48 protein-coding genes and 1 pseudogene are annotated in these 57,671 nt (G+C 46.1%); 41 read left to right on the top strand and 8 right to left on the bottom strand.

Features of this window, described 5'->3' with window-relative positions; genetic code table 11:
• From AB4Z30_RS21145 to AB4Z30_RS21155, 3 genes are all read right to left on the bottom strand, one after another.
• Positions 1-244: hypothetical protein (locus tag AB4Z30_RS21145; RefSeq protein WP_441929442.1), on the bottom strand; the 244-nt coding region annotated here is incomplete at its 3' end.
• Between the two features lie 87 nt (positions 245-331).
• On the bottom strand, positions 332-994 hold the full coding sequence (locus AB4Z30_RS21150; protein ID WP_441929443.1) for a transcriptional regulator: 663 nt from the start codon (positions 992-994) through the stop codon (positions 332-334).
• 465 nt (positions 995-1,459) lie between these two features.
• Positions 1,460-2,650, bottom strand: a complete 1,191-nt coding sequence (locus tag AB4Z30_RS21155) for a cation:proton antiporter (RefSeq protein ID WP_441929444.1) — start codon at positions 2,648-2,650, stop codon at positions 1,460-1,462.
• 386 nt (positions 2,651-3,036) lie between these two features.
• On the opposite strand from AB4Z30_RS21155, the gene AB4Z30_RS21160 reads away from it, so the two are divergent.
• The 6 genes from AB4Z30_RS21160 to AB4Z30_RS21185 all read left to right on the top strand — a co-directional run bounded on the left by AB4Z30_RS21160 (position 3,037) and on the right by AB4Z30_RS21185 (position 7,147).
• On the top strand, positions 3,037-3,621 hold the full coding sequence (locus tag AB4Z30_RS21160; protein WP_441929445.1) for a DUF420 domain-containing protein: 585 nt from the start codon (positions 3,037-3,039) through the stop codon (positions 3,619-3,621).
• A 176-nt stretch (positions 3,622-3,797) separates the two neighbouring features.
• On the top strand, positions 3,798-4,541 hold the full coding sequence (gpmA, locus tag AB4Z30_RS21165; RefSeq protein ID WP_441929446.1) for a 2,3-diphosphoglycerate-dependent phosphoglycerate mutase: 744 nt from the start codon (positions 3,798-3,800) through the stop codon (positions 4,539-4,541).
• A 339-nt stretch (positions 4,542-4,880) separates the two neighbouring features.
• Positions 4,881-5,060, top strand: coding sequence for a hypothetical protein (locus AB4Z30_RS21170; protein WP_441929447.1), 180 nt, complete (start codon positions 4,881-4,883; stop codon positions 5,058-5,060).
• 262 nt (positions 5,061-5,322) lie between these two features.
• Complete coding sequence (locus tag AB4Z30_RS21175) at positions 5,323-6,231, top strand: aldo/keto reductase (protein WP_441929543.1); 909 nt, start codon at positions 5,323-5,325, stop codon at positions 6,229-6,231.
• 155 nt (positions 6,232-6,386) lie between these two features.
• A complete protein-coding gene (locus tag AB4Z30_RS21180) occupies positions 6,387-6,713 on the top strand; it encodes a thioredoxin family protein (RefSeq protein ID WP_441929448.1) in 327 nt (108 codons plus the stop codon).
• Positions 6,714-6,964: 251 nt separating this feature from the next.
• Entirely contained in the window at positions 6,965-7,147 is a 183-nt protein-coding gene (locus tag AB4Z30_RS21185) for a hypothetical protein (protein WP_123065904.1), read from the top strand.
• Positions 7,148-7,516: 369 nt separating this feature from the next.
• Here the strand turns inward: AB4Z30_RS21185 and AB4Z30_RS21190 are convergent, their stop codons facing one another.
• The gene (locus AB4Z30_RS21190) at positions 7,517-8,305 is read right to left on the bottom strand and encodes an undecaprenyl-diphosphate phosphatase (RefSeq protein ID WP_441929544.1); all 789 of its coding nucleotides are present in this window, start codon (positions 8,303-8,305) and stop codon (positions 7,517-7,519) included.
• Between the two features lie 243 nt (positions 8,306-8,548).
• Here AB4Z30_RS21190 and AB4Z30_RS21195 point away from each other — a divergent pair, with 243 nt between their 5' ends.
• The 26 genes from AB4Z30_RS21195 (at position 8,549) to AB4Z30_RS21320 (ending at position 40,779) form a co-directional block, all read left to right on the top strand.
• The gene (locus tag AB4Z30_RS21195) at positions 8,549-9,181 is read left to right on the top strand and encodes a TetR/AcrR family transcriptional regulator (protein WP_441929449.1); all 633 of its coding nucleotides are present in this window, start codon (positions 8,549-8,551) and stop codon (positions 9,179-9,181) included.
• Between the two features lie 145 nt (positions 9,182-9,326).
• Positions 9,327-10,187: a transporter substrate-binding domain-containing protein gene (locus tag AB4Z30_RS21200; protein ID WP_441929450.1), complete on the top strand. Its 861-nt coding sequence runs from the start codon at positions 9,327-9,329 to the stop codon at positions 10,185-10,187.
• 31 nt (positions 10,188-10,218) lie between these two features.
• A complete protein-coding gene (locus tag AB4Z30_RS21205) occupies positions 10,219-10,863 on the top strand; it encodes an amino acid ABC transporter permease (RefSeq protein ID WP_441929451.1) in 645 nt (214 codons plus the stop codon).
• A 15-nt stretch (positions 10,864-10,878) separates the two neighbouring features.
• Complete coding sequence (locus AB4Z30_RS21210; protein WP_441929452.1) at positions 10,879-11,625, top strand: amino acid ABC transporter ATP-binding protein; 747 nt, start codon at positions 10,879-10,881, stop codon at positions 11,623-11,625.
• 238 nt (positions 11,626-11,863) lie between these two features.
• A complete protein-coding gene (locus AB4Z30_RS21215) occupies positions 11,864-12,286 on the top strand; it encodes an OsmC family protein (RefSeq protein WP_090924948.1) in 423 nt (140 codons plus the stop codon).
• A 254-nt stretch (positions 12,287-12,540) separates the two neighbouring features.
• Positions 12,541-14,331, top strand: coding sequence for a sensor histidine kinase (locus tag AB4Z30_RS21220; protein ID WP_441929453.1), 1,791 nt, complete (start codon positions 12,541-12,543; stop codon positions 14,329-14,331).
• Entirely contained in the window at positions 14,324-15,931 is a 1,608-nt protein-coding gene (locus AB4Z30_RS21225; RefSeq protein WP_441929454.1) for a response regulator, read from the top strand. The genes AB4Z30_RS21220 and AB4Z30_RS21225 overlap by 8 nt, the downstream gene beginning before the upstream one ends.
• Positions 15,932-16,104: 173 nt before the next feature.
• Entirely contained in the window at positions 16,105-19,119 is a 3,015-nt protein-coding gene (locus AB4Z30_RS21230) for a glycoside hydrolase family 2 protein (protein ID WP_441929455.1), read from the top strand.
• Positions 19,120-19,410: 291 nt separating this feature from the next.
• Positions 19,411-20,394 (top strand): ABC transporter permease, encoded by a 984-nt coding sequence (locus AB4Z30_RS21235; RefSeq protein ID WP_441929456.1) that lies wholly within the window; start codon positions 19,411-19,413, stop codon positions 20,392-20,394.
• 15 nt (positions 20,395-20,409) lie between these two features.
• Positions 20,410-21,312 carry a carbohydrate ABC transporter permease gene (locus AB4Z30_RS21240; RefSeq protein ID WP_090924952.1) on the top strand — a complete coding sequence of 301 codons (903 nt, stop codon included), beginning with the start codon at positions 20,410-20,412 and terminating at the stop codon, positions 21,310-21,312.
• A 209-nt stretch (positions 21,313-21,521) separates the two neighbouring features.
• Entirely contained in the window at positions 21,522-23,210 is a 1,689-nt protein-coding gene (locus AB4Z30_RS21245) for an ABC transporter substrate-binding protein (protein ID WP_441929457.1), read from the top strand.
• A gap of 398 nt (positions 23,211-23,608) precedes the next feature.
• Entirely contained in the window at positions 23,609-25,306 is a 1,698-nt protein-coding gene (locus tag AB4Z30_RS21250; protein ID WP_441929458.1) for an ABC transporter substrate-binding protein, read from the top strand.
• A 162-nt stretch (positions 25,307-25,468) separates the two neighbouring features.
• Positions 25,469-27,154 carry an ABC transporter substrate-binding protein gene (locus AB4Z30_RS21255; protein ID WP_441929545.1) on the top strand — a complete coding sequence of 562 codons (1,686 nt, stop codon included), beginning with the start codon at positions 25,469-25,471 and terminating at the stop codon, positions 27,152-27,154.
• 393 nt (positions 27,155-27,547) lie between these two features.
• Positions 27,548-28,894, top strand: coding sequence for a GH1 family beta-glucosidase (locus AB4Z30_RS21260; protein ID WP_441929459.1), 1,347 nt, complete (start codon positions 27,548-27,550; stop codon positions 28,892-28,894).
• A 331-nt stretch (positions 28,895-29,225) separates the two neighbouring features.
• Entirely contained in the window at positions 29,226-29,489 is a 264-nt protein-coding gene (locus AB4Z30_RS21265) for a hypothetical protein (RefSeq protein ID WP_441929460.1), read from the top strand.
• Positions 29,490-29,811: 322 nt separating this feature from the next.
• Positions 29,812-30,783, top strand: coding sequence for a ubiquinol oxidase subunit II (gene cyoA / locus AB4Z30_RS21270; protein ID WP_441929461.1), 972 nt, complete (start codon positions 29,812-29,814; stop codon positions 30,781-30,783).
• 21 nt (positions 30,784-30,804) lie between these two features.
• Complete coding sequence (locus AB4Z30_RS21275; protein WP_441929462.1) at positions 30,805-32,775, top strand: cbb3-type cytochrome c oxidase subunit I; 1,971 nt, start codon at positions 30,805-30,807, stop codon at positions 32,773-32,775.
• Positions 32,776-33,396, top strand: a complete 621-nt coding sequence (cyoC, locus tag AB4Z30_RS21280) for a cytochrome o ubiquinol oxidase subunit III (RefSeq protein WP_441929463.1) — start codon at positions 32,776-32,778, stop codon at positions 33,394-33,396.
• On the top strand, positions 33,397-33,726 hold the full coding sequence (gene cyoD, locus AB4Z30_RS21285) for a cytochrome o ubiquinol oxidase subunit IV (RefSeq protein WP_441929464.1): 330 nt from the start codon (positions 33,397-33,399) through the stop codon (positions 33,724-33,726).
• Positions 33,727-34,093: 367 nt separating this feature from the next.
• On the top strand, positions 34,094-35,077 hold the full coding sequence (locus AB4Z30_RS21290) for a zinc-dependent alcohol dehydrogenase family protein (RefSeq protein ID WP_441929465.1): 984 nt from the start codon (positions 34,094-34,096) through the stop codon (positions 35,075-35,077).
• 120 nt (positions 35,078-35,197) lie between these two features.
• Positions 35,198-35,620, top strand: coding sequence for a hypothetical protein (locus tag AB4Z30_RS21295; protein ID WP_441929466.1), 423 nt, complete (start codon positions 35,198-35,200; stop codon positions 35,618-35,620).
• Positions 35,621-35,781: 161 nt separating this feature from the next.
• Entirely contained in the window at positions 35,782-36,621 is an 840-nt protein-coding gene (gene kduI, locus AB4Z30_RS21300) for a 5-dehydro-4-deoxy-D-glucuronate isomerase (protein ID WP_090924443.1), read from the top strand.
• A gap of 23 nt (positions 36,622-36,644) precedes the next feature.
• A complete protein-coding gene (locus tag AB4Z30_RS21305) occupies positions 36,645-37,403 on the top strand; it encodes a DeoR/GlpR family DNA-binding transcription regulator (protein ID WP_441929467.1) in 759 nt (252 codons plus the stop codon).
• Positions 37,404-37,489: 86 nt separating this feature from the next.
• Positions 37,490-38,242, top strand: coding sequence for a 2-dehydro-3-deoxy-D-gluconate 5-dehydrogenase KduD (gene kduD, locus AB4Z30_RS21310; protein ID WP_090924445.1), 753 nt, complete (start codon positions 37,490-37,492; stop codon positions 38,240-38,242).
• Between the two features lie 40 nt (positions 38,243-38,282).
• A complete protein-coding gene (locus tag AB4Z30_RS21315; protein WP_441929468.1) occupies positions 38,283-39,128 on the top strand; it encodes a sugar phosphate isomerase/epimerase family protein in 846 nt (281 codons plus the stop codon).
• Between the two features lie 343 nt (positions 39,129-39,471).
• Entirely contained in the window at positions 39,472-40,779 is a 1,308-nt protein-coding gene (locus AB4Z30_RS21320; protein ID WP_441929469.1) for a homocysteine synthase, read from the top strand.
• Positions 40,780-41,507: 728 nt separating this feature from the next.
• Here the strand turns inward: AB4Z30_RS21320 and AB4Z30_RS21325 are convergent.
• A complete protein-coding gene (locus tag AB4Z30_RS21325; protein ID WP_441929470.1) occupies positions 41,508-41,702 on the bottom strand; it encodes a hypothetical protein in 195 nt (64 codons plus the stop codon).
• Positions 41,703-41,767: 65 nt separating this feature from the next.
• Here AB4Z30_RS21325 and AB4Z30_RS21330 point away from each other — a divergent pair, with 65 nt between their 5' ends.
• Both AB4Z30_RS21330 and AB4Z30_RS21335 read left to right on the top strand, forming a co-directional pair.
• Positions 41,768-43,852, top strand: coding sequence for a heavy metal translocating P-type ATPase (locus AB4Z30_RS21330; RefSeq protein WP_441929471.1), 2,085 nt, complete (start codon positions 41,768-41,770; stop codon positions 43,850-43,852).
• A gap of 286 nt (positions 43,853-44,138) precedes the next feature.
• Complete coding sequence (locus AB4Z30_RS21335) at positions 44,139-44,948, top strand: alpha/beta fold hydrolase (protein WP_441929472.1); 810 nt, start codon at positions 44,139-44,141, stop codon at positions 44,946-44,948.
• A 214-nt stretch (positions 44,949-45,162) separates the two neighbouring features.
• On the opposite strand, the gene AB4Z30_RS21340 is transcribed toward AB4Z30_RS21335, so the two are convergent.
• Positions 45,163-45,894, bottom strand: coding sequence for a ZIP family metal transporter (locus tag AB4Z30_RS21340; protein WP_441929473.1), 732 nt, complete (start codon positions 45,892-45,894; stop codon positions 45,163-45,165).
• A 257-nt stretch (positions 45,895-46,151) separates the two neighbouring features.
• On the opposite strand from AB4Z30_RS21340, the gene trxB reads away from it, so the two are divergent.
• Positions 46,152-47,093 carry a thioredoxin-disulfide reductase gene (trxB, locus tag AB4Z30_RS21345; RefSeq protein ID WP_090924450.1) on the top strand — a complete coding sequence of 314 codons (942 nt, stop codon included), beginning with the start codon at positions 46,152-46,154 and terminating at the stop codon, positions 47,091-47,093.
• Positions 47,094-47,221: 128 nt separating this feature from the next.
• Positions 47,222-47,452, top strand: a complete 231-nt coding sequence (locus tag AB4Z30_RS21350) for a glutaredoxin family protein (RefSeq protein WP_441929474.1) — start codon at positions 47,222-47,224, stop codon at positions 47,450-47,452.
• 350 nt (positions 47,453-47,802) lie between these two features.
• On the opposite strand, the gene AB4Z30_RS21355 is transcribed toward AB4Z30_RS21350, so the two are convergent.
• Together AB4Z30_RS21355 and AB4Z30_RS21360 are read right to left on the bottom strand one after the other, a co-directional pair.
• Positions 47,803-48,000, bottom strand: coding sequence for a hypothetical protein (locus AB4Z30_RS21355; protein ID WP_123065878.1), 198 nt, complete (start codon positions 47,998-48,000; stop codon positions 47,803-47,805).
• Between the two features lie 153 nt (positions 48,001-48,153).
• Positions 48,154-49,317 carry an ROK family protein gene (locus tag AB4Z30_RS21360; protein ID WP_441929475.1) on the bottom strand — a complete coding sequence of 388 codons (1,164 nt, stop codon included), beginning with the start codon at positions 49,315-49,317 and terminating at the stop codon, positions 48,154-48,156.
• 409 nt (positions 49,318-49,726) lie between these two features.
• On the opposite strand from AB4Z30_RS21360, the gene xylA reads away from it, so the two are divergent.
• From xylA to AB4Z30_RS21385, 5 genes and pseudogenes are all read left to right on the top strand, one after another.
• The gene (xylA, locus tag AB4Z30_RS21365; protein WP_441929476.1) at positions 49,727-51,043 is read left to right on the top strand and encodes a xylose isomerase; all 1,317 of its coding nucleotides are present in this window, start codon (positions 49,727-49,729) and stop codon (positions 51,041-51,043) included.
• Positions 51,044-51,911: 868 nt separating this feature from the next.
• Positions 51,912-53,405 (top strand): xylulokinase, encoded by a 1,494-nt coding sequence (gene xylB, locus AB4Z30_RS21370; RefSeq protein WP_441929477.1) that lies wholly within the window; start codon positions 51,912-51,914, stop codon positions 53,403-53,405.
• A 363-nt stretch (positions 53,406-53,768) separates the two neighbouring features.
• Entirely contained in the window at positions 53,769-54,521 is a 753-nt protein-coding gene (locus tag AB4Z30_RS21375; RefSeq protein ID WP_441929478.1) for a glycosyltransferase family 2 protein, read from the top strand.
• A gap of 19 nt (positions 54,522-54,540) precedes the next feature.
• Positions 54,541-55,278, top strand: a pseudogene (locus AB4Z30_RS21380) (hypothetical protein); the annotation flags it as partial.
• A 423-nt stretch (positions 55,279-55,701) separates the two neighbouring features.
• Complete coding sequence (locus AB4Z30_RS21385) at positions 55,702-56,772, top strand: glycosyltransferase (RefSeq protein ID WP_441929546.1); 1,071 nt, start codon at positions 55,702-55,704, stop codon at positions 56,770-56,772.
• The last annotated feature ends 899 nt before the right edge of the window (positions 56,773-57,671 follow it).

Below are 57,671 nucleotides of genomic sequence, written 5' to 3' on the forward strand. Positions count from 1 at the left end.
GGAACAACGTCTTCCAAGCGAATCCAACCACTGCACCACGGAACAACGTCTTCCAAGCGAATCCAACCACTGCACCATGGAACAACGTCTTCCAAGCGAATCCAACCACTGCACCACGGAACAACGTCTTCCAAGCACGTCCAACCACTGCACCACGGAACAACGTCTTCCAAGCACGTCCAACCACTGCACCACGGAACAACTGAACCACTGCACCACATTCACTATGTGTATGGTATGACACGCGCTAACACGCGCTAACACTGCACTTGCACTCAGGAACTAAGACTGCGCAGTCGAGACTCGTCCGAGCTACATGCACTTACTCGCTTTACGTTCGTAGAGCATAAGTTCGATACCTCTGATTGCCGCTCGCGACATATATTATTTGTTGGTCTAACAGGCTGCGTAGAACCCTTCTCGTGTGGACGTCAGAGATACGCAGATGTGTTGCCAATTCCAAAGGTGTAAACGGCCGGATTATGCGTCTCGCATACCTTACGGCCTCAGCATCCAACCAGTTCAAGGATGCAGGCGCATCTGAAGCCATAAATTTACCCATGAAAGCGAGCACCAGTTGCTGACACTGTTTTGGCTCGTCTTTGATGGAGAGATAAGCAATCGGCAGAAAAGTCCAATCATCCAATGTTAGCAGACAGTGTCGCCAGCATAAATCTTTGAAACGTCTCACATCAAGATCACGAGCATGAGGCCCGTAACCCTGAATCTCAATCCCGCCCTTCACTCCGTTACCTGGTATGTAGGCAAGATCCAGATAACGATAACCGTTGTGAAAATCCCGAACTTCCCATTCCGGATGCAGATGGTTGAAATTTTTCATGACGGGGAACCAGACGGAGCGCAGAAACTCCAAGGTGCCATGTTCAAGCCCATGTTCAATCCGTGATCGAACGCGGGGGTTGGTTTCTTTTGTGAGCAGTGCTTTGACCCATTCTTCATATGCCTCATCAAAGTTTTGGCTTATTGTGCTCATGGCATGATTACCTCCTAGAAGAGTTAGTGGAAAAATGTAAAAAGCCGCTTTACCCAATCTTTCCTGCCTCCATCATTGGAAGGTTAGAAAAATGGACAAAGCGGCGTGTGCTTCACGACCGATTAATTAATCACCGTCTACTAATTAATATCTATTTACTAACATCTATAGCTGCTTTTTCTACAATAATTCCAAGTATAACCTAGACCCGGTTTTGATGCTACTCCCGCTTACCGCCTGCGCCTACTAAGTTGTGTAGTTTAATTTCATGAAGATTTTAAACCACACGTATGAGTAAGTTCTAAAGAGTGAGTTAAGAGTGAGTTCATTATGGTAAGGATGTCTCGGGCTTAACACAGAAAGTACCGCTTTTACTATGAGTAAGTTTATGTCGGATTGGAAGAACAACCAAGTCGTTTAACCGTTTCTGCTAAAAGGGAGCAACGCTTCCACACCCCTTCATCCTCATCCGTTCTGATGTGAATCCTCGATCCCTTGTTCCACACGTTGTTCACCTTTTTTACGGGCAAAAGTGATTTTCAGCAACGGTGGTGTGACCAGTGTGGTGACAATGACCATGATTACAACGCTGGTAAAATATTCGGAATCAAGTAAGCCAGATGCAAGTCCGGTCGAGGCAATGATAAGCGCAACTTCCCCTCTGGAGATCATGCCTGCCCCAATGGCTATCGAAGAAGAACGGTCAAAACCCGTCAACCGAGCACCTACCCCTCCGCCAAGAAGCTTGGTGACAATGGCAACGATACTGATGACGATGATCAGGCCAATCTGTGAGCCTACGCCCTCGAAAGTTACATTCAGTCCGATGCTGACGAAAAAGACAGGTACAAAGATGCTGTATGCGATTGGTTCCACCTTTTGCTCCACTTCATGCTTGAAGCCAGTTTGAGAAATCGCAATCCCTGCTGCAAATGCACCGATAATCCCTGCAACACCCATCCATTCTGCAAAATATGAAAAACCAAAACAGATGATGAGTCCGGCTGTAATCACCGTTTCCGTAACCCGCAGCGGAGCCATCCATTTCATTATACGTGGTACAAGCAGCCAGCTTGCTGCAACGATGATGACGAAGAACAACAGCTTTTTGCCAATGAGCAAGCCAATAGAAACATCACCGCCACCTGTTCCAAGTACACTCATCATGACAGCGAGCAGTACAACGACGAGCACATCATCGACTACCGCTGCCCCAAGAATGGTGGTGCCTTCACGTGAACCAAGCTGGTTCATATCCTTCAAGGTTTGCACGGAAATACTTACTGACGTTGCGCAGAACAATAATCCAAAGAACAATGCATGAGTCTGTGACATGCCAAAAGCAATCGCTGAACCATATCCTCCGATAAAAGGTAAAATAACCCCGCCCACTGCGACAGCGAAAGCGGACTTCCAGTTTTTCTTCAATTGCTCCAGGTCGGTTTCCAGACCCGCGATGAACATGAGCAATAATACCCCGATCTCGGCCATATAATGCACAAAATCACTTTTATCCACCCAGCCCAGTAGGGCAGGTCCAATAACAACACCCACAATAAGTTTACCCAGCACCGATGGCTGGCCTAACCGAACGGAGAGATCACCGGCTAGTTTGGTGAAGATCAAAATAAGGGCAAGAACTAAAATAAATTCCACAGATGGTTTCTCCTCTCTGATCGCGGCAACCTTAGAATATCCTTTCCCAAGGGAAAACATCCCTGTTCCACCCAATTTGAACATAACAAAAGGCACGGAACAACGATAACAAGTTACCGTTCCGTGCCTGTAAAAGACAAAGAGGGGCCCTTGGTGACAGGCTCCTCCATAGTCGACGCGTATGTGATTAAGTGCATTAATTATACCACAGTTTAAGACTTGGGTAAAATAGTACTCGCTCGAAGAGGCATGAAAACCTCCTAAAACGGGCATTTATACGTAAGGACAGCCTGTTTTTGTTCAGAGTGTTGTCACTTAACAGCCCTGAATTGCCGCGATATAATGATATAGAATACAGAAAGTTAGGATATGAGGAGGATTTTGCATTGGCTAACAAGGAAAGAGGGAACCTGAACACATCATCGAATCAGATCACCCCGACCAGTAATAAAAATTTCGCAGGTATCATTATTACCATCTCCATTCTTGCTAACGTTATCATCTTGTTATTGTTTTTCGCACCATCGATCGGGTACAAAGGCGAGGTTACGTTCGACATTACCGTGTTACCACGCTTTAATGCCGTGTTTAACAGCTTTACCTTTATCTTTTTGCTGGCTGCGCTGATTGCGATTATCAAACGTAACGTCAAGCTGCACAAACGTTTTATTTTAGCGGCCTTTTCAACAACATTGCTGTTCCTCGTCACGTATCTGACGTTCCATTATTTGTCTCCGGAAACGTCCAAGTTTGGCGGCGAAGGCATCGTACGTTCGATCTACTTCTTCATTTTGATCACACACAGCATTCTGGCTGCCCTGATCGTGCCTCTAGCGCTGTTCACGTTAGTATGGGGCTGGACAAACCAGTTGCAGAAGCACCGTAAAATTGCACGTTGGACCATGCCGATCTGGCTTTATGTCAGCTCTACAGGTGTAGTCGTTTACTTGATGATGGCACCGTATTATTGATTTTTGATTTCTTTTTATGCCATTAACGGTTCATAGTATGAATCATGTTCTAACTGAGCTGAAAATGAGATCGGAATGAGCCTAGAATAGCAGTATTCAACAATTACGCGTAGGGCTAATGATGTATAAGTTCGCTGCTTCTGCGGGTAATGTATCCAAGGAAGGAGGGTCACGTGATGTACAGAATAGTATTGATTCGCCATGGACAGAGCATGTGGAACGTGGAAAACCGGTTTACAGGTTGGACGGACGTGGATCTGACTGAGGACGGGTATGGAGAAGCGCGTAAGGCCGGGAAAATCCTGAAAGAGCAGGGGTTTGATTTTGACTGTGCCTACGCTTCAGTATTGAAACGTTCCATTCGTACACTGGATATAGCGCTGGATGAGATGGACCTTATGTGGATTCCGATTGAGAAGACGTGGAAGCTGAACGAGCGCCACTATGGTGCGCTGCAAGGGTTGAACAAGCAACAGACGGCTGTAAAATATGGGGAAGATCAGGTTCATGAATGGCGTCGTTCCATTAACATTTCCCCGCCACCTCTCGAGGAGAATGACGACAGGTATGTGCAGGATCTGGACAAGTACAAGCGTCTCGGTTGCACCATCCCGCGTACAGAGAATTTGATGGATACGTCCAAGCGTGTGTTGGAGTACTGGGATGCAGAGATTAAACCGATGGTTTCTTCGGGAAAAAGGGTACTGATCTCCGCGCATGGCAATACGCTCCGTTCACTTGTCATGCATCTGGACCAATTGTCCGAAGCAGACGTGATGGCGCTCAACATCCCGACAGGCATTCCGCTGGTCTATGAGTTGAACGAAGAGTTGCACCCGACCGGTCATTTTTATCTGACCGCCGATGGCTCAACTTACAAGCATGAAGAGATGAGCCAGGTAGCCCGACCATCGGACTGATGACAAGAGGTTAAGGCAATAGCAACTCAATAAAGTATATGAAACCACTACTTGATTCCTAATAAGCTCCTAGCAGGCTCATATGAATTCAAAACAAAGTCCTGAATCGCTTATATAGGCTCACGTTAAGGAGCATAATAACGAGCAAAAGATGATCACCGAACCATTCTTCATTTCGGTGATCATCTTTTTTGTTCTGCCGAATCGAAACATCAGAGTGATCCAGTTGGAGAAACGTTTTATTTTTACAGGCAAGCTTGGATATCGTTTCGTTTGTGCTATATCGGGTAAAATTCAAACAAGACACAATGTACATGAATGCAAAAGGAGGAGAGTTACATGTCGAAACGCAAATTGCTTATGACGGCGATTGGTGCTGGCGTAACGTATCTGATGAGGAATAAACAGGCCAGGGACAAGGTCATTAGCACCGTATCCAATATGGTGAAAAAGAACGGATCATCAGCTCGTACCGCTAGACCGCGGGTGGAGGTTAGCAACCAAGAGTGGAGAAATTGAGTGATACCTCAATTAACTTGAGTTACACAAAGGTAAATATATAAGTAGCTTGCATGTACTTACTTGCTACTTGCAAGCGCATATGGTGAGCAACATCAGAGAGACCTGGGACGATCGTTCCGGGTTTTTCTGTTGTGTTGCCTGAGCGTCACGGGGAATGGGGCACCTATGCGATTTTTTCCAGCAAGAATGATACAATGAGTACTTGCAGAACGTATAGAGAGGAGATGCACTTATGGAAAATGGTCGTTTGCACACAACCATGAAAAGAAATCGTTTGGGCACATCCGAATTATTGGTGGGGGAGATCGGACTGGGCTGTATGTCGCTCGGAACGGAACTGAAACCTGCGGTGGAACTGATTCACGAAGCGCTGGATCTTGGGGTTAATCTGCTGGATACAGCCGATCTGTATGATTCCGGACGGAACGAAGAGATCGTGGGACAAGCGATCAAAGGGCGCCGGGACCAAGTCATTCTGGCAACCAAAGTGGGTAACCGCCGCATTCCTGGGAAGGAAGGCTGGTCATGGGACCCGTCCAAAGCTTATATTAAACAGGCCGTGCATGAAAGCCTCAAACGACTGCAGACCGATTACATTGATCTGTATCAGCTTCATGGAGGCACCCTGGATGATCCAATCGCGGAGACGATTGAGGCGTTTGAGGAGTTGAAGAAGGAAGGACTTATCCGATACTACGGTATTTCTTCCATTCGTCCTAACGTGATTCGGGAGTATGTAGAGAAGTCGTCCATTGTCAGCGTGATGAACCAATACAGTGTAGTGGATCGCCGGGCTGAAGAGGAAGTATTACCTTTACTTGAGCAAAAAGAAATCAGTGTCATCGCTCGCGGCCCGGTTGCCAGTGGTGTACTGGCAGAATCGGGAACGGCGAAGGCTGACAAAGGATACTTGGACTACACGCCAGAGCAGCTACATCACATTCGCCAAGGCCTGGCTGCGCTGGTCACAGATGATCGCAGTATGGCACAGACGGCCATCCGTTATGCCCTTGCGCATCCTGCCGTTGCTGCTGTCGTTCCAGGAGCCAGTTCCAGAACACAATTGCTGCATAACATGGCTGCTGCTTCATCAACTCCGCTCACCACTGCCGAGATTCAGGTCATACGGGAGCAGAGTCCTGCCAACCGTTACACCCAGCATCGCTAATGAGTGGAAGTGGGGTGCCTGTTTTCAAATGTAACTATTTAAGGTACAATAAAATCAGGTAGAAGCAGTACAAGATAAGAAGCCCGAACCATGAACTGAACCATTTCTACAAAAAGTACAACTATTAACTAGAACGATATAAGGAGAGAATAGATATGGAAAGAATTCAAAGTGAACAGCAATACCGCGACCTGATTAACTCTGATGGCATGACGGTCATTAAATTTGATACAACTTGGTGCCCGGACTGCAAAAACCTGGATCGGTTCATCGGTGACGTTATGGATCAGCACACCGACAAAACCTTCTATGCGTTGGATGCAGAAGAGTTCCAGCCGTTTGCTGATGAGAACGGTGTACGTGGCATTCCAAGCCTGCTGGTGTTCCAGAACGGCAAAAAGCTTGCACATCTTCACAGTAAATGGGCAAAAACCCCTGCGCAAATCTCTGAGTACCTGGAGACCCTTGAATCCAAAGTATAAGACAGATAGTCTTATATGTGACAATTGATATTTATATTGATATAGCTTAATGGACCTTTATAGCGTTTCAGTGCAGACCTCATCCCCTACTTGTTCTCAGACATGTGGGGGATGATTCAGTTCTGACGAGTGTTTATCATTCCATATCCTGTTTCTTTGGCAAGCATCTATATAGCCTTGTTTAGAATTTGTTCAGTATCGTTCGGTATACTTGATAGAACAAACTGAATATTGGAGTGAACAAGAGCCACATGAGCAGAGAAATTATAGATGAGATGCACCAACTAAGCCACAATGACGACCGTCGATATCACTTGTTGATGATGGGTGTTAAACAAATGTTACATGAACAGAAGCTGAATAGATATCGCTGGCTGGGGAGACTCAAGGAGCGAAGAAGACAACGAAGCATTCAGGCTGATCGATGGGAGTAACGATCTAACATCCTGAACATGCTATAGAAATATGATGGTACATGTACATATTAAGTGATAGCAAAATGGCAGCCCTGCTTCCGTGAGGAAGACAGGGCCGCCATTTTCCAATTTGAATCAATGGATCTGTTTGATGTTGATAAAAATTGAACCGTGTTTACACAGAAACGGAGAGGACAGAAAAAACCTGAAAAGCGAAGCGGTCGCCTGAAAGCTTTCTGAGAGAAAGCTACATCGGAAGCATACGCTTATCACCGGATTTTCCCTTTGCGAAAAGGGAATCAAAAAAATCTGGGGATAACAGCGGTTGGAAGGTTATTCTGTCATCGGAGTGAGATGTGTAAACTCATTTTGTTCATTTGACACTAGTTACATCATTAAGATCACGAAGAATACAGCTGCCAGTACAAAACGGTACACAGCGAAGACAGTCAGGCTCAATCTTTTTAAAATAGACAGGAAAGTCTTAATCGCCAGCATGGCAACGATGAACGCAGCGATAAATCCGATCGCAAAGATGAGAAAATCATCGCTCTTCAGATGATCAATGCTCTTGTACATATCATATCCCGTAGCACCAATCATAATTGGAACGGACACGAGGAAGGTGAACTCTGCCGCAGCCACCCGGCTGATACCGGCAAACAAGCCGCCCGAGATCGTAGAGCCGGAACGGGAGAAGCCTGGCCACAACGCCAAAATCTGAAACATACCCACAGCAAAAGCTTGTTTATAGGTAATATCATCAACGTCATGTGTGGTAATCCGTGAGCTCTTATGGCTCCAGCGTTCAGCTACGATCATCAATATACCACCGATCACAAGGCTGTACAGTACGGTTTGCGGACCAAACAAGTGAGCCTTGATCCAGTCCCGGAACACAAGTCCGATGACAACAGCAGGAACCATCGCCAGAATGATATGTCCCAGATTGAGGCGGCGGGAATATGGCCTTTTGCCCCCAGTGAAGCGAAACATATCAATGAATTTGTTCCAGTACAGTACAACAACAGCCAGTACAGCACCAAGCTGGACAACCACCTCAAACGTTTTGACTGACTCGTTGTCCTCTGATAGACCCAGCAGGTGAGCTGTCAGAATCATGTGTCCGGTAGAGGACACGGGCAAAAACTCAGTCAAACCTTCGATGATGCCCATAATAATGGATGATATAAAGTCCAATTCTCTTCCTCCTTGAAATGCAGATGACAGCCATAAGGCCTGTCCTGCTATGACGATGTCTGTCCTTTCGAACAAGACTATCCTCTATTATGCTCAGAATTGCCTCTCACTTCAACTCTATGCTTGTAACCCATTGTTTAAAACTATATTGACAAAAACCTAGTTATCCCATAGGATATATATTAACTGACTGACTGATCAATCGGGAGGGCTTGAAGAATGGCTAAAAATAGCGGTTTGGAACCCGGTGAAGAACGCCGGGACCAAATTATTCGTATAGCGATGGAACGATTCGCAACTCAAGGATATCATCAGACGAAAATCTCAGATATTGTTCGCGAAGCTGGAGTCGCTCAAGGCACCTTTTACTGGCATTTCAAGAGCAAGGAAGCCATTGCTTCCGAGATTTTGTTAACGGGCAGAGAACAACTACTTGAAGCAATCGGGCAAGGGTATCGAAAGGATGCCGGTTCGGTTGAAGATATGGTGAAGGCCTCGGAGAAGCTGTTTACAAGCTTGTTCACCTTTGCTGCGCAGAACCGATATTTCATGGAGTTGTTGCTTAAGGGGATTGTGACCGAGGAATCCGTCCAAAAGCTAGTTGAAGAGACTCGTAATGCCGTGGAGATAGCGTTCCGCCACAATATGGAGCGAGCGATCGAGCTGAGGATGTTGCCAGCAGACATGAATGTACCCCTGCGTGCAGCACTGCTTGTAAGCATGATCGAAGGCATGATCTCGCGCTGGTTGTTTGGCTCAGAGGAGCTACACAGCCGTTTCGCGGAGATGAGCGCTGCAGCGTTGGCAGCTGAAGCGGCAAGTTTTGAGTTTTACGGCCTGCTCGGTACATAATGTCGGCAGGGCCTGGGGCATTATTTTTCAGGCAAAAGAGGCAGGAAGGATTCACATTTCTACACTTCTTCACATGATTAAGCCAGTCACAGGGAATAATGGAATCACCAAGAGAACATACGATGAATGAGAGGAAGTTAACGTCATGAATAACACATATGGAACTAAAATTCGCAAAGGGTGGCCTATCACCGCAATTCTGCTCATGGTTGTGCTCGTACTGAGTGCGTGCGGTAGCAAACCAGCGGCGGAGAATGGCAATACAAACAATGCAGCACAATCTGGTGGTAACGAACTGGAACAGATCAAATCAGCAGGTGTCATTAAGGTCGGCATGATGGGGACGTATCGTCCATACAACTTCCTGAATGACAAGAAAGAAATGGACGGATTTGATGCGGATATCGCGCGTGAAGTGGCGAAGCGTCTCGGCGTTAAGGTTGAATTTGTATCTCAGGAGTTCTCGGGTCTGACCCCAAGTTTGCAAGCGAAAAAGCTGGATGCGATTATCAGCCAAATGACGATTACCGATGATCGTAAAAAAGTGCTCGATTTCAGTGATCCGTATATCACCAACCAAGTTAAAATCATTGTCAAAGAAGACAACAACGATATTACGAAGCTGGAAGACTTCAAAGGCAAAAAGATCGGTGTAGGTCTGGGCACAAACGATGAGACGTATCTGCGTAACGAAGTGTTGCCCAAAGTCGGAGATTTTACAATTCAAACGTACGATGATGTTATTTCTTCCTTAAAAGACCTAAATGCCGGACGGATCGATGCAACGATCAACAACTTGTATGCGTTGAAACCGATTATAGATGCAAATGGATTCAAAATTAAAGCTGTTGGCGAAGCAATCAAGAGTGACCAGGCTGGTATCGCGGTGCGTAAGGACAACCCTGAGCTTGTAGCGGCATTGAACGATGCACTGAAAGGCATGAAGGATGACGGCACGTACAATACAATCTTCAAAAAATGGTTTGGTGAAGAGCCTGCGCAATAATGAACTGGCAAGGCGAAGGGAAGTTTGATCCATGGAACTGGTATTCGAGAATATCCCCTTCTTTCTGAAGGGGGCTTATTATACGCTTTATGTCACGGTGATCTCTATGTTTTTTGCCTTTATCATCGGGGTGCTGGTAGCTATTGCTAGGCTTAAAGGCCCCATATGGTTAAGGCTGATCGCCAGATTTTATGTATCCATCATGCGGGGCACCCCGCTGCTGGTGCAATTATTCGTTATCTATTACGGGCTTGTGGATTACGGCGTAACCCTCGGGTCTCTAACGGCCGCATGTCTTGGGCTCAGTCTGAATGCGGGGGCATTCCTGTCGGAAACGTTTCGCGGTGCGATTCAAGCTGTACCGAAAGGGCAAACGGAAGCTGCATACGCTACGGGTATGACTCCGGCTCAGGCAATGAGACGGATCATTTTCCCGCAGGCTGTGCGCATTGCCATTCCACCGATGGGGAATACCTTTATTGGTATGCTCAAGGAAACATCGTTAGTCGCTGCAATTGGAGTTACCGAACTGTTGCGTTCTGCACAACTTTTGGTATCGCAGTATGCGGTCAACATGCCATTTTATCTGGCAATCGGCGTGATGTATTGGATAATGAGCATCGGCTTCTCGGCCATTCTGGAACAAGTGGAGCGCCGGCTTGCCCGGGCTTACTAAAGGGGGAGAGAACCGATGATTACTACAACCGGACTGACCAAACGTTTTCAAAATCATGAAGTGCTCACCAATATCGATATGCATGTAGATGCGAAGGATATTGTTGTCTTGCTCGGTCCCAGTGGCTCAGGCAAAAGCACCCTGCTACGCTGTCTTAATGGACTCGAACAGTTGTCCGGCGGACAGATCGAAGTGAACGGTATTGTGGTAAACAGCGCAGATCCGCTGCGTGTTCAACGTGCCCGGGTACTGGAGATTCGTCGCCAGACCGGCATGGTATTCCAGCAGTTTAACCTGTATCCGCACAAGACGGTGCTTGGCAATGTGATGGAAGGGCTTGTGACCGTGAAAAAAATCAAGCGGGACGAAGCCGTCGAACGCGGACGACTTTTGCTCGATCGTGTGGGCCTGTCGGACAAGCAAGATGCGTATCCTTCCCGTTTATCGGGCGGACAGCAGCAACGCGTAGCCATTGCACGGGCACTGGCAATGGAACCGGAAGTGATGCTGTTTGACGAACCGACCTCGGCCCTTGACCCCGAACTGGTTGGAGAGGTGCTGTCGGTGATGAAAGAGCTGGCGCAGGAAGGCATGACGATGCTGGTTGTGACACATGAGCTGAAATTTGCCCGGAACGTGGCGAACAAAATCGTCTTTATGGCGAAGGGTTCTATTGTAGAGACCGCAAGCCCTGAAGCATTTTTCGAACATCCGGCGCAAGAGCGTACGCGTCAATTTCTGCGGCAGATTACCGAGTTTTAAGCTACCCGAAAATAATTCTTGAACATTTTTTTACACTTTAACGGAGAGGACAGAAAAAACCTGAAGAAGCGAAGCGGTCTGAAAGCTTTCTGAAGGAAAGCTACATCGGAAGCATACGCTTATCACCGGATTTTCCCTTTAAGAAAGGGAATCAAAAAATCTGGGGATAACAGCGATTGGAAGGTTATTCTGTCATCGCAGTGTATGTGTAAACTACTATAGAAAGAAGGAAAACATCATGAATGTAACAACAGTATGGAAGGGAAAACGAGCGTTTACCTCCGAAGGACCTTCAGGGTATGCGGTAGGCATGGATGCCACAGCGGCATATGGTGGTGACAGCCAAGGCGCTACGCCGATGGAATTGTTACTCGCTGGTCTAGGCGGCTGCATGGGAATCGATATTACAATGATTCTGGATGCTTTTCTGGACAAGATCGATTCGATTGAGATTGAAGCACAAGGCACACGCAGTGAGGATATGCCCAAAGGGTTCACGTCCATTGACCTGATTTTCAAAGTAGACGGCGATATCCCGGATTACCGGATCTGGAAAGCCATCCAGATGGCAGAAGAGAAATACTGCGCCGTTTCTGCATCACTGAGCGCAGATATTCATCCGAAGCTGATTCTTAACGGTGTAAGCACTCCTCGTCCTTAAGATAAAACGTGAACGTTATATCAAAAAAACATTTTAAAGCTACGTGAAGGCATTCCTAATCAGGGGTGCCTTTTTGGCATCTGCATATTTTGGATTACTAAACCAGGCGACTGTAACAACAACGTCCTATATCTCCTTTTTAATGTCAAATCGTATACTTCATTTATGTGGTATGATGGATGCGCAGGTGCCAACGATCTGTTTCTCATGATTCAAAGTTGTAAGCGCTTATATAGATAACGGAAGGTGCGGATATGTTAAAACGGCTGATTCGTATTACAAATGATCTCAAATTAAAGCATAAATTGCTCATTTCATATGTGCTTGTTGTCATGGTTCCAGTACTGATAATTGGTCTCGCAGTGACCAGTTATTTTCGTCAGCAAGCGCTGGATAATGCCATTGGGCAAACGATCATCAATGTGGATAAAATTAAAAGCCAGACGGCAACGATGCTTCGCGTGCCTACAGACATATCCAACTTGCTCATGTTTAACACCGATCTCAAGGAGATTGTGAATCGACAGTATAAGAGTGTGGTGGAGCTGACTTCGGCTTACCTCGCTTATAAAGATTTTCAGGAATATCGGCGGTTATATCGGGAAATTGCAGGGATACGTTTTTACTCGACGAACCCGACATTGATCAACAATCTGGAATTTATTCCGGTCAATGAACGAACCAAGGAGAGATACTGGTATAAGGAAGCGCTGAAAACAACGAGTATTGGCTGGTTTTATATCCCTGGTAATGAAGATAATCCGGTTCACAGGCTCAGTCTGGTGCGTAAGGTTCCTTTTGCCGAGTATAAGACCGAAGGTGTACTGATGGTTGTAATCAATCAGGAAGAACTCAATGGTTTGCTGCGTCAGGAGCAGTTTGAAACGCTGATTACGGATGAGCAGGGTTACGTCGTTGCCGCAAAAAATACCGAACTGGTCGGGAAAACGCTGGACGAGCTTGATTTTGGAGTAGACCTCCAGAGCCAACCTAAAGGAACCATTGAAGCTGATTTCCAGGGTGAACCCTCGAATATTGTCATTGATGAACTGGGCCCGGGATCGAGCTTCAACAAGCTGAAGGTTATCTCGGTGTTTGCGACCAAAAATATCGTGAAAGATGCCAACCAGATCAGCCAGATCGGCATGATTTTTATTACCTTGGTGCTGGTAATTGCGTTGCTGCTGGTGTATATCATTTCTTTCCTCACCTCGAACCGCTTGCTCCGGCTCAGTAAACATCTGAACAAGCTGGCTCTTGGAGATTTGAACGTCACCTCTCGCATTGACGGGAATGATGAGATCGGTCAATTATCACGTCAGTTTAACTACATGGTTAAAAGTATTAACGAACTGATGACCCAAGTGGTCGAAACAACAGAACAGAACAACCAATTGGAAATCGCCCAGAAAGAGATTAAACTGAAAATGATGGCCAGCCAGATTAATCCTCATTTTTTGTTTAACGCGCTTGAATCCATTCGCATGAAGGCTCATATCAAGGGAGAAGCGGAGATTGCGAATATTGTCAGGTTGCTTGGCAAGCTGATGCGGAAAAGCCTGGAGATTGGTAGCGGCAAAACGACCTTCCGGGCGGAACTGGAAATGGTGCGTTCCTATCTGGAGATTCAGAAGTTTCGATATGGGGACAGGTTAGCCTTCGAGATTCATCTGGACCATGAGGTGGAGAGGATGTATATCCCGCCTTTGATTATTCAGCCGATTGTGGAAAACGCCATTGTGCATGGACTGGAGAACAAAGAAGGAACCGTGCGGGTTCATATTCTGATTTGTATGGTGGATCGCATGGTCAAGGTAGAAGTGAAAGATGATGGAGCGGGCATTACGCCGGAACGACTTGCAGAAGTGATGCAGTTTGTCAGCGGCCCTGAGGAGGAGGAGAAGAGCCGGATAGGCATGCGGAATGTGCATCAACGTTTGACTTTGACATACGGGGAAAATGCCGGGTTACAGATTAATAGTGTGTACGGGGAAGGAACAGAGGTTTCTTTCACCTTGCCAGCAGGAGGGAACCAGCATGTATAAAGTATTGTTGGTAGACGATGAACCAAGCATTCGCGAGGGATTGACCACGATTATCGATTGGGAAAAATACAGCTTCCAGGTCATGGCTACAGCCGGAAGCGGGCGCGAGGCCATCGCCTGTTTCAACGAAATCAAGCCGGACCTGACCATTATTGATATACGGATGCCAGGCATGACTGGCCTGGAAGTCATCGAAGAGATCCGCCAGCGTGAACCGGAGGCACATTTTCTGATTTTGAGCGGTTACGCTGACTTTGATTATGCCAAAAAAGCGATCAGCTTCGGCGTTGACGGTTATCTGCTAAAGCCGGTTGACGAAGAAGAGATTATCGCTGAGCTCGAACGTATTGCGGGACAGCTTCATCAGGAACGGGAGATGCAGGCTCGCCACGCCGGAGAAGATACTGCGTACAGGGAACATCAGATAGACGCGCTTCTGCTTGATTCTCTGCAAGGTACCGGGAGCATGGAAGAAGACAGCCTTGGACTTCATTGGCCTCAATATCAAGTGATTTTACTGGAGATCCATGCGGCGCTTGACTTGCAGCGGGGAAATGAAATGAAACGCAAACTGATTGAAGCATTTGATCAGAAGAATAGAGGTATCGTATTTTCATACCATTCCGGCTTGGGGTTATTAATTCAAGAAGCAGTTACACAGGACTCATCGGCACAAAGCCTCTATGATGAACTGCAAGCATTGCTTGCAGAATGGAACGTGCACATGTATGCTACTGCCGGAGAGCCGGTACAGTCTACCACGGATATTGCCAGATCGTATACACAGGCAAGCAGCCTTCTTGCAGAACGTTTTCTCTTCACAGAGGAACGGATCAAACGCTGGGATGAAGGGCGGCTTACTCCTTCTAGTACAGAGGAAAACGGTGTTGTAACTGAAAAGGACGGATTACAGGAGCCTGACGAAGTTGAACTGGCGGACAAGCTATATTATGCCTTGGATATTCGCAGTAGTGAGTCTGTCATGCGTGTGCTTGGAGAGCTGCAGGAGTGCCTTGTCCCGTATCACTGGACGGAGCAAGCAATCAAAACGGCATTCTCTCAAGTGTTCTCGCTCGCATTCAACAAACTTGCTGCAGCGAATCAGCACATGCAATCCATTATGCAGGATCATTCCGTGCTGATTAATGAAGTCTATCATCAGTTTACGATGGCTGATCTGAAAGCGATGGCGGCGGAGCATTTGAATCGTCTGATTCAACGCATGGGCGGTGGCAGTACGGATACGGTGATGAAACAGATGATTGATTTTATTCAGCGTAATCCGGGGGAGAATCTGAAGCTGGAGGTTCTGGCCGAGGTGTTTAATTATAACAGCAGTTATTTGGGGAAATTGTTCAAGAATCACACCGGCGAGTCTTTTAACGCCTTTCTGGATAAAGTTCGGATTGAGAAAGCAAAAGTATTACTTGATGAAGGGTTAAAGGTTCATCAGGTGGCTTCAAGAGTGGGATATGCCAATGTGGACTATTTTCACGGTAAATTCAAGAAATACGTCGGCGAATCCCCTTCCGCATATAAACAATCCAGATCGCAATCTCTTGCGAGGGAAACGAATCATTATGACAACGAAGATGAATAACCACGGTGATCCGGGGAGTTGCTGAATACATTTATTCATCGACCCTCTCTGGGCTGGGGATTAACATAATATAATCCATGCACTTCAGTAATAAGCAACGGTTCGTGAATGCCTGACACCTTAGACTAACTGTACAAAGTACAAGAGTCCAGATGAAGGGATGGCTGCAGGATATGGATCAAACGGATTTAGATGCTGTACGTTACACGATCAACTTGAACGGACCCTGGCAATTTCAATTAGTTGAGCCGACTGGAGAAGCAAGAGAACGAGGGAACGCTTCGCCATGCAACCCTCCACACAAGGATGATACCTTATGGAATACCATTCAAATTCCGGGATCATGGGAAGAGCAGGGGTATGGGGAAGCACCAGGGTATGCCAGAATCGACACATGGACCAAAATTCGTGAGTATGAAGGATCAGCTTGGTATGCACAGGATATAGATGTTCCCCCTGATGCTCAGAACGGGTACTATGTATTCAGATTGAAAGGCGTGCGTTGGACTTCAAGGCTCTGGTTCAATGGGTATGAAGCAGGTGAGAGGGATAGTCTGCTTACAGAACAGACGTGGGATGTAACGGATTGGGTAAAGCCTGGGGAGATCAACCGTGTCGAGATTTGGGTCGATAATTCGATGAAGCTACCTCTCGCGGGCAGCCACATCCACTCTTTACATACCGCTACGGCCTGGGGAGGTATTACAGGAGGAGCTTTTCTGGAAAGGCTACCGTTGCAGCGAGTGCAAACGATGCGTATCGAACCTGATATGCCCAGCGGAACGATATCGGTTCAGTGCACGGTGAGTCATCTTGCTGGCAACGTCTCAGTAGCACCGCTAAAGTTGCTTATCGATATCCAACATCCTCATGGAGCATGGTTTAAGCCACGACTTTATGATATACAGAATGCCGAGAAGCGTGTAAATGTCGGTTCACTTGATCCGGGGAGCGACGGTGTGGAAACTGGTATGACTACGGCGTCATATCGGATTGAACTGGAAGCGGAGAGAGTTATCATAGCGTGGAGCGATGATAACCCTGTTTTATATCGGGGAGTGGTTCGTTTGCAGCAAGGCGAACAGGAGCTCGACCGGGTGGAACAGCGGTTCGGTATGCGAGCTTTTGAAGCACACGGCAAACAATTAATCCTGAATGGAACGCCAGTCTTTCTGCGTGGATACGTCGACTGCTGCATTTTTCCGCTTACGGGATATCCGGTTTGGGATTATGAGCATTATGTAAGGCAGTTTCGCATCGCCAAGTCTTATGGCTTCAATCATGTGAGATTACACGGGTGGAGTCCGCCGGAACCGTTCTGGGAGGCTGCCGATGAAGAGGGGATGCTTGTTCAGGCGGAGCTACCGCACTGGTCACGCTTTTATGAGAAACGGGATGTATCAGCCCCTCCTGAAATCCAGACGTATCTGGCACAGGAACTGGATCGGCTATTGGAAACACTGCACCGTCATCCTTCCTTTGTCCTTTTCTCAATGGGCAATGAGTTGATTGGTGCGAACGGGCACCCTGAACTGAATGCGCTGATCGCAAGAGCTCGGGAAAAAGACCCCTCCAGACTGTATACGGATAATACCGGATTTGGACAGCTTCCACCTCAAGGAAGAGAGACCGATTATTTTATTCAGTCCTTCAATTGGCATCCCCCGCTGGAATCCGTTTTGTCAGCTGTGCCGGATACTACGCTGGATTATCATGCGGTTACACAGCTTGCATCACATCCGGTGATCGGGCATGAACATGCACAATTTACGATGTATGTACGTCCGCAGGAACGAGAGAAATATACGGGTGTCCTTCGTCCTACGTGGTTAGATCCTGTCGAAGCGTCGCTTGCACGTAAAGGCATGATGGCAAAGCTGGAACAATATCAGCAGGCAACGGGCACACATCTAATGCGATCGCTTAAAGAAGCGATGGAGCGAGTAAGACGCACGCCAGATGCAGCGGGAATTCAGCTGCTGGATATCCGTGACTTTCCGGGACAGGGGCATGCGACCACAGGTTTTCTGGATGTCTTTTGGGAAGATAAAGGAATTACGACAACAGATGAAGTGAAACAATTTAACGCCGATGTGATTATTCTTCTGGCTGCTAGAGGGCGTACGTACTATGCGGGAGAACTGATTGAAATCAATGTGCTCATATCCCATTATGGCAAAAGGATGTTAGAGTGTGCTGCCATTCACTGGAGACTGGTTACGGATGATGTGACAGTTACTGAAGGAGAATGGAGCTGCGGGGATATCTCATGCGGTTCAGTCATGTCTCTTGGAAGTGTGAAGGTTCATGCACCTAGCGAGGGTGTATCTGCTTTTCGAGTGGAGGCTGAGCTGCGTTGCAATCATGGGGATGATTCGATTCATCCCGGTAGTTCTGATCCTTCTATCGTGCAATCATCTAATCGTGAGGCAGTCGTTACGGTAGCTCAAAATAGTTGGCATGGTTGGTCTTTCCCGATGATGGAAATAGAGAGTGAACGTCATGGGCAGATCAAAATCAAACGGATCTGGAATACGGTAAAGGAATTAGAGCCTCTGTTGGTCGAATCATATCATGATTGTGTAGATCATGTGGATGGCTTCCGCTTGTTAAAACAAGGTCAGCATGACCTGTTAATCGTAAAGTCGCTAACTTCCAATGTGCTGGATGTTCTCTTGAACGGCGGTAGGGTTTGGCTTATGCCAGCTGCAGCGGATCTGTATGATTCGGTGGAAACGAAGTACCTGCCCGTGTTCTGGAATTATCTCATGTTTGCTACCCAGCCGGGCGCTACGATGGGCATGCACATGGAAAAAGAAACGGCTCTTCTCGGAGCTTTTCCACAGGATGGAGCTTCGGACTGGCATTGGTATCATCTTGTGAATGATACGCCGGCCATATGCCTGGATACCATGCAGGGTGCTACACCGCTGATTGAGGTGGTAGATCATTTTCACCGGGCGAAACGGTTGGCATATGCCTTTGAGGCCAGAGCAGGAAAGGGCCGGATTCTAGTATCTTCTTTTCCTTTTACCGATACAGCTTTAATGAAACGTCCGGAAGCCGCTTTTCTTTTTCAAGAGATGTTGTCTTATGTGCGCGGAGAGCTGTTTCATCCGGAAAGCTTCGTTACAGCTGCTGAGCTGTTAGGCGTATTCAAACTTCAGCCTATTCAATTTACATTGTGATCAATAGGAGTCATCGAGGGACCTGAAAAGGTCTCTTTTTTGATGTGTAAAGTATGAGGTAAACGATTTCTAAAAAACGTTTTCGGTATTATCCTTAAAAAAGTTAAAAAACCTTTATATGTGTATTTTAGTGTTAATAAGGTTTTAATATCTCTAATTTTAACGGAATAATGTCTCATTTTAGAGGGGAATATCTAATTTTTATATGATTTTCTCTAAAATCCAGATGGTATTTTGAAAACGCTCTATCGATTATGATTATTTTATAAAAACAGAGGAGGGGGAACGGAGATGGAAACGCTAACAAAGAAATCCGCTTCCGCAAAAAGAGGCAGTGACCCCAAACCGCCTTTGAAACCAAGGCGCAACGGAGTTTGGGACAGAATGAAGCAGCAGAAGTATCTTTATCTTATGTCATTGCCATTCGTCGCTTGGGTTTTCGTATTTAACTATCTTCCGCTATGGGGATGGACGATGGCTTTTCAAAACTATAAACCTGCCAGATCGTTCGGTGAACAGGATTGGGTTGGTTTTAAACACTTTGTAGAATTGTTCAGTGATGACCGGTTCTACCTAGTGCTTCGGAATACACTTGCGATGAGCATGATGGGACTAGTTGTTGGTTTTATCGTGCCTATTTTCTTCGCGATCCTCCTGAACGAAATGAAAGGCATGTTCTTCAAACGGGCTGTACAGACTGTATCGTACCTGCCTCACTTTGTATCCTGGGTCGTTGTTGCAGGGATTATTACCAAGATGCTGTCCACGGACGGCGGGATAATCAATGACCTGCTCATCGGTCTCAACATTATTGATCAGCCGATTCAATTTATGGCCAAGGGTAATCTGTTCTGGTACATTGTAACCGCTTCAGATATGTGGAAGGAAACGGGCTGGAATGCGATCATCTATCTGGCGGCAATCACAGGTATCGACCAGGAGCTGTATGAAGCATCCCGAGTAGATGGTGCAAACCGCTTCAGACAGATGTGGCATATTACGCTGCCAGGTATTCGCACAACGATTTCCGTATTGTTCATCATGTCCATCGGACATCTGATCAGCATCGGTTTTGAGAAACAATTTTTGCTACAGAACAGTCTGGTCCTGGATTACTCGGAAGTCCTTGATCTCTACGCACTCAATTACGGTTTGAATATGGGTCGATTCTCGTATGGTACAGCGATAGGTATATTCAACTCTGTTGTCAGTATCATCCTTCTGTTTACGGCCAACGGTTTGTTCAAAAAATTCACCAAAGAAAGCATCATGTAGGGAGGGGGAGACATTATGGCGAACAAAACATTCAATGCCACACGGGGCGATAAAGTGTTCGATATATTCAATATCCTCGCGATGACCATGGTGCTGATTGTAACGCTTTATCCGTTCCTTAACGTACTGGCGATCTCGCTCAATAACTCAGCGGATACGGTACGCGGCGGAATTTACTTATGGCCTCGTGAATTTACATTACAGAACTATCAGACGATCTTTCAGTATGAAGGTTTGCTCCAAGGTTTGAAAATCTCCATTATGCGTACCCTTGTAGGTACACTGCTTGGACTGATCAGTTCATCCATGATTGCCTTTACGCTAAGTAGACCTGACTTCGGTCTTCGGAAATTTGTATCTACAACACTGGCGCTGACGATGTATTTCTCGGGTGGTCTGATTCCGGTATACATCCTGATGCGTGACCTGAACCTGATCGGTACATTCTGGGTATACGTATTGCCTGGTATGATCAGTGCCTGGAACGTATTTATCATCCGTTCATTCATTGACGGTTTGCCTTATGCCTTGCAGGAATCAGCCAAGCTAGATGGTGCCAATGATTTCAAAATCTATTACCGCATCATTTTGCCTCTCTGCAAGCCGGTACTGGCAACCATTGCTTTGTTTCTGGCAGTGGGTCAGTGGAATGCGTGGTTTGATACGTACCTTTATAACGGCTCTAAAGCACATCTGACGACGTTGCAATATGAGTTGATGAAAGTGCTGCAAAGTACACAACAAGGTTCGGGAGCCGGACGGAATGCCAATGATATGGCACAGCAAATGACACAAATCTCTCCAGAATCGATCAAAATGGCAATTACAATTGTAGTCACGGTTCCGATTCTGATTGTGTATCCGTTCCTGCAAAAGTACTTTGTTGGCGGGATGACGCTTGGCGCGGTAAAAGCATAGACCTATATCCAGATGTAAAGACTGGTTTAATAATGGATTGTAAACCTATAATAAAGTGCTTATATAGATAAGCTCAGGATATCCCCACTGCTGCCACACGGTCACAAATAGGATTGTTGGCCGTGGCCGCAGAGGACATTCATGAAGCTATAGAGAGGAACAGATCGTTCCGTATAAGACAGACGTATGAAATAGGGAGGATTACCATTATGTCCAGTTTCAAATGGAAGGTCACACTGGCGCCGGTTATGGCTTTGCTTTTGCTTACAGCTTGTGATGGAGGTGTTGGCGGTAAAATGTCGCTTGCGGATACAGGCGGGGCAAGGGATGCACCATCTTCACTTACATTTGATTTTTTCAGTGTTGATCCGAGTCCGAACTGGAATGGCATGAAGGATGAGGTTGGTAAGGTCCTTACAGCCCAAACAGGCATCACCCTTAACGGTGAATTTGCCGTTAGTGGGGGGCAGGACAGAATATCCCTCATGGCAGCAAGTCGAGACTATCCAGATATCGTTTCTCCCAAGGGGGAACTCAGCAAGCTGGTTGATGCTGGAGCGATGCTCGACCTGACAGACCTTATTGAACAACACGCTCCCAACCTGAAGAAGCTATATGGTAATTCCATGAATCGGTTGAAATACAGCAACGAGGATCAGTCTATTTATGTATTGCCAACGTATTATGCGGTGGACCAGAAGTATTTTGATGCCGGCGGGGGATTCGGTATTCAGCATCGTGTGCTCAAAGAGCTGGGATATCCCAAGGTTCATACACTTCAGGATTATGAAAATATATTGCGAGCTTACAGCGAGAAACACCCCATGACGGATGGTCAGCCGACCATTCCGTTAACGTTGGATGCTGACAACTGGAGAATCATGATCACCGTTACGAATCCTGCGTTTCTGGCGACAGGCGCGCCGGATGACGGCGAATACTTCATTGATCCGGTTACCTATGAAGCGAAGCTACATTATAAGCGCCCAGAGGAAAAGGAGTACTTCCGCTGGTTGAACCATATGTATAACGAAGGTTTGCTGGATCAGGAAAGCTTTGTACAAAAATCAGATCAGTATAAATCCAAGATTGCGAGTGGACGCGTACTGGGTCTCATTGATCAGGATTGGGGATATGCCGACGCTGAGGACGCATTGAAATCGGCGGGCAAAGCGGAGGCAACCTACTCCCATTTCCCGGTGACATTGTCCGAAGACTTGAAAGATCATTCTTTCCAGGATACCGGATTTGTATCCGGCTGGGGGGTAGGGATAACGACTTCAAACCCTGATCCGGTGCGTACCATCCAGTTCTTTGATTATTTGGCCTCCGAAGAAGGTCAGATTCTGATGAACCGGGGCATTGAAGGTAAGCACTACGAGATCAAGGATGGCAAGCGTGTGATTCCCGTAGCGGTTCAGGATCAGAAAACGAACCATGCTTCCGCGTTCCAAAAAGAGTCTGGCATCGGACTATATAAAAATATGTCCGGGCGTTATGGAGATGGTGTGAAAGACTCCACCGATAATTATTACACAACCAATTTCCCTGAACAGATTGAAGCTTCCTATACCCAAGCCGAGAAGGAGACCCTTAAAGCATATGGGGCTTTAACATGGAAGGATCTGTTTCCGAGTGAAGATGAATTCCCGGTGAAACCTTGGGGAGCTGCATATAACATGCCCACACCAGGGGACTCCGACTACAATGTCATTTTCCAGAAAACACAGGATATTATTCGCAAACGGATTCCCGAAGCTGTCTTAAGTTCAGCCGATAAGTTTGATGCCATGTATGATGGCATGATTGCTGAACTCAATCAGGCGGGAGCAGAAAAAATGGAAAAACAATATACCGTTTTAATTCAAAAACGCGTTCGTTTGTGGAACGTTGATTAGTGTTGGATTAGTACAAACTTGTCCACTTCAAAAATAAAAACAAACCCGTACTATCGGGTTTTAATTATAACGAAAACGTTTTAGCTAAACCGTTTTAGATTTTTATAATTAGCTATTGACAAGGGTTTTTTAAAGATTTATGATTCAACTGTGAAAGCACTTACAATTACTTGTACACGATTGAACAACTCACTGGCATGAAAGAAACTGAATCAACTTGAGAGTAAGCAAAAGTACGGTTGGGTCAGATTTATATCCCTTATTTACTGGAAATTAAGTAAGCGCTTTTAATGTTATTGGATCTGAGAAGAAGATTGGATTCACCCGAATATGGTATGAGCAGGCGAGCCCTGTTGTACAAATACACAGCTTCATTTTATCCAAAAGGGGGATTATACATGAAGGGCAGAACACCAAAAACATTTGCAATGCTTTTGTTAGCCAGCGCTCTCGCTGTTACAGCAGGATGCAGCAGCGGAGGGAAATCAGCTGAAGAAAAACCGGTGGACACGGGGGATACAACAACGCCAGTCACCTTTACATTCTTTGGAGCAGATGCGAGTCCAAACTGGAACAACATGAAGGATGCCGTTGGGCAAGAGATCACGAAGGCAACGGGTGTTACGCTTGAAGCTGAGTTTGATGTGAATAACGGCGGCGACCAGAAGATTCCTCTCATGGCTGCGAGTGGTGATTACCCTGATATTATCTATCCTAAAGGAAACCTGTCGAAGCTGGTGGATGCAGGTGCAATGCTTGATCTGACCGATCTGATCGAGGAGCATGCTCCCAACTTGAAGAAAATTTATGGCGACCAGATGAACCGTTTGAAATACAGTACGGAAGATCAGGCCATCTATACGATCCCAACCAACATGGGTGTAGGTAACGTAGCATTCGACGCCACTGGCGGATTCGAGATCCAACAGAAAGTGTTGAAAGAGCTGGGATACCCTGAAGTGAAAACACTTGAAGATTATGAGAACGTGCTGCGAACTTACTATGAAAAACATCCAACCATTGATGGACAGCCTACGATTCCGCTGACGCTGAATGCGGATGACTGGAAGATTATGATTACGGTTACAAACCCGGCCTTCCAAGCAACAGGAGCACCAGACGATGGGGAGTATTATATTGATCCGGAGACTTATGAAGCAAAACTGCACTACAAACGTCCGGAGGAGAAAGAATATTTCCGCTGGCTCAACAAAATGTACAACGAAGGGCTCTTAGACAAAGATACGTTTGTTCAGAAGGATGACCAGTATAAGTCTAAAATCGCCAGTGGCCGCGTTCTGGGTCTGATCGACCAAGAGTGGAACTATGGCGAAGCTGAGAATGCGCTCAAATCCAAAAACAACGGCGAGAGCACATATGCTCACTTCTCCGTTTCCCTGAACAAAGACATCGTAGATCACACGTTTCAGCCAACAGGTTTTGACGGTTACGGCATCGGGATTACAAAATCTGCTAAAGATCCGGTTCGGATCATCAAATTTATGGATTGGCTTGCCTCCGATGAAGGTCAAGTGCTTCGGTACTGGGGCGTTGAGAACCAGCATTACAAAGTAGAGAATGGAAAACGCATCGTACCAGATGATGTCCAAGAACGCAAAATCAACGACAACTCTGCATTCACCAAAGAGTCTGGAGTAGGAATGTATAACATCTTTAGCGCCAGATATGGTGATGGTATGAAAGATTCTACAGATAACTACTATACAACGAACTTCCCTGAACAGATTCAGGCTGGATATACAGCAGCAGAGAAAGAAACGTTGAAAGCGTATGGCATTACGACATGGAAAGATTTCTTCCCATCTGAGGAAAAATTGAAACTGAAGGATTGGGGGGCTGCATATAACATGCCGGTGCCTTCCGATACCGAATACAATGTAACTTTCCAAAAAACACAGGATATTATCCGCAAACGCATACCGGAAGCAATTTTGGCGAAACCGGATCAATTTGACAGTCTGTATGATGGACTACTGGCTGAACTGGATAAAGCAGGCGCAGTGGAAATGGAAAAACAATATACCGTCTGGATCAAAGATCGCGTATCGCTCTGGACAGGTAAAGATGTGAAATAAGTTTCAGTACAATATATCGATTGAAGCATATGTTCTGATCAAAATTCATGAATAAGCTTCGCTTATATAAGACGTGGTATTCACAGGCCCCAAGCCTGTTATACAGATAAAACCTTCATAAATAGGGGAGATAGACAAATGAGAGGCAAAATGAAAGTCAGAATGACAGCTAAGACACCTAAGACGTTTGCGATGTTAATGTTGGCTAGTGCAATGTTGGTTACGGCTGGATGCGGTAACTCCGGTAGCAAAGAGACTACCGAATCCAGTGGTACTGACCCGATTACGATCTCGTTCTTTGGTGCGGACCCAAGTCCAACCTGGAACAACATGCAGGATGCCGTTGGTAAAGAAATCACAAAGCAAACCGGCGTTACAATTGAGGCTGAGTATGATGTTAACAATGGCGGTGATCAAAAGGTTGCACTGATGGCGGCCAGCGGTGACTATCCAGACATGATTTTCCCAAAAGGAAACTTGTCGAAGCTGGTGGATGCAGGTGCAATGATTGACCTCACCGATCTAATCGAGGAGCATGCTCCTAACCTGAAAAAAATCTATGGTGACCAGATGAATCGTCTGAAATACAGCACCGAAGATCAGGCGATTTATACGATCCCGACCAACATGGGGGTAGACAACGTTGTCTTTGATGCTACGGGCGGATTTGAAATCCAGCAAAAGGTACTGAAAGAACTGGGTTACCCGGAAGTGAAAACACTGGAGGACTACGAAAACGTACTCCGTGCGTATTATGAAAAACATCCTACCATCGACGGCCAGCCAACGATTCCACTTACGCTGAATGCTGATGATTGGAAAATCATGATCACGGTCACGAATCCGGCCTTCCAAGCAACAGGGGCACCAGACGATGGGGAGTATTATATTGATCCGGAGACATATGAAGCAAAACTGCACTACAAACGTCCAGAGGAGAAAGAGTACTTCCGCTGGTTGAACAAAATGTACAACGAAGGTCTTCTGGACAAAGATACATTTGTGCAAAAAGATGACCAATACAAGTCCAAAATTGCCAGCGGCCGTGTTCTGGGTCTGATTGATCAGGAGTGGAACTATGGTGAAGCCGAGAATGCTCTCAAATCTGCAGGTAAAGATGACAGCACGTATGCTCACTTCTCTGTGTCTCTGAACAAGGACATCGTAGACCACACGTTCCAGCCAACCGGTTTTGACGGTTACGGCATCGGGATCACAACGTCAGCCAAAGATCCTGTTCGCATTATCAAGTTCATGGATTGGCTCGCATCCGATGAAGGTCAAGTCCTGAGAAACTGGGGCATTGAAAATGAGCATTACAAAGTAGAGGATGGCAAACGTGTCGTTCCACAGGATATACAGGATCGCAAAGTAAACGATAACTCCGCATTCACCAAAGAAACGGGTATTGGCATGTATAACATTTTCAGTGCCAGATACGGTGATGGCGTGAAGGATGCAACGGACAATTATTTTACGACCAACTTCCCTGAGCAGATTCAGGCAGGATACACGGCAGCTGAGAAGGAAACGTTGAAAGCGTACGGCATTAACACATGGAAAGATTTCTATCCTGCTGAAGATGATCTGAAGCTGAAAGAGTGGGGGGCAGCGTATAATATGCCCGTACCTTCCGGTACAGATTACAGTGTGAAATTCCAGAAAACCCAGGATATCGTTCGCAAACGTATTCCGGAAGCCGTCCTGACTTCACCAGCAAACTTTGATGCAACCTATGATTCATTCCTGGCTGAACTGGACAAAGCTGGTGCAGTGGAGATGGAGAAACAATACACAGAGTGGATCAAAGATCGTGTATCTCTCTGGACAGGTAAAGATGTGAAATAATAAAATAACTTCTTCATTGAAGTTATCCAAGTTAAAAATAGTCCGAAAAAGGCCCTCGCTGTGAGGGTCTTTTTGCATAGAACTGTGAGTAGAAGCATTGACGACATTTTTGAAATCGAATATAATCCTCTTATTGTAAGCACTTCCAGCTAAAAAGAAGGATGGATGTATAGTAGTTCCGTGCTTTAACAGGAGTCAGCCGCAATAACAGGGTAAAACATTTTTATTTTTTCTATTTTTCGAAAACGTTTTAGGAAACCAGTTTCGCTAATTGCCTTATTTCTATATTAAGCAATGATCCGAAACGGAATCATGCCTCACCGAAGGAACTATCATTATAGAATGACCGCGCGATAGACAATCCGCGTGTCATCAGAGACGGAGGAAATATCCATGACCATTTTCCAATTCCCGCAAGATTTCCGCTGGGGAACCGCAACGRCATCCTATCAGATTGAAGGTGCAGCGCAAGAGGGAGGACGCGGAGTATCCATCTGGGATACATTTGCACGTACGCCTGGTAAAGTATTTAACGGTGACAATGGCGACGTTGCTTGTGACAGCTACCACCGCTATGAAGAAGATATTGCACTGATGAAAAAGCTCGGCATCAACACATATCGTTTCTCTATTGCGTGGCCGCGCATTATTCCGGATGGGGATGGAGAGATCAACCGTGAAGGATTGGATTTCTACCATCGTTTTGTAGATGCCCTGCTGGATGCAGGAATTGAACCGTTTCTCACCCTATACCACTGGGATCTACCGCAGACACTTGAGGATGATGGGGGCTGGGGAAACCGCAGAACGGTGGATGCGTTTGTCAAATATGCGGAAGTGATCTTTAAAGAATTTTCAGGCAAAATCAACTTCTGGTTGACCTTCAATGAACCATGGTGTATCGCGTTCCTGTCCAACATGCTCGGCATTCATGCGCCAGGCAATAAAGATGTGCAAACGGCAATTAACGTGGCTCATGGTCTACTCGTTGCACACGGCAAAGCTGTGAAGTCCTTCCGTCGTATGGGCATTACCGGACAGATCGGTATCGCTCCCAATGTATGCTGGGCAGAGCCTTACAGCAAGTCTCCTGAAGATCAGGCAGCATGTGACCGTTCTATTGCACTGAATACGGACTGGTTCCTTGATCCCATCTATAAAGGCTCATATCCTCAGTTTCTGGTGGACTGGTTTGCAGAAGCGGGAGCGACTGTACCGATTCAAGATGGTGATATGGAAATTATTTCAGAGCCAATAGACCTTTTGGGCATTAACTATTATACGATGGGCATTAACCGTTTTAATCCGGAAGCGGGTGTGCTTCAATCGGAAGAAATGAACATGGGCTTGATTAAAACGGACATCGGCTGGCCGGTGGAATCACGCGGTTTGTATGAATTTATGCATTATTTGCAAAAGTACGGTAACGTGGATGTGTATATCACGGAGAATGGTGCATGTATTAACGACGATCTGGAAAACGGCAAAATTAACGATGATCGCCGCATTTCTTATTATGAACAGCATTTGGCTCAAATCCACCGCATTATCAATGATGGCATTAACCTGAAAGGGTACATGGCTTGGTCGCTAATGGATAATTATGAATGGGCTGAAGGTTACCGGATGCGTTTTGGTTTGGTGCACGTTGATTTCCGCTCGCTTGTGAGAACGCCTAAGGAAAGCTTTTACTGGTATCAGAACGTGATCAGGAACAATTGGCTAGAAACTCGGAACTAATTGGTTGTTTGAACAAAAACAAGTTCTTTCTATTATATATAGGCGGCTCTGTCGGACTTTTCCGACAGGTCGTCTTTTTTCTTTTGCCACAGGTGAAAAATGAAATTCATAAACGTTGTATAAGCTTTGGCATTTATTTCTGTTATGAAAACCGAGTTTTTGGGTTATAAGAAGTAAGAACGAATGAGGTTTGTGTTTGTCAATACAATTAAAAGAAATAAAGTGTCTAAAATGAGAAATAAATTTGAACATTTCTTGACTAAAATTCATACTAATGTGGTATATTGGTATTAGGAAAGCACTTACAAAAAGGGAAAAGGAAGTGTTTACTATGGCATCTAAAACAGCAATGGTCAGCCAATTGGAGCGTAAAGATAAAAATATGCATCGTGCAGTTTTGACGATGACGGTTCTGGCATGGGTAGCACTCATTACTGGAGTTGTACTATGCCTGATCAACTTAAATGAATTTAATGATCGCAATTTAGGTTTAATGGTTGGTATTGGCTTTCTTGTAGGTAGCGTATTTATCTACGTTATTGCCAAAGCCATCGGTCTGGTTCATACACGTCAGGAAGATGAAGGCGCTGATTAATTATAATCTCGCGTAAAATTGTCCATAATAAGACTGGAGTATTCCTCGGAAATCCAGTCAATAAAGCCCTTTGCGGATACGTTGACAATCGTTCAACGGGACTGCAAAGGGTTTTATTTTGTGACCTGGAGTGTAAAGATTACAATGTACAAATATCAACCGATCAAGCGATTTGTGAGAAAAAATTCACACATTTAGGGTGTAAAATCGACAAATTTGTTAACATGAACAAAAAAGTCACTCGTTTCTGATATCTTTAGTAGGAAGAGAGTAGTATACTGATTTTTTAGTATTAGCGAATATTTGAGGAGAGGGGATCAAAATGAACAAGAAACCTAGGTCGCTTATCCGGATTATCATTCCGGTTGTCCTGACGTTGGTTACAATTGCATTGATTGTCTGGCCAATGCTGGCAGGCGGGCAGTATGTTGTTCTGGATCCGAAGGGGCCTATTGGCGCTGCACAGAAAGATTTGATTATTATTTCAACTCTCTTGTGTGCAATTGTCATCGTTCCTGTGTTGATTATGTCCGCTGTAATCGTTTGGCGTTACCGCGACAAGCCAGAAAACAAAAATGAGTACAAGCCAAACTGGTCTCATAGTACAAAGGCGGAGGTCATCTGGTGGACAATTCCGATTGTTATCATTGGACTATTGGCCATCGTTACTGTGCGCTACACTTATGATTTGGAGCCTTCCAAACCACTCGCGCATGAGAAAGAGCCGATTACGATTCAGGTATCTTCACTGGATTGGAAATGGTTGTTCCTTTATCCTGAGCAGGGCATTGCAACAGTTAACACACTGAATATTCCTGCTGACCGGCCTGTGAAATTTGAGCTCACCGCGGATTCACCGATGAACTCGTTCTGGATTCCGCAATTGGGTGGACAAATTTACACGATGTCAGGAATGGCAATGACCTTGTATTTGCAAGCTGACCATGAGGGCAAATACTGGGGTTCAGGCGCGAACTTCACCGGTGAACACTTTGGGGAGATGCGTTTTGATGTTAATGCAACTTCGGACGAAGAGTTTGATAAATGGGTGAATGAAGTGAAGCAACAATCCCAACCAATGACACAAGATACGTATGATTCACTGGCTAAGCCAGGAACAAGTAACGTTGCTTACTACTCTGCGTTTCCTGAAGGTCTGTTCCAAAAAATCGTGACTAAATATGTTGTTGACGGTAAAAGTGCTCACAGCAAGCACGAAGGCTCAAGCTCGAACGAGTCGGCTGCTGGAGACAAATCCTTATCTGTACCGAAATTAAATACAAGTACGAATTAAAGATTCGAAAGGAGGCCCCCAATGTTAGAGAGATTAAAGGAGTTTGCATCTGAATTCTTCGTAACTGGTGATCCATTGATCTACGGTGCGATGGTAGCGATCGGGATTACGATGATTGCGATTGTAGCGGTGCTGACTTATTTTAAAAAATGGGGCTGGCTCTGGCGTAACTGGTTAACTACTGTCGATCACAAAAAGATCGGTATTATGTATATCATTGCTTCCATTATCATGTTGTTCCGTGGTGGTGTGGATGCATTGATGATGCGTCTGCAGCTGGCTATGCCTAATATGGATTTCTTACATCCAGAACACTATAATCAGGTCTTTACAACACATGGTACGATCATGATCCTGTTCATGGCGATGCCATTTATGTTCGGTTTGTTTAACGTCATTGTGCCGTTACAGATCGGAGCGAGGGACGTGGCATTCCCGTTCCTGAACGCACTGAGCTTCTGGTTATTCTTCCTGGGCGCAATGCTGTTCAATCTGTCCTTCGTTATCGGTGGTTCACCGGATGCAGGATGGCTGAGTTATCCGCCTCTATCGGAGCTGTCGCACAGTCCGGGGGTAGGACAGAACTTCTATATATGGGGTATCCAGATATCGGGTATCGGTTCCCTGGCAACCGGTATCAACTTTATGGTTACCATCATTAAAATGCGTGCGCCAGGCATGAAATGGATGAAACTGCCGATGTTCACATGGTCGGTATTCTCCACTTGTATCATTATCTTGTTTGCATTCCCGATCTTGACCGTGACACTTGCACTGCTCTTCCTCGACAGGTTTGCCGGGGCGCATTTCTTCACACTTGATCTGGGCGGCAACCCAATGATGTATATCAACTTGATCTGGATGTGGGGTCACCCTGAGGTATACATTGTCGTCTTGCCGGCATTTGGTGTGTTCTCCGAGATTGTAAGTACATTCTCGAAGAAAAAACTATTTGGTTACAAATCGATGGTATTCGCGATGCTGATCATCAGCTTCCTGTCCTTCTTCACATGGGCGCATCACTTCTTCACGATGGGTTCTGGAGCGGACGTTAATGCATTTTTCGCGATTACGACGATGTTGATTGCCATTCCAACAGGGGTTAAGATATTTAACTGGCTGTTTACGATGTATAAAGGTAGGATACGCATGGCCACTCCGATGATGTGGACACTTGCCTTTATCCCGTGCTTTATCGTCGGTGGTATGACGGGCGTTCTGTTGTCCGTTGCTCCTGCTGACTTCCAGTTCCACAACAGTTACTTCTTGATTGCCCACTTCCACCAAGTATTGATCGGTGGCGTTGTCTTCGGATACTTCGCAGGTCTGTACTACTGGTGGCCAAAAATGTTCGGTTTCCAACTCGAAGAGAAACTGGGCAAATGGGCATTCTGGACTTGGAATATTGGTTTCTATGTCTGCTTCATGCCGCAGTACGCTGTCGGTCTGATGGGTATGACACGTCGTCTGAGCACATACGGCTGGGATACTGGCTGGTGGGAACTGAACTTCGTATCGACTATCGGGGCATTCCTGATGGGTGTCGGATTCCTGTTCCAAGTTGCACAAATTGCAGACGGTATTCGCAAATACAAAACACTCAAAGCTTCTGGCGATCCATGGGATGGTCGTACGCTCGAGTGGTCCATTCCTTCACCAGCTCCAGAGTACAACTTCGCTGTTACACCGCGCGGAGATGATGTCGATGAGTGGTGGGAAGAGAAAGAACGTCGTGCGAAAGGCATTCATCCGCCTGAGCCTGTATATGAGCCAATTCATATGCCAAAGAATTCTTCAATTCCGTTCATCATGTCTGTCTTCTGGTTCGTAGCTGGTTTCGGCTTCGTCTTTGGATGGCTGTGGATGGCAATTCTCGGACTCGCTGGCGTGGGTATCTGCATGATTGCGCGTTCCTTCTCTTACGATACGGATTATTACATTCCGGTCGATGAGATCAAGCGTACCGAAGCGTCGTTAAGGGGGTCGGTATAGATGGCTCAAGCAGCCGCTAAGCACGGTGAGAATCATGCACACGGTCATGACCATGGCCACCATGATCCACAGGAAATGAAAATTCTCGGATTCTGGTTCTTCCTGATTTCCGACGTAATCCTGTTCTCCGTATTGTTCGCAACCTTCATTGTGTTGCGTGACAATACGGCGGGCGGACCGATATTGTCCGATTTGATCAAAATGCCTGGTGTCATTGCTGAAACATTCCTCTTGCTCACAAGTTCATTCACGAGCGGACTTGCTGTTCTGGCTATGAACCAAGGTAAAGTGAAACAATTGATTAACTGGCTGATCGTTACAGCCGTTCTGGGCGCAGGCTTCCTTGCACTGGAAATTTATGAGTTTGTTGAGATGGTTCACGAAGGATTCAGCTACACAACAAGTGCAGCATCCGGCGCGTTCTTTACCCTCGTAGGTACTCACGGACTTCACGTATCGCTCGGTCTGATCTGGATGATCGGACTGATGTTCCAGCTGAAAAAACGGGGTATTACCGATGTAACTCGTGGTAAAATCAATGTAATCAGCTTGTACTGGCACTTCTTGGACGTCGTGTGGATTTTCCTCCTTACGATCGTCTATCTGATGGGGGTGATGTAGATGGCAGGGCACAACGCACATGATTCCCATGGACATGAACAACATGGCTCATTGAAGTCTTATGTCGTCGGTTTCATTCTGTCCATCGTTCTGACCATCATTCCTCTGGTAGTGGTGCTGAACGACATGATGGGCAAAACAGGAACAATGGTTGTTATTCTTGGTACAGCAGCACTTCAGTTTGTGGTTCAACTCTTCTTCTTCATGCATATCCGTGAAACAGAGAAACCACGCTGGAATGTAATGGCCCTTATTTTCGGATTGCTGATGATGTTGACCATCGTCATTGGTTCGATCTGGATCATGCTGAACAACGCAGTTGCACATTAATATGTTTTAACGAGAACCTTCTTGTCTGGATTTCAGACGGGAGGGTTCTTTTTTTTGGAATTTTAGATGTTAGTCTGATTTGGACAATTATATTAGGATGTATTTGAAAATGCTGAGGGCAGCCAATTTTGTTGGATTTTGTTCCGACCCAGGAAGATTTCTGCAGGCGTGCCGGGGCACGTCAAGGCAAATTAAACGCAGCAGAGGGCAAGAGGCGGTAATAGATGCTCTTGCGTAAGTTTCAAGAAATGCCTAGCTAGTATGACGTGGTTACATAGAAGGGGTATTAATGTTACGATAGTATATATTTGGGATATTGACCCAGTTGTGGGGAGAGAAATATTCAGGTGTTTTAGGAGAGATTAGAATGAAAGCAAAGGTTGTACGATACTATCGTTTTGGTGAACCGACTGAAGTATTGCGTCTAGAGGAAAAAGAAGTGCTATCGCCCGGTCCGGGAGAATTAAGAGTAAGAATGTCGCTCAGGCCCATCAATCCTTCCGATCTCATTCCCATTCGAGGAGCATATCCACATCGTACTTATCTGCCCGCTATTCCAGGTTTTGAGGGTGTAGGAGTGGTAGAATCCATAGGGAGTGGAGTATCCCATCACATGCTGGGACGCCGCGTCTTACCATTGAAGGGTGAGAATACATGGCAGGAAATGGTGAAGACTGCAGCTCGATATGCTGTCATCGTGCCTGATGATATCTCTGATTCATCCGCTAGTCAGATTTATATTAACCCGATAACCGCTTGGTTGATCTGTACCCGCATACTGCATCTTACGTATGGTAATACATTGATCGTTAATGCCGGGGGCTCTGCAATCGGGCGTATTTTTGCACAATTAGCGAGAATTATTGGTTTTCGAATGGTTGCGCTTACAAGGGGTGATCGTCATACTGCTGATTTACATCGTCTTGGTGCAGAGTTCATCGTGAATACAACGAAGGAGTTACTCCAAGAGAGAATCATGGAAATTACAGAAGGTCGTGGTGCTGATGCGGCTGTAGACTGTATTGGAGGAACAGATGGAGAGCAGCTAGTGAGCTGTCTTAGACCACATGGCACGGTTATAAGTGTGGGACTGCTTTCGGGTGTCACACCGTTATGGCATGAAGTAACCCGGGAAACACAAGTACAGGTGAAACTTTTCTGGCTTAAACATTGGGTGGAGCGCTGCTCGCAGGAGGAGTGGGAACAGGTGTTCCATTACGTGATGCAATTGGTTAAAGCCGGGAGATTAATCATGGCAGACATCGGAGCAAAGTTTGATTTATCAAATGTGCAACAGGCAATTGTAACTTATGAATCCGATATTAAGGGGAAAGTGCTCTTGAAGAGCTAGAGTTGAGATCATTTACGAGGTGATGGTATGAAGATTTCGGAGAAGATATTATGTCTATGTATGCTGTGTATGGTTTTGGTTGTACTATCTGCATGCTCGCAAAAAACGGAGAGTAAACAGATGACGGATGATGTGGAGCTGAGTCCTCCGGCGGTTGAAGTTTCTTTGCAGGAGGCGGAAGCCAAGGTTCCTTTTAAAATCAAACAACCGGTCATGCCGTTCGAAGTAACGGAACAATCCACTCGCCTTTTAGAAACGAATGGAACATACGATGCGGTTGAGATAACCTATGTTAAGAAGGATGAAAATGCAAATGTGATTTTGCTGATAACCAACTCCAAGGCGGATACCCCTCCGACAGGCAAGAAAGGGCAGAAGTTAACCAACGGTTCGCAAACCTGGGATCAAGGAAATGGAGAGGTAAGTGCCATCTATTGGAGACATGAGGGGTTAACCTACACTGTGGTTTCTGGAAAAAACAATAATCTTGAACCGCTTTATGATTACGAGACTTTACTAAAAATAGCCGACACGATTCAATAGTTTGTATGATCCATAAAATAAGGGTACACAAATGATACTAAATGAACTAAAATGAACTTATATGAACTTTAATAAACATCAGTGAACTTTATTGAATGCCACAAGGCATCGATGAGTTCAACTCTAAACTAAATTCACAAGACGAAAGGAATGGATGACAGATGGAAAACCGTTATGCAGCACACCCGAATGAAGTTAAAACCTATGATACAGCACGTTTGCGTGAGGAATTCCTTATGGAGCAATTGTTTGCCAAAGACGAACTGGTGACTGTGTACTCCCATGTGGATCGTTACATCGTCGGAACTGCGGTTACACAGAGCAAGGACATCACGCTTGAAGTCAACTTGAAAGATATCGGAACGGACTTTTTCCTGGAGCGTCGTGAAATCGGTATCATCAACGTGGGTGGACAAGGTACAGTAACAGCGGACGGAGAAGTGTATGAAATTGGAGCCAAAGAATGCCTCTACATCGGTAAAGGCGTTAAGGAAGTGGTATTCAAAAGCAATGGCACAGAGCAGGCAGCTCAGTTCTACTTTGTTTCTACACCAGCTCACCATACCTATCCAACGGTAAAAGCAACTCAAGAGCAAGCACAGCCGAACCACCTCGGCAGCATCGAAACTTCTAACGAACGTACCATCTACCGTTACATTCACCAAGGTGAAGGCGGAATCAAGAGCTGTCAGCTCGTTATGGGTATCACTGAACTGAACAAAGGTAACATGTGGAATACGATGCCAGCACATACACACAACCGTCGTTCCGAAGTGTACCTGTACTGGAACCTGCCTGAAGATGGAGTTGTATTCCATATGATGGGCGAGCCAACGGAAACACGCCATCTCGTTGTACGTGATCGTCAGGCGATCATTTCTCCAAGCTGGTCCATTCACAGTGGTGTGGGCACAAGCAACTACACCTTCTGTTGGGCAATGGCTGGAGAAAACCAAACGTTCGAAGACATGGACGGCGTAGCGATGAAGGATCTGAAATAAGAAAGAAATAGGAAGTTGATTAGATGAATCCATTGAAACGACATGAAAAGATCATGGAGGCTCTGCTGGAGCGCCAGGAAGTCACGGTTAGTGATCTGAGCGAGCTGTTGCAGGTGACAGGCAAAACGGTGCGAGAGGATCTCGACAAGCTGGAAAGTATGGGATTGCTTGTTCGTGTACACGGCGGAGCGATGCTGGCTCAGAATGATCAATATGGAATTCTGAACAGCCGCGGGGCACTGGAGAAACACCAGTCCGAGAAAACCGAGATAGCCGAACGAGCCCTCGCTTACATTAAGCCTGGTGATATTGTAGCACTGGATGGTGGAAGCACGACGTTAGAGATGGCCAAGCGGCTCGATAACCAGCCGCTTACGGTGATCACAAGTGACTTGTACATCATTGCAGAGCTAACCAAAAAGGAGCAGGTGCGACTGGTCGTTCCTGGAGGAGCGCGTGTGCGTAATATGTTGGTGGGTGAAGATACAGCGGCGTTTATCTCCGGTCTGAACATTCACAAAGCCTTCATTTCTACAACAGCGCTGCATCCCGAATTTGGATTGTCGATCTATACAGGGGATTTGGTTCCACTGAAAAAAGCGATGATCGCTGCCGCACAGCAAGTATTCGGCGTGGTGGATCATTACAAATTCGGGCAATTTGCACTCCGTACCTTCGCACAGTGTTCTGAACTGGATTATATTATCAGCGACCGGAATTTGGACGAAGAGACAGCAGCTTTATACAGGCAGAGCGGTGTCAACGTGGATTACCAAAGTTAACTTCATGCACTTTTAACGGAATGAAATAACGAACAATATAGTTATAGTTGTTGTTTGCATATCAAAGACATGTGGAGGAATTGTTCATGAACCCATTTGATTTAAGCGGACAAGTTGCTATGGTGACAGGTACATCAGGAGGACTTGGGCAAGGAATGGCAGTTGGCCTCGCGGAAGCGGGCGCAGATGTGGTGCTCGTATCTTACTCCAAGCCGGCAGAGACGGCAAGCGCTATTGAAGCACTGGGACGTAAAGCATATATCATCGAGGCTGATCTAAGCAAGGAAGAGGAACTGTCAGCTGTGTTTGAAAAAGCACTCGCGTTCCAAGGCAGAATTGATATTCTCGTCAACAATGCAGGTATTATTCGCCGTACTCCAGCAGCAGATCATGCACATCAGGACTGGCATGACGTTATTGCTCTGAACCTGAACAGCGTATTTTTCCTGAGCCAGTTGGCAGGTAGACATATGATTGAACGTGGAAGCGGCAAAATCATTAATATCGCATCGATGCTTTCTTATCAAGGCGGCATTAATGTACCGGGATATACGGCAAGTAAACACGGGGTTGCCGGGTTGACGAAAGCACTTGCCAATGAATGGGCTGGCAAAGGCATTCAGATTAACGGTATTGCTCCAGGTTATATGGAAACGGATAATACAACACAAATTCGTGCGGACGAGAATCGTTACCGCGATATTACAGCGCGTATTCCAGCAGGTCGCTGGGGAACACCAGAAGATTTGAAAGGTCCAGTTGTGTTCCTGGCTTCTGCTGCATCGGATTATTTGAATGGTCACGTACTGAATGTAGACGGCGGTTGGATGGCGCGTTAATTATTCTTTCGAAGTCCGTTTTGCAGAAGGAGGCAATGAGATGAAACTTGGCATTCTAGCCCATACGTTTGGGAAACGGCCTACAGCTGAGCTGGCACAAATCATTGCGGATAACGGATTTAACTCCGTGCAGTTGGCTCTTGCCAAAGCTTTATCAGATATGGATTCTGCGAATGGCAAATTAAGTCCTGGATTTGCTAATGAGGTCGGCGAACAATTTGCCAGCCGTGGGGTTAAAATTGCWGTTCTCGGATGTTATATCAACCCGATTGATCCCGATCCTATAAGCCGTCGTGCAGATATTAACCGGTTCAAGGAACATCTGCGTTATGCACGGGACTTTGGCTGTAGTATGGTTGCAACGGAAACGGGAGAACGAACTACGTATAAGGATTCCCATCCAGACACATATGATGAAAAATCATGGAGTGTTCTGAAGGACACGCTGGAGGAAATCACGGAGGAAGCCGAAAAATGGGGCGTACATGCTGCCATCGAACCGGTAGCGACTCATACACTTCATACCCATGAACATATGACTCGGTTGTTTGAAGAGATTCCTTCATCGAATCTGGGGATGTTGTTTGATCCTTGTAATCTGATCAAGCAGCACCATACCGCAGATCAAGGTGCGTTTCTGCGCGAAGTGATGGAGAAGTTATATGAGAAGATCATCGTCATTCATGCGAAGGATGTAGCGTTTAATGCACAGGGAGAGAAGTATAACCCTGTTCCTGGAGCGGGTATTCTGGACTATCCGTTGTTCTTCGAATTGCTTAAAACGTATAAACCGCACATTGATATCTCGCTGGAAGGTGTGAATGCAGAAGAGGCTGTACCTGCTGCGAAGCATCTGCGTGAGGTATGGAACGCTGTGAAGGTGTAGTCACTAAAGAGTTGAATGAGTGTTAGAGACTCGCTCAGCAGTAAGTTCATTTAGATGATGAACAATTAAGCTAGAAATGATGAAGCTGAAACCAGAGCTAGAAGTAGCTCTGAAGATGAATGAACTGAAAAACCTTTGCTGCGGCAAAGGTTTTTTTGCTACAGGAGATTAAATTTTATACAAATGCATATTTCTCATCGGAAAAATCGGAAATAACTCTTTTCAAAACCGACATCTTGTGAGAGAATATGGAAAACATATGTCGCCATGATGAGACATCAAGAAGTCAGGAATTGAGATCAGGATGCACAAGAGTGCATATATCAAGGGAGGATTCAGAATTATGTCAAACGAACGTGAGCTTTCATTTGAAACATTAGCTATTCATGCAGGTCAAGAGATTGACCCAACAACCCAATCTAGAGCTGTACCTTTGTACCAGACAACATCATATGGATTCCGTGATACGGAGCATGCCGCTAATCTGTTTGGTTTGAAAGAGTTTGGCAATATCTATACACGTCTGATGAATCCGACAACGGATGTATTTGAGCAACGGATTGCGGCGCTGGAAGGCGGAGCAGGGGCATTGGCTACGGCTTCGGGTCAAGCAGCGATTACGTTCTCTTTGCTAAACATTGCTGGCGCCGGTGATGAGATCGTGTCTTCGGCAAGTCTGTATGGCGGTACGTATAACCTTTTCTCCACAACGTTGCCGAAATTGGGCCTTGATGTGAAATTTGTAGATTCCAGTGATCCGGAGAACTTCCGTGCGGCGATTACGGAGAAAACAAAAGCGTTGTACGCTGAAACGATTGGTAACCCAAAAGGTAACGTACTTGATATTGAAGCCGTAGCAGCTATTGCCCATGAACATGGGATTCCGTTGATCGTAGATAATACGTTCCCAAGCCCATACTTGCTTCGTCCAATTGAGCATGGAGCAGATATCGTTGTTCACTCGGCGACGAAGTTCATTGGTGGACATGGTACATCCATCGGGGGTGTCATCGTAGACAGCGGTAAATTCGACTGGAAGGCAAGTGGGAAATTCCCGGGATTGACTGAACCGGACCCAAGTTATAATGGGGTTGTATATACGGAAGCTGTTGGCCCGATTGCCTATATTATTAAAGCACGTGTGCAGTTGCTGCGTGACTTGGGAGCGTCCATTTCACCATTTAACTCCTGGCTGTTGGTACAAGGTTTGGAGACATTGCATCTTCGCGTGGAACGTCATAGCAGCAATGCACTGGCAGTTGCAGAGTATCTGGAGAAACATGAGGATGTTCTATGGGTGAGCTATGCGGGTCTGCCAAGTCACCCATCCTATGAACTTGCACAGAAATATCTGCCAAGAGGGCAAGGTGCGATTCTGACGTTCGGCATTAAAGGCGGCGTAGATGCAGGACGTAAATTAATCGAAAATGTAAAATTGTTCTCCCACCTTGCTAACGTAGGTGACTCCAAGTCATTGATCATTCATCCGGCAAGCACAACACATGCCCAGTTGACGGAGGCAGAGCAAACAGCAGCTGGCGTTAATCCGGAATTGATCCGTCTGTCCATCGGTACGGAGAATGTTCAGGATATCATTTATGATCTGGAGCAAGCGATTAAAGCGAGCCAAGGTGCAAGTGTTGGCGCGTAAAAAGTAAGGTATAATTGTAATTGTATCGAAAGATGTAAAATAGATTTGAGTAAGGTATTAGGATTTAAGTGTTGTAAGAGAAAACAACAAAACATTTATATGATAAAAGGTCAAAGTCGCTTGAGCGTGCTTTGGCCTTTTTGTGTGGGCAGTTTATGGTATGAAGAGCTCGATGGTGAGCACCTAGCGAATTAGCATGCCGCCGTCTCTGTGTAATGTGGTCAAGTGGAATGTGGAGGAGAGGTATAAGGGATAGGAGAAGAAGAAGAAGAAGATGAAGAAGATGAAGATGAAGAAGATGAAGAATTCATTGAATCTGAGAAGATATAAAGTTTGCATGAGAAGGATGTACAGAGAAGCACCTACCTTTGATATACTTATCTATGTATATTCTTTAAGAGGGGGCGAAAAGTATTAAATTACGTATAGGTTACGCCATCCCAGTTCTAATCTTTGTTGCTACTGACATTGGTTTGTTGATTTTTATTGTGAGGAATTTTGAAGGTTTATCGGAGACGGGAAGAGCAAGCATGCTTTTACTTGTATGGGGTATGTTGACCTGTGTGACAGGTACATCAATTATCCGGTATATCTCCTGGATTAGAGACAAAAAAATTTAATGTTCTTTACCATGAAGCCGCAGTTAGCGGCTTTTTTAATGTGTTTGGATGATTTAGATGTGTTTGTGAATTTTTTGATGTGTTGTAAAACCTACAGGAAATACCCATTTACAAATGGACAGCACAGGCATATAATTGATTTAAAGTTGCATTTGGTAAAAATAATTGCATAAGTACAAAAATGATTATCATTCTCACTGGATCTGTGATCCGCTGAAAATGTAAAATCCTCTTTAAACCATGCTGCTGCGGGATTCCCGCAGCAGCATGTGCCATTTTTAGGGCAATAACAATGGCTCTCATTCTCAATACAACCTGGATTAGACCAGTCAGATGAGAACAAAACCTCCGAAGGGAACGTGATTTATATGCAAGCGATACATCAACCTATACAGGGAAAACAGCAAGCCAAGCAGAAGTCCGCGCAAACTCCTGGCCCCAACCGGGGCAAGAAACCGAACTTCCGCGCGATGCTGCAGAACAAGGAGATGCAGGCGGCGCTTGGCAGCGGTGTTATGATGCTGATTGCGTGGGGCATTGCACCTTATTTTACCACGTTGTCTGTGATACTCTACATTGCCGCTTATGCGATTGGTGGCTGGACGAAGGCCAAGGAAGGCGTCGAAACGTTGGTTAAGGATCGTGATCTGGACGTTAACCTGCTTATGATTGCCGCATCACTTGGAGCGGCGACGATTGGTTACTGGAATGAAGGCGCGATGTTGATCTTTATTTTCGCCCTTAGCGGGGCATTGGAAAGCTACGCTACGGAGCGCAGTCACAAAGATATCTCATCCTTGCTGGCACTTAAACCAGAGACAGCACTGCGAATCGAGGATGGACAGATGAATGTTGTGGCGATTGAGGATTTACAGCCGGGGGATCTGCTGCTTGTGAAGCCTGGCGAACTGATTCCTGCAGATGGTGTGGTCTATCGGGGGAGTTCTTTTATCAATCAATCGTCGATTACGGGAGAGTCCATGCCCGTTGATAAGAGCGCAGGCGACGAAGTTTATGCAGGCACAGTCAACGGTGAGGGTGCATTATATGTTGAGGTCACGAAATCGGCTGAAGGATCTCTGTTTGGGAAAATCATCAAACTGGTGGAGGAAGCGCAAGCTGAGGTGCCGGATTCGCAGCGTTTTATGGAACGGTTTGAAGGCATCTATGCACGAATTGTGGTAGCCGTCACGCTCCTTGTTATTGTTGGAACACCGTTACTGTTGGGGTGGACGTGGAATGAGGCTTTTTACAAAGCAATGGTCTTTCTGGTGGTGGCATCTCCTTGTGCGCTTGTGTCCTCCATTATGCCTGTGATGCTGTCAGCGATGTCCAGTAGCGCACGCCGCGGCATTTTGTTCAAGGGTGGGGCACATATGGAGAATATCGCTCATACGAAGGTGGTTGCTTTTGACAAAACAGGTACACTCACGATGGGAACACCTCAAGTAACGGACATCCTGACTGCACCGAGCGTAAGCAGAGAACAGTTATTATCTGCGGTGGCATCCGTTGAAAATCTCTCGATGCACCCACTTGCTCGGGCTATCGTGGAGCAGGCAAGTAAGGAGAACTTACCTCTACAAGAGGCAGAGCATGTGCAGTCCATTACAGGACACGGCATTGAAGGAACGGTGAACGGTGTCATATGGAAGATTGGGCGGCTGGATGGAGCGATATGGTCACAAACGGCAAAATATACACAAGAAATGCAGCCGATGGAACAGACGGTGGCCGCTATAACACTGGCTGTAATGCCGAACGGAGAATTGAAGGATGGGAAAGCTGTGGATTCCGCAGCCGATGAAGTATCTGGAAAGAGTAAGGTGGATTGGGAAGAGGTATGCACCTGTCTCGAGCGAGAAGGTAAAACGATATCTGTTGTAACCGTCAATGGTGAGTTTGCGGGTTTGATTGCGATGCGGGATATGATCCGTCCACAGGCAGAAGTAGCTGTGAAGAAGCTGGAAAGTATGGGGGTCAAAGTAGCGATGTTAACTGGTGATCGTGCTCGTTCAGCTTCGGTCATTGCGGATGAAACCGGGGTTAGTCTGGTCTATGCCGACTTGCTGCCTGAAGACAAGGTCAAACAGGTGCAAGCGCTCCGTGAGCAGTATGGTCATGTGTTGATGGTTGGTGATGGTGTGAATGATGCGCCTGCGCTTGCGGCAGCAACGGTGGGGATGGGCATGGGTTTGTCAGGCAGTGGAACAGCAATCGAGGTGGCGGATGCAGTGCTTATGAATGATAATATCGAAGAAATTGCTTGGGTGATTGGGCAAGCTCGGCGAGCAGAACGCACGGTGAAGTATAATATGTGCTTTGCCATTACAGTTATTCTGGCATTAATTGCAGGAAACTTTCTGCAAGATGTTGCTTTACCGCTTGGTGTGATTGGTCATGAAGGCAGTACCATCATGGTGATTCTGAATGGACTTCGGCTACTGCGTTAGGTCTGAAACGGGTGCATTACCAAAGAATCGGCATTGTGTAAGTTTCATTGTTCAATTATGTACTGCGCGGGAGGGCCGTTCTGTAAGTGTATAGAGAGGCTTTGCTGAATAGGTGATGTATCATATGAAATATATATAAACGTGGGGGAACGGTCGGTTCTAATGCATACGGTCTGGCAGCCTTCGTTTAAACCTGTGGTCAGAGGGTAATAGTCGAAGAGACGATACAACGTATCTTGCTAACGATAATTACGAATTTTTACTAAGGATAAGGGAGCTGTGAACAATGGGCCATTACGTACAAGTAGAACCAAATGTAAAAGTATATGTTGAAGATATTGGTGAAGGGACTCCGGTGCTGTTTTTACACGGCTGGCCTGTTAATTATAAAATGTTTGAATACCAGTTGAATGTGCTGCCAAAGCACGGCATTCGGGCGATTGCGATGGATTTCAGAGGTTATGGCTTATCCGATAAGCCATCCACCGGATATGACTATGACCGCATGGCAGACGATGTGCGTGCTGTTATTGATGATCTGGAGCTGACGGATGCTGTACTCGCTGGCTTCTCCATGGGCGGTGCTATCGCGGCACATTACATGGCGCGTCATCAGGGGCACGGAGTATCGAAGCTAGCCTTGCTGTCAGCAGCAGCGCCTGTATTTACGCAGCGTGAAGGGTACCCGTACGGCTTGACGCCGGATGAGCTGAATGAGCAGATTATTGAGCCGATCTTAGCAGATCGTCCGAAGCTGCTGGACACGTTCGGCGGGATGTTTTTTGCGAAGGAGCATAGCCAGCCATTCATGCAATGGTTCCATGCACTTGGTATGGAAGCTTCGTCTTATGGTACGATTAGCAGTGCGATGGCGCTGCGGGACGAGGATTTGCGAGGGGAACTGGAGATGATCCAGGTACCTACAGCCATTTTCCACGGTAAAAAAGATGAAATCTGCCCGTTCGAATTCGCGGAAGAGATGCAGAAAGCAATCCCTTCGGCTAAAATGGTTCTGTTTGAAGAGAGTGGACACGGTGCCTTTTACGATGAGTTGGAAAAATTCAATGCCGAACTGATTCGATTTATTCAATCTTGATCGTGTGGATGAAAAGAATGGATTGAATGGCTTACAGATGATTTCAACAATTTCAGTAATTTCATGGAATCTTCATTTATGGCTAAATAAAGAACCCGATGACAGCTTGGAGCTGTTGTTCGGGTTCTTTTGGTTTTCGTATTGTATTCCGTAATTTCTTGTTCGCTATCCGCAGAATCTTTTAGCTTTTTACCTGCTCACCTTGTGCACCAATTTAAAATAGCTCGGTTAGTCCGATCATCGTAATCAGACCAAACAGGAAGGAAATTGTAGCTGCGCGTGCATTGCCGTCGCCGTGACTCTCAGGAATCAGCTCTTTGTACACGATGAACATCATCGCACCTGCTGCGAACGCAAGACCATACGGCACCAGCCCAGCAACGAGACTACTGAGTGTATATCCGATCATGGCCGTTATAATCTCTACAGCTCCAGTAAGTGTTGCAATGCCAAGTGCCTTGAAGCGGCCGATGTTCTGATTGACGAGAAAGAGAGCGACCAGAAAGCCTTCCGGTGCATTTTGTAATCCTATGGAAAAGGCGATCAGATTCCCTAAGTTTTCATCCGTACTTGCATAACTTACACCGACAGACAAGCCTTCGGGCAAGTTATGCATCGTAATGGCTGCAATAATCATGAAGGCTTTGCCTTCAATTTTGAAAGGCATCTTTTCGGGGTTTTCCAGATCTACGTGTGGAATCCGCATCTCCAGTATAAGTAGAACCATGCTTCCGAGCATAATGCCAAAAGCGAGCACAAACATATTGGACTGTCCGAGCGCTTCGGGAATGAGATTGTACACCGATGCCGAAGTCATAATGCCTGCTGCGTAAGCGAGCAGAATGTCGCGCAGACGATGTGATATTTTACGCATAAATAAAATCGGTACGGCTCCAAGTCCTGTAGACATGGCCGAAATAAAACTGCCTAGTAGAGCGTCGTTCATACTTCCATTTTCCCTCCTGATGAAGACTTCTTCATAATCGCTGCCGAGCATTGACACCGTACATAAAAGAGATCATAATGAACAACAGATTAGAATGATTATAAATTAGAATTCCGTTTCTGCATAGGTGAATCGTCATATTCGCAGGCAGCTCTGATGGACATGATGTGGGCTATCCGTTCTAGTGTATGCAAAGGCTTGCGCTTTTGATGCCGGAGAGCTTGATCTTTTTGCAGAACATGGGGGAGGAACTATACATGTATAAATCAATTATTATTGGAACAGGCCCTGCAGGGCTGACAGCAGCAATCTATCTGGCACGCGCCAACTTGAACCCACTCGTTATTGAAGGACCGCAACCCGGCGGACAACTGACAACAACGACAGAAGTGGAGAACTTCCCGGGTTTCCCTGATGGCATCATGGGCCCTGAACTGATGGACAACATGCGTAAGCAAGCAGAGCGTTTTGGCGCAGAATTCCGTACGGGCTGGGTAAACAACATCGACATGAGCGAGCGTCCTTTCAAAATCCAAGTCGAAGGTATGGGCGAACTCGTATCCGAAACGTTGATCTTGTCTACAGGCGCATCTGCTAAATATTTGGGTATCCCAGGAGAAGAAACAAACGTGGGCCGCGGTGTCAGCACATGTGCGACATGTGACGGATTCTTCTTCCGTAATAAAGAAATTATCGTTATCGGCGGCGGCGATTCCGCACTTGAAGAAGCAAGCTTCCTGTCCCGTTTCGGTTCCAAAGTAACACTGGTGCACCGTCGTGAAGAACTGCGTGGTTCCAAAATCATGCAAGATCGTGCACGCAGCAATGAGAAAGTAGAAATGGCACTGAACCGTACACCACTTGAAGTGATTGCTGGCGACAACGGCGTAACTGGTTTGAAAGTGCTCAACAACGCAACTGGTGAAGAAGAAGTAATTCCGGCAAGCGGCGTATTTGTAGCGATTGGTCACACACCAAATACAGGTTTCTTGGGTGGTCAGATTACTACAGATGAGCATGGTTACATTTTGACTACACCAGGTACTTCTGAAACAAACATCCCAGGCGTATTCGCATGTGGTGACGTTCAGGATACACGTTACAAACAAGCAATTACGGCTGCAGGTAGCGGATGTATGGCTGCGATGGACACCGAGAAATTCATTGAAAGTCTGGAGCACAGCGCAGTAGCATTGTAATTCGTAACCTTCTAAATAAACTGGATATTGGATCACAATGTGAAAGTCCAGTGTTTGAATAGTGCTTTATTAAGCTTATAAATAATTTAACCGTATAAATCAAATAATCATTATGAGGTGAATCGAACATGGAAAACGTAATTGTATACACATCCACAAACTGCCCAAACTGCAAATCCGTCAAGTCTTTCCTGGCTGATAAAGGTATTGCTTACGAAGAGCGCAACATCGAAACAAGCGATGAGTTTGCACAACAAGTATGGGACATGGGCGTACGCGCGGYTCCTCTGACTGTGATCGGTGAACACCGCATTCTGGGTATGAACAAAACACAATTTGCTAAAGCATTGGACGCTTAATCAACGATTGGCTAGTATGTAGGCTGGCTAAGTGGAGAGCGATGAGGTTTGTATAGAGAGATTGTATTCAAAATCTGTACAAGTCTCTGTATGCGCATATCAGAACTGAGCTATTCCGGTTCGCGCGAGCCGTTTGAATATAGAAGTAAGATTGGGAAGAGGTCGTACCGTATAAGGTACGGTCTTTTTCAATTTTTTTAAATGTTGGAAGGATGGCATAAAAACAAAAAGAAGACGCGTAAGGCAACGTCTGGACTTGAGGACATTGCGCATAAGCGTCTCCTTTTTTGCCGGAGAAACATCATTTGCCTTTGCGTATAGGAGTACATTCAAGCGTAAAGAATTCTCCGCTAGAAAAAAATACTCATACACGTCTGAAATACGACATACACCAGTAAACCTGACAACATGTACATGAAACCAGCCTTCTTTTTGCTCTGAAAAAATCGAAGTATGCCCAGGCTGAACAGGGGCGCAAGCACAATCAGGAACAGGAGTACGGTGACAAATACTGGCGCCGAGATATCTGATGTATCCACGTAGGTCACGAGTTTTCACTCCGTTTCATTATCGGATAACACAGCAACGATAACGCTGCCATGACAAAAATCACATAATCTCATTATACCTCTGGATTTCTTTAACAAAAAGGGAGGAAATGGGGCGAAATCTTGTCAATTTTAATGATTTTTAGCTAAATATTAAACAGACACCCTTACATTACCCAAAAATTGGGATATCGCAGAATAAGCAGCCCCTATTCGAGTCGAACGGCTACCAAGTGCAGCCCATTCAACTTGCAGACTTCGACGGTGATAAGGCAGAGTGCGTTCCTCGACCACCTGTTTGAGGGCTGATTCAATCCAAGGTTTAGCTTCCGAAAGAGGCCCTCCAATAATAATTCGCTCTGGGTTAAAGCTATTTACGATGTTGGTAATGCCAACGCCCAACTTTCGCCCGATGTTATTGTATAAGGCTATCACTTCCTGGTGTCCGTTCTGGGCGTGTTCAATCAGTTCTTTGGTCGTATATGCAGGCAGGTGCTGCTGATCCGGGTGTTCGTATACTTTTTCCGAGGCATATAACTCCCAGCATCCCCGATTGCCGCAAGAACATGGCAGACCCTCTGCTTCAATGGACATATGACCAGTCTCACCGGCGTATCCCCAAGCACCCTTATATAATTCACCATCAACCATAATACCTGAACCAATCCCGATCCCTGCACTGATATAGATCAGATGTCGCACACCAACACCTGCACCAAAATTCAATTCACCACGTGCTCCCGCGTTGGCCTCATTATCAATGGTGACAGGCAGGTTGAAGCTTTCTTCCATCATGACTCGTAAGGGCACCATCTCCCACTGCAAGTTGGGTGCAAACAGCACGGTGCCTTGCTCATCTACCATCCCGGGAACACCGATGCCAATGCCAATGACACCATGCGGAGAGGGAGGGGCTTGCTTCATCAGGTGACTTGCAGCCAGCTTTAATTGTTCAAATACAGACGCTGTATCATGCTGCTCAAGATCGACGGCATAATCGGCAACGATATGACCTTCTAGGTCGGTGAGTACACCTTTCAGACGGGTTACGCTCAGTTCCAAGCCAACCGCATATCCAGCCGTACCTCGAAAAAGCAGCATTAGAGGTTTACGTCCACCACTGGATTCTCCTGGCCCAATCTCCTGCACCAACTCATCGCTGATCAGATCCGCCACCAGATTGGAAACCGTTGCTTTGTTAAGGCCGGTCACTTCGGACAATTTGGCTCGGGAAAGGGGGGCGTGACGGCGGATCGTATCTAGTACGATCGACTTATTTATTTTTTTGACCAGCATCTGGTCTCCGGTAATTTTCATATTGTTAAGGCACTCCTATTCTTTCTCTTTTTATATAAATTGAACTGAACAGATTTACACGGACACTTCGATGACAGAATAACCTTTCGATCGCTGTTATCCCCAGATTTTTCGATTCCCCTATTAAAGGGGAAAATCCGGTGATAAATGCGAACGCTTCGCTTCTACAGGTTTTTTCTGTCCTCTCCGTTCATGTGTAAATTAAATGGTTCAACTTATATAAGTAAAGGCTCTCATGACTATCCGCTAAGAAGCTATTCGACTATTATAGCGTAAACGAACCGGGAAAAAACAATTTTATTTTAACTTTGTTTAACCAATAGACAAAGTAAAAAGGATGTGTTAGGATAACGTTGTAAACGATTTCTTAAACAAACTCTTTTAAAACTTTTGAGGAGGCATTTATCACATGGCCTATTTTGAATCCGTTAATAAGATTGCATTCGAAGGTAAAGATTCCAAGAATCCATTTGCTTTTAAACATTATAATCCACAAGAAGTTGTCGCTGGCAAAACGATGGAAGAGCACTTCCGTTTCGGTATGGCTTACTGGCACACATTAACTGCAGGCGGTAGCGACCCGTTCGGTGCTGAAACAGCAGTACGTTCATGGGATAGCTACTCCGGTCTGGATAAAGCGAAGGTTCGTGTAGAAGCGGCTTTTGAATTCATGGAAAAAATGAATCTGCCATACTACTGTTTCCACGATGTAGACGTGGCTCCAGAAGGCACATCACTGCGTGAATTCTACAGCAACATCGATACAATCGTTGATCTGTTGGAAGAGCACATGAAAGCAAGCGGCAAAAAGCTGCTGTGGAACACGGCTAACATGTTCTCTAACCCACGTTTCATGTTTGGTGCAGCATCTACTTGCAACGCAGACGTATACGCTCACGCAGCAGCTCAGATCAAAAAAGGTCTGGAAGTAGGTAAACGTCTCGGTGCAGAAAACTATGTTTTCTGGGGTGGCCGCGAAGGTTACGATACATTGCTGAACACGGACATGCAACTGGAGCAAGACAACATTGCTCGTATGTTCCATATGGCTGTTGACTATGCAAAAGAAATCGGCTTCGACGCTCAGTTCCTGATTGAGCCTAAACCTAAAGAGCCAACAAAACACCAATACGACTTCGACGCAGCAACTTCCATTGCGTTCTTGCAAAAATATGATCTCGACAAACAGTTCAAACTGAACCTTGAAGCGAACCATGCAACGCTGGCTGGTCACACATTTGACCATGAAATTCGCGTAGCACGTATCAATGGCATGCTCGGTTCCCTGGATGCGAACCAAGGCGATCTGCTGATTGGCTGGGATACGGACGAGTTCCCGGTTGATATGTATGATGCAACGTTAACGATGTACGAAGTGTTGAAAAACGGCGGTCTGGGCAAAGGTGGCGTAAACTTCGACGCGAAAGTTCGTCGTGGCTCCTTCGAACCTGAGGATCTGTTCCTGGCTCACATCGCAGGTATGGATACGTATGCGAAAGGTCTGAAAGTAGCTTCCAAGCTGATCGAAGACCGTGTATTCGATGAATTCATCGAGCAACGTTACAGCAGCTTCAACGAAGGCATCGGTGCAGAGGTTGTTGCAGGTAAAGCAACACTTGCTTCCCTCGCGGAGTATGCACTGAACAACGAAAACCCACGCAAAAACCAATCCGGACGTCAGGAATTGCTGAGAGCAAAACTTAACCAATACATCTTGGCTGACTAGGGTGGGTCTGAAAACGCTGAAGGAAGCAGATTTTGCCGAATTTTCGTTCCCAACAAGGAAGTTTACCGCAGGCGTGCCGGGGCACGTCAAGGGAAAGTGACGCAGTTTGGGGCGAAAAGGGGGGTAAAAGATGCACTTCAGTCGTTTTCAAGACACGCTCCGATAACAGTCATAGAGGGATACTGTATTCTTGCCCGAGCGTACTGCATATGACTAGATCATAGCCGCAGATAAAGCAGGAATCATACCTCTTCCTACTCGGTGCAAAAGTATGTTGCACCCTGGACGTTGAATAAGCGTGACATTCAAACCGTCCCCGCTTTCCTCTGGGAAGGCGGGGACGGTTTGTTGTCATTGAGGCCCTTTGCCCCAAACGAGTACGTTTGTACCGTTTGAAAGCAACGTTACAAGGGGCATGCAGAAACGGAGTGGACAGAAAGAACCCGGAGAAGCGAAGCGCTCGCATTTACAACCGGATTTCACCCTTGAAGAGGGGGAAGTGAAGAAATCCGGGGGTAAGGGCGATCGAAGGGTTTTCTGGTCACGGAGTGACCCAGCATGCCGTCCCAATGCTTTTATGCTTTTTAAATAAACCAATGACGAATGAAATGTCAGTGGAACCCACGTTGCCCCAAACGAGTACGTTTGTACCGTTTGAAAGCAACGTTACAAGGGGCATGCAGAAACGGAGTGGGCAGAAAGGACCCGGAGAAGCGGAGCGCTCGCATTTACAACCGGATTTCACCCTTGAAGAAGGGGAAATGAAGAAATCCGGGGGTAAGGAAGATCGAAGGGTTTTCTGGTCACGGAGTGGTCTTCCATGCCCCACCTAAGGTTTCAATCCCGTATAAACGAAAGGAGTATACCTATGAGTTATGTAATCGGCGTCGATCTCGGAACGAGCGCGGTCAAGACCGTTTTGGTCAATCGTGAAGGTAAAGTGGCATTTGAAGCATCGGAGGCTTATCCGCTCTACCAGCCTAAGGCTGGGTATAGTGAACAAAATCCAGAGGATTGGGTGGAGCAGACGATCGTTTCGCTTCGCAAACTGCTGGAAGTATCAGGCGTGCAGCCTTCCGAAATCGAAGGATTGAGCTTCTCGGGCCAGATGCATGGGCTAGTACTGGTGGATGCAGAAGGCAAACCACTGCGCAATGCCATCCTGTGGAATGATACCCGAACGACAGCACAGTGCCGCCGGATTGAGAAGGTGCTTGACAGCAAGTTGCTCAGCATTGCCCGGAACCGTGCATTGGAAGGGTTTACGCTACCTAAAATTTTGTGGGTGCAGGAAAATGAACCAGAATTGCTGGATCAAGCGTCCTTGTTCCTGTTGCCAAAAGACTACGTCCGTTATCGCCTAACCGGCGATTACGCCATGGATTACTCTGATGCAGCAGGCACGTTGCTGCTGGATGTGGCAGGTAAACAATGGAGCACGGAGATCGCATCCGCATTTAATCTGCCGATGACGCTTTGCCCTCGCCTGGTTGAATCATTCGACGAAGTCGGCACCTTGTTGCCTGAGATTGCAGAGCAAACAGGTCTGGCGCCAGCGACCAAAGTATTTGCTGGCGGCGCCGATAATGCCTGCGGTGCAATTGGCGCAGGCATACTCAGTGAAGGACAGACGATGTGCAGCATCGGTACGTCCGGAGTTGTTCTCTCGTACGAAGAACGAAAGGATCTCGATTTCGAAGGGAAAGTGCACTTTTTTAATCACGGGGAGAAAGATGCCTTCTATATTATGGGTGTAACGCTTGCAGCGGGATACAGTCTCTCTTGGTTCAAAGATACCTTTGCAGCAGATAAATCATTTGATGTTCTCCTGCAGGGCATTGACCAGATTCCAGCAGGAAGCAACGGTCTGTTGTTCACGCCATATATCGTAGGGGAGCGAACACCTCACCCGGATGCGAACATTCGAGGCAGTTTTATCGGCATGGATGCCGGGCATAAGCTGGAGCATTTTGGACGTGCTGTAATGGAAGGCATCACGTTCTCGTTACGTGAGTCGATTGATATTTTGCGTGGTGCAGGCAAAACGGTCAATGAGGTGATTTCCATTGGGGGCGGAGCGAAGAACGAAGCTTGGCTACAGATGCAAGCGGACATTTTCAATGCAACGATTGTGAAGCTGGAGAGCGAGCAAGGTCCGGCGATGGGGGCAGCAATGCTGGCGGCTTATGGCAGTGGCTGGTTCCCGACGATGCAAGAATGTGCGGCGGCATTTATTCGTCCAGCGAAGTCCTACGAACCAAATCCGGAGACGGTGGCAGTATATGACGGTTTGTTTGCTCTTTATCAAGAGGTGTACGGACAGACACGTGGTTTGAATGATCGTTTGGCAGAATATCGTTAAATCGAAATATGCATCAGTAGTCCGTATTCAAGAATAAACTTATAGAGTTGCTTAGATAAAAGAAACATTCGAGAAGCATTCGCGCAAGCGAGTGCTTTTTTTGTGTTTGGTGTCGAAGTGAATCCCAAGCTTGGAAGAAAAGATACGATCTTTTGCAAAGGCTCTTTCGCACATGTGGCTGCCTATCTCTGGCATGAAACGTGGCGACGCGTGACGTGGTTGGAAGCTTGCACACGGTGGGAAACCGCTGGCTCGTGGCTAAGCCGAAACACTTTACCCTGCATAACCGGATTCAGGCTTAGCATAGATTGGATATAGAGTGTTCGGATCTATAAAGGAAACAGGAAGCGTGGGGGTGAGAGGTTGGGTGAGCAGGAGCAAGAACAGGAACAAGAACATAAGCAGGAGCAGCTAACGAGGAACAAGCCACATATCACCTTGTCGATGATTGTACGCAACGAGGAGAAACGCTATCTCAGACAGGCACTGGAAACACATCATCCATGGATTGATCGGGCTGTCATTATTGATGATGGAAGCACGGATGGGACGGCTGCCATGTGCAGAGAGCTTTTACACGGTATCCCTCTTGTACTAGTGCAGAATCCGGTCTCCCGTTTTTCTGATGAGGTGAGTCTGAGAAAGCAGCAGTGGGAGCAGACCATTGCAACCAAGCCAGAGTGGATTCTCAATCTGGATGCAGACGAGATTTTAACGCCGGATTTTGGGGTCTTGCGAGATGAAATATTAAGTGGATCGGAAGAAGCGATTTATTTCCGTTTGTTTGATATGTGGAGTGAGACCGCGTATCGGGAGGATGCCTTTTGGCAGGCACATGTGTATTATCGTCCTTTCCTGGTCAGATATCAGCCCGGGATAGTTTATGAATGGAAGGAAACACCGCAGCATTGTGGACGATTCCCGATGAACATTCAGCATTTTCCTTATGCCTGTCACGCTCCGAGAGTGAAGCATTATGGCTGGGCAAGAGAAGAAGATCGTGTTCGCAAATATGCGAGATACCAGACACTAGACCCTGAGGCACGGTATGGATGGAAGGAGCAATATGAGTCGATATTGGATGCAGATCCACGGCTTATTCCATGGTCTGATTAAGGGGAAGGGAGTAAGCTTAATGAGGAAAGATCAACTAAATAGTAATCACAGTGACAAACGTGTCGAAGGTGAACTGCGAACGGATGCCATACCCTCCAAGGCAGAGAAGGAAACGGGAGAAACGTTAAGAATAGAGCAAGAAAAAGAAAAAGAAAAAGAAAATGAAAAAGGAAAAGAGCCAGCACACAAACAAGAGCATGCCCCGGAGCAAGTACAAATACAGAAGCAAGAGGGGAATTCCAAACAAACAATAGAACCGAAGGGAAAAGATGGGGTACAGCCAATCGAATTAGAGACTGCACAAGGTAAAAGCGAGCATATTCTGATTGCTAGCCCTGTTCGGCAGACAGCAGCTATTTTGAATGAATTTTTAGATTCCCTGCAAAGGCTGGGACGAATGACGGTTCATACGGATTACTTGTTTATAGATGACAATGAGGAAGAAGTTTCCTCCCAAATGTTGCATGATTTTGTACTTCGACATAACGGTACGGTGATTCATGCTCGTGATCTGAATGATGCAGAGAGCATGGACACGGACAATCATCAAGGAAACTACAACAAAGATGAAGGTGGACACTATTGGAGAAACGAACAGGTATGGCGAGTTGCTAGGTTGAAAAACGACATTTTACAGTACGCCCGTGAGCATAATTATGATGCCGTGTTCCTGGTCGATTCCGATCTGGTACTGCACCCGAAAACTCTTGAACAGCTTGCCAATAGCGGGAAAGAGATCATCTCCAATATTTTCTGGACTCGCTGGCAGCCGGGAACGAAGGAAATGCCGCAGGTATGGCTTCAGGATGAGTACGCACTTTATGGGCGTGGTGGTTCAGCTCTTTCCGGAACAGAGGCGGAAGATGAGGATACACAGGCGAGTACATTTCTAAACCAGTTACGTGTTCCGGGCTGTTATGAGGTAGGTGGGTTAGGCGCCTGTACACTCATTCGGCGGTCTGTACTTGAAGCGGGAGTGAATTTTGACCGCATTCCCAATGTATCTTTTTGGGGAGAGGACCGCCATTTCTGCATTCGTGCTCAGGCGTACGGTTTCCAACTGTTTGTAGATACCCACCATCCAGCGTATCATATCTATCGTTTATCTGAATTGCCGGGGGCAGCGGCCTATAACCGCAGAATCCGACGAGGTGAAGAGGCAATTAGCATTACCTTGTGTATGATTGTGAAAAATGAAGAAATCTCCCTCGCCAGATGTCTGGACTCGGTAAAAGGCATTGCCGATGAGATCGTCATCGTGGACACGGGTTCCACGGATCGTACACGAGAGATTGCGGCTCAGTATACGGATTGTATTTTCGATTTTGAGTGGGTGGATGATTTTGCTGCGGCACGGAATTTTGCCTTTGATCAGGCATCCAGCGAATATATATTGTGGCTCGATGCTGATGATGTGTTTGAACCGGAGGATCGTGCCAAGCTTATCACACTGAAACGTAATCTTGATCCTGAAGTGGACAGTGTGACGATGGACTATCATCTCTCATTCACGCCTGAGGGCAAGGTCGCGTACAGTTTGCGTCGGAATCGTCTGGTGAGACGGGATCGCCAGTTTCGCTGGATTGGGGCAGTACATGAATACTTGGCTGTAGCAGGCAATTTGCTGCATAGTGATGTAGCTGTGACCCATAAAAAAGATAAGGTACACACGGATCGAAATCTACGAATTTATCGCAAACGCGAGCAGGCGGGTGAAGAGTTTTTGCCCCGTGATCTTTATTATTTTGGCAATGAACTGAAAGACCATGCTCAGCATGAAGAAGCCATAACGTATTACGAGAAATTTCTGGATACCGGACTGGGGTGGGTGGAAGATCGGATTGCAGCTTGCCAAAAAATTGCGGATTGTGAGGCTGTACTGAAACGTCCGGAGAGGGAAGCAGCAGCGTTATTTCGGGCCTTTGCCTATGATCTGCCTAGAGCCGAGGTATGCTGCCGTCTGGGGGGGTATTTTGCTGATAGAGAGGATTACCGTCAAGCCGTATTCTGGTATAAACAGGCTGTGCAGGCGATCCGTCCAGCTGATCCGATGGTTGTGCTGAATGAGGCTGCATGGACCTGGATGCCGCATCTGCAATTATGTGTATGTTATGATCGTATGGGCAATCGTGCGAAGGCCAAGGAACATAACGATATTGCACTAGCCTATCATCCAACTCATCCGAGCATGTTGTATAATGATCGATACTTTAAGGATACGGCGAAAGAAAGTGCGTTGGAGAATGCATAAAGTTTAGCTTGATGTGCTTTAGTAGCGATATGCTTTAGTAGCGATATACGATCAGTACGTTAGTTGCCAAATGCATGTAATGCACGGAAATGTTGCGTGTGTAGCTCCTCCTTCTCAAAAAACGATATAAGTTGAACTATTCTTTTACACTTTAACGGAGAGGACAGAAAAAATATGGGGATAACAGGGATTGGAAGGTTCTTCTGTCATCGAAGTGGACTGTGTGAAATCTGTAGTTCAACTCATATAGAATGAATTCTAAGGTTAACAGAGTCCACCTCTTCGTGATGAAGAGGTTTTTTGTTTCTATTTTAAAAATCAAAAGTAAGGAGGTGTGTCCACAGGGGAGAACATCGGCAACGTTATAATGAAGAATTTAAGAAAAAAGCGGTGAAAATTCATCCAAAAAAAACGAAGACACTTGGGGATCTCGCGGAGAGCTCAATATCCCGAAAGATAAGTTTGCGGAAAACCATCGCTCCGCGTTTTCTTTGGAGAAAATGTTCGCCAGTTTAGACGTATCTCGGAGTGCTTATTAAAATGTCGGCATGGATATTACAAGGAGTTATTGGGATTTATGGTGCCAGGGGAACTGCACCGACTTTATTCTAACGATCACAGGAGAGCTTATTTTAAGGTTTTTGATGGGGTGAGAATTCTAACGATCACCACAAACGCTATTTCGCTAAAAATCATATAAATTGGGTGGAATCATCACTAATTTGAGTAAATAAGCTCTCTGGTGATCGTTAGAAAATAAAAAGTGGCAAATCAGGCCAAATAAGGTTTCTGGTGATCGTTAGAAAATGTGATGAGATGCCTAAACCGAATTGGAGCTAGTAATTGCAATGCCCTTATGCCCTGATCCCTTGATCTATTGGTTGTTCTGACACCACGCG

Origin of the sequence: Paenibacillus sp. 2TAF8 (genome assembly GCF_052114825.1) — a bacterium.
Taxonomy (GTDB): domain Bacteria; phylum Bacillota; class Bacilli; order Paenibacillales; family Paenibacillaceae; genus Paenibacillus.

What these genes read in the sequence shown, in the direction of transcription:
- AB4Z30_RS21150 (WP_441929443.1), bottom strand. Translation starts at nt 994, where the DNA reads ATGAGCACAATAAGCCAAAACTTTGATGAGGCATATGAAGAATGGGTC.
- gpmA (WP_441929446.1), top strand. Translation starts at nt 3,798, where the DNA reads ATGTACAGAATAGTATTGATTCGCCATGGACAGAGCATGTGGAACGTG.
- AB4Z30_RS21170 (WP_441929447.1), top strand. Translation starts at nt 4,881, where the DNA reads ATGTCGAAACGCAAATTGCTTATGACGGCGATTGGTGCTGGCGTAACG.
- AB4Z30_RS21175 (WP_441929543.1), top strand. Translation starts at nt 5,323, where the DNA reads ATGAAAAGAAATCGTTTGGGCACATCCGAATTATTGGTGGGGGAGATC.
- AB4Z30_RS21180 (WP_441929448.1), top strand. Translation starts at nt 6,387, where the DNA reads ATGGAAAGAATTCAAAGTGAACAGCAATACCGCGACCTGATTAACTCT.
- AB4Z30_RS21185 (WP_123065904.1), top strand. Translation starts at nt 6,965, where the DNA reads ATGAGCAGAGAAATTATAGATGAGATGCACCAACTAAGCCACAATGAC.
- AB4Z30_RS21190 (WP_441929544.1), bottom strand. Translation starts at nt 8,305, where the DNA reads ATGGGCATCATCGAAGGTTTGACTGAGTTTTTGCCCGTGTCCTCTACC.
- AB4Z30_RS21195 (WP_441929449.1), top strand. Translation starts at nt 8,549, where the DNA reads ATGGCTAAAAATAGCGGTTTGGAACCCGGTGAAGAACGCCGGGACCAA.
- AB4Z30_RS21200 (WP_441929450.1), top strand. Translation starts at nt 9,327, where the DNA reads ATGAATAACACATATGGAACTAAAATTCGCAAAGGGTGGCCTATCACC.
- AB4Z30_RS21205 (WP_441929451.1), top strand. Translation starts at nt 10,219, where the DNA reads ATGGAACTGGTATTCGAGAATATCCCCTTCTTTCTGAAGGGGGCTTAT.
- AB4Z30_RS21210 (WP_441929452.1), top strand. Translation starts at nt 10,879, where the DNA reads ATGATTACTACAACCGGACTGACCAAACGTTTTCAAAATCATGAAGTG.
- AB4Z30_RS21215 (WP_090924948.1), top strand. Translation starts at nt 11,864, where the DNA reads ATGAATGTAACAACAGTATGGAAGGGAAAACGAGCGTTTACCTCCGAA.
- AB4Z30_RS21220 (WP_441929453.1), top strand. Translation starts at nt 12,541, where the DNA reads ATGTTAAAACGGCTGATTCGTATTACAAATGATCTCAAATTAAAGCAT.
- AB4Z30_RS21225 (WP_441929454.1), top strand. Translation starts at nt 14,324, where the DNA reads ATGTATAAAGTATTGTTGGTAGACGATGAACCAAGCATTCGCGAGGGA.
- AB4Z30_RS21230 (WP_441929455.1), top strand. Translation starts at nt 16,105, where the DNA reads ATGGATCAAACGGATTTAGATGCTGTACGTTACACGATCAACTTGAAC.
- AB4Z30_RS21235 (WP_441929456.1), top strand. Translation starts at nt 19,411, where the DNA reads ATGGAAACGCTAACAAAGAAATCCGCTTCCGCAAAAAGAGGCAGTGAC.
- AB4Z30_RS21240 (WP_090924952.1), top strand. Translation starts at nt 20,410, where the DNA reads ATGGCGAACAAAACATTCAATGCCACACGGGGCGATAAAGTGTTCGAT.
- AB4Z30_RS21245 (WP_441929457.1), top strand. Translation starts at nt 21,522, where the DNA reads ATGTCCAGTTTCAAATGGAAGGTCACACTGGCGCCGGTTATGGCTTTG.
- AB4Z30_RS21250 (WP_441929458.1), top strand. Translation starts at nt 23,609, where the DNA reads ATGAAGGGCAGAACACCAAAAACATTTGCAATGCTTTTGTTAGCCAGC.
- AB4Z30_RS21255 (WP_441929545.1), top strand. Translation starts at nt 25,469, where the DNA reads ATGACAGCTAAGACACCTAAGACGTTTGCGATGTTAATGTTGGCTAGT.
- AB4Z30_RS21265 (WP_441929460.1), top strand. Translation starts at nt 29,226, where the DNA reads ATGGCATCTAAAACAGCAATGGTCAGCCAATTGGAGCGTAAAGATAAA.
- cyoA (WP_441929461.1), top strand. Translation starts at nt 29,812, where the DNA reads ATGAACAAGAAACCTAGGTCGCTTATCCGGATTATCATTCCGGTTGTC.
- AB4Z30_RS21275 (WP_441929462.1), top strand. Translation starts at nt 30,805, where the DNA reads ATGTTAGAGAGATTAAAGGAGTTTGCATCTGAATTCTTCGTAACTGGT.
- cyoC (WP_441929463.1), top strand. Translation starts at nt 32,776, where the DNA reads ATGGCTCAAGCAGCCGCTAAGCACGGTGAGAATCATGCACACGGTCAT.
- cyoD (WP_441929464.1), top strand. Translation starts at nt 33,397, where the DNA reads ATGGCAGGGCACAACGCACATGATTCCCATGGACATGAACAACATGGC.
- AB4Z30_RS21290 (WP_441929465.1), top strand. Translation starts at nt 34,094, where the DNA reads ATGAAAGCAAAGGTTGTACGATACTATCGTTTTGGTGAACCGACTGAA.
- AB4Z30_RS21295 (WP_441929466.1), top strand. Translation starts at nt 35,198, where the DNA reads ATGACGGATGATGTGGAGCTGAGTCCTCCGGCGGTTGAAGTTTCTTTG.
- kduI (WP_090924443.1), top strand. Translation starts at nt 35,782, where the DNA reads ATGGAAAACCGTTATGCAGCACACCCGAATGAAGTTAAAACCTATGAT.
- AB4Z30_RS21305 (WP_441929467.1), top strand. Translation starts at nt 36,645, where the DNA reads ATGAATCCATTGAAACGACATGAAAAGATCATGGAGGCTCTGCTGGAG.
- kduD (WP_090924445.1), top strand. Translation starts at nt 37,490, where the DNA reads ATGAACCCATTTGATTTAAGCGGACAAGTTGCTATGGTGACAGGTACA.
- AB4Z30_RS21320 (WP_441929469.1), top strand. Translation starts at nt 39,472, where the DNA reads ATGTCAAACGAACGTGAGCTTTCATTTGAAACATTAGCTATTCATGCA.
- AB4Z30_RS21325 (WP_441929470.1), bottom strand. Translation starts at nt 41,702, where the DNA reads ATGAGAGCCATTGTTATTGCCCTAAAAATGGCACATGCTGCTGCGGGA.
- AB4Z30_RS21330 (WP_441929471.1), top strand. Translation starts at nt 41,768, where the DNA reads ATGCAAGCGATACATCAACCTATACAGGGAAAACAGCAAGCCAAGCAG.
- AB4Z30_RS21335 (WP_441929472.1), top strand. Translation starts at nt 44,139, where the DNA reads ATGGGCCATTACGTACAAGTAGAACCAAATGTAAAAGTATATGTTGAA.
- AB4Z30_RS21340 (WP_441929473.1), bottom strand. Translation starts at nt 45,894, where the DNA reads ATGAACGACGCTCTACTAGGCAGTTTTATTTCGGCCATGTCTACAGGA.
- trxB (WP_090924450.1), top strand. Translation starts at nt 46,152, where the DNA reads ATGTATAAATCAATTATTATTGGAACAGGCCCTGCAGGGCTGACAGCA.
- AB4Z30_RS21360 (WP_441929475.1), bottom strand. Translation starts at nt 49,317, where the DNA reads ATGAAAATTACCGGAGACCAGATGCTGGTCAAAAAAATAAATAAGTCG.
- xylA (WP_441929476.1), top strand. Translation starts at nt 49,727, where the DNA reads ATGGCCTATTTTGAATCCGTTAATAAGATTGCATTCGAAGGTAAAGAT.
- xylB (WP_441929477.1), top strand. Translation starts at nt 51,912, where the DNA reads ATGAGTTATGTAATCGGCGTCGATCTCGGAACGAGCGCGGTCAAGACC.
- AB4Z30_RS21385 (WP_441929546.1), top strand. Translation starts at nt 55,702, where the DNA reads ATGATTGTGAAAAATGAAGAAATCTCCCTCGCCAGATGTCTGGACTCG.